Annotated in this window: 51 protein-coding genes (1 of these 51 only partly in view); 26 read left to right on the top strand and 25 right to left on the bottom strand. The window is 72.2% G+C overall.

Annotated features, from left to right (window positions below; genetic code table 11):
• Window positions 1-694: the 5' portion of an SGNH/GDSL hydrolase family protein gene (locus ACGFI7_RS33580; protein WP_393411765.1), read on the bottom strand. It extends 293 nt beyond the left edge of the window; the window shows 694 of its 987 coding nt (coding positions 1-694); the start codon lies at window positions 692-694; the stop codon falls past the left edge of the window.
• Between the two features lie 127 nt (window positions 695-821).
• Here ACGFI7_RS33580 and ACGFI7_RS33585 point away from each other — a divergent pair, with 127 nt between their 5' ends.
• Window positions 822-2,192, top strand: coding sequence for a cystathionine beta-synthase (locus ACGFI7_RS33585; RefSeq protein WP_393411767.1), 1,371 nt, complete (start codon window positions 822-824; stop codon window positions 2,190-2,192).
• On the opposite strand, the gene ACGFI7_RS33590 is transcribed toward ACGFI7_RS33585, so the two are convergent.
• Window positions 2,189-3,046 carry an NAD(P)-dependent oxidoreductase gene (locus ACGFI7_RS33590; RefSeq protein WP_393411769.1) on the bottom strand — a complete coding sequence of 286 codons (858 nt, stop codon included), beginning with the start codon at window positions 3,044-3,046 and terminating at the stop codon, window positions 2,189-2,191. The two genes, ACGFI7_RS33585 and ACGFI7_RS33590, sit on opposite strands and share 4 nt — an antisense overlap.
• A gap of 65 nt (window positions 3,047-3,111) precedes the next feature.
• On the opposite strand from ACGFI7_RS33590, the gene ACGFI7_RS33595 reads away from it, so the two are divergent.
• Window positions 3,112-6,084, top strand: coding sequence for a BTAD domain-containing putative transcriptional regulator (locus tag ACGFI7_RS33595; RefSeq protein ID WP_393411771.1), 2,973 nt, complete (start codon window positions 3,112-3,114; stop codon window positions 6,082-6,084).
• Here the strand turns inward: ACGFI7_RS33595 and ACGFI7_RS33600 are convergent.
• Window positions 6,059-7,207 carry a sensor histidine kinase gene (locus ACGFI7_RS33600; RefSeq protein ID WP_393411773.1) on the bottom strand — a complete coding sequence of 383 codons (1,149 nt, stop codon included), beginning with the start codon at window positions 7,205-7,207 and terminating at the stop codon, window positions 6,059-6,061. The genes ACGFI7_RS33595 and ACGFI7_RS33600 overlap by 26 nt on opposite strands.
• Window positions 7,208-7,345: 138 nt before the next feature.
• Between ACGFI7_RS33600 and ACGFI7_RS33605 the strand changes: the two genes are divergently transcribed.
• Together ACGFI7_RS33605 and ACGFI7_RS33610 are read left to right on the top strand one after the other, a co-directional pair.
• A complete protein-coding gene (locus ACGFI7_RS33605) occupies window positions 7,346-7,540 on the top strand; it encodes a hypothetical protein (protein ID WP_393411775.1) in 195 nt (64 codons plus the stop codon).
• A 122-nt stretch (window positions 7,541-7,662) separates the two neighbouring features.
• Window positions 7,663-8,802 (top strand): cystathionine gamma-synthase, encoded by a 1,140-nt coding sequence (locus ACGFI7_RS33610; RefSeq protein ID WP_393411777.1) that lies wholly within the window; start codon window positions 7,663-7,665, stop codon window positions 8,800-8,802.
• Between the two features lie 3 nt (window positions 8,803-8,805).
• Here ACGFI7_RS33610 and ACGFI7_RS33615 read toward each other — a convergent pair whose 3' ends face one another.
• The gene (locus ACGFI7_RS33615) at window positions 8,806-9,234 is read right to left on the bottom strand and encodes a hypothetical protein (protein WP_393411779.1); all 429 of its coding nucleotides are present in this window, start codon (window positions 9,232-9,234) and stop codon (window positions 8,806-8,808) included.
• 10 nt (window positions 9,235-9,244) lie between these two features.
• The gene (locus tag ACGFI7_RS33620; protein WP_393411781.1) at window positions 9,245-9,370 is read right to left on the bottom strand and encodes a hypothetical protein; all 126 of its coding nucleotides are present in this window, start codon (window positions 9,368-9,370) and stop codon (window positions 9,245-9,247) included.
• 140 nt (window positions 9,371-9,510) lie between these two features.
• Here ACGFI7_RS33620 and ACGFI7_RS33625 point away from each other — a divergent pair, with 140 nt between their 5' ends.
• Window positions 9,511-9,954 (top strand): DUF6292 family protein, encoded by a 444-nt coding sequence (locus tag ACGFI7_RS33625; RefSeq protein ID WP_393411783.1) that lies wholly within the window; start codon window positions 9,511-9,513, stop codon window positions 9,952-9,954.
• Here the strand turns inward: ACGFI7_RS33625 and ACGFI7_RS33630 are convergent.
• Together ACGFI7_RS33630 and ACGFI7_RS33635 are read right to left on the bottom strand one after the other, a co-directional pair.
• Complete coding sequence (locus ACGFI7_RS33630) at window positions 9,920-11,881, bottom strand: VWA domain-containing protein (protein ID WP_393411785.1); 1,962 nt, start codon at window positions 11,879-11,881, stop codon at window positions 9,920-9,922. The two genes, ACGFI7_RS33625 and ACGFI7_RS33630, sit on opposite strands and share 35 nt — an antisense overlap.
• Window positions 11,882-11,918: 37 nt before the next feature.
• Window positions 11,919-13,310, bottom strand: a complete 1,392-nt coding sequence (locus ACGFI7_RS33635; protein WP_393411787.1) for a sigma 54-interacting transcriptional regulator — start codon at window positions 13,308-13,310, stop codon at window positions 11,919-11,921.
• Window positions 13,311-13,481: 171 nt separating this feature from the next.
• On the opposite strand from ACGFI7_RS33635, the gene ACGFI7_RS33640 reads away from it, so the two are divergent.
• The 3 genes from ACGFI7_RS33640 to ACGFI7_RS33650 are packed head-to-tail and all read left to right on the top strand — an operon-like array spanning window position 13,482 to window position 16,261.
• Complete coding sequence (locus ACGFI7_RS33640) at window positions 13,482-14,651, top strand: FIST N-terminal domain-containing protein (RefSeq protein WP_393412167.1); 1,170 nt, start codon at window positions 13,482-13,484, stop codon at window positions 14,649-14,651.
• Window positions 14,648-15,670, top strand: a complete 1,023-nt coding sequence (locus tag ACGFI7_RS33645; protein WP_393411789.1) for an ROK family protein — start codon at window positions 14,648-14,650, stop codon at window positions 15,668-15,670. Before ACGFI7_RS33640 ends, ACGFI7_RS33645 begins: the two co-directional genes overlap by 4 nt.
• Window positions 15,671-15,727: 57 nt before the next feature.
• On the top strand, window positions 15,728-16,261 hold the full coding sequence (locus ACGFI7_RS33650) for an adenylyl-sulfate kinase (RefSeq protein WP_393411791.1): 534 nt from the start codon (window positions 15,728-15,730) through the stop codon (window positions 16,259-16,261).
• A 10-nt stretch (window positions 16,262-16,271) separates the two neighbouring features.
• Here the strand turns inward: ACGFI7_RS33650 and ACGFI7_RS33655 are convergent, their stop codons facing one another.
• Together ACGFI7_RS33655 and hppD are read right to left on the bottom strand one after the other, a co-directional pair.
• Complete coding sequence (locus ACGFI7_RS33655) at window positions 16,272-17,693, bottom strand: M1 family metallopeptidase (RefSeq protein ID WP_393411793.1); 1,422 nt, start codon at window positions 17,691-17,693, stop codon at window positions 16,272-16,274.
• 114 nt (window positions 17,694-17,807) lie between these two features.
• Entirely contained in the window at window positions 17,808-18,917 is a 1,110-nt protein-coding gene (gene hppD / locus ACGFI7_RS33660) for a 4-hydroxyphenylpyruvate dioxygenase (protein ID WP_393411795.1), read from the bottom strand.
• 103 nt (window positions 18,918-19,020) lie between these two features.
• On the opposite strand from hppD, the gene ACGFI7_RS33665 reads away from it, so the two are divergent.
• Window positions 19,021-19,506, top strand: coding sequence for an Lrp/AsnC family transcriptional regulator (locus ACGFI7_RS33665; protein WP_393411797.1), 486 nt, complete (start codon window positions 19,021-19,023; stop codon window positions 19,504-19,506).
• Between the two features lie 100 nt (window positions 19,507-19,606).
• The gene (locus tag ACGFI7_RS33670) at window positions 19,607-21,733 is read left to right on the top strand and encodes a transglycosylase domain-containing protein (protein ID WP_393411799.1); all 2,127 of its coding nucleotides are present in this window, start codon (window positions 19,607-19,609) and stop codon (window positions 21,731-21,733) included.
• Between the two features lie 4 nt (window positions 21,734-21,737).
• Here ACGFI7_RS33670 and ACGFI7_RS33675 read toward each other — a convergent pair whose 3' ends face one another.
• From ACGFI7_RS33675 to ACGFI7_RS33690, 4 genes are all read right to left on the bottom strand, one after another.
• Window positions 21,738-23,720, bottom strand: coding sequence for a thioredoxin domain-containing protein (locus ACGFI7_RS33675; RefSeq protein ID WP_393412169.1), 1,983 nt, complete (start codon window positions 23,718-23,720; stop codon window positions 21,738-21,740).
• 71 nt (window positions 23,721-23,791) lie between these two features.
• Entirely contained in the window at window positions 23,792-25,000 is a 1,209-nt protein-coding gene (locus ACGFI7_RS33680; protein WP_393411801.1) for a C40 family peptidase, read from the bottom strand.
• A 47-nt stretch (window positions 25,001-25,047) separates the two neighbouring features.
• Complete coding sequence (greA, locus tag ACGFI7_RS33685; RefSeq protein ID WP_393411803.1) at window positions 25,048-25,548, bottom strand: transcription elongation factor GreA; 501 nt, start codon at window positions 25,546-25,548, stop codon at window positions 25,048-25,050.
• 107 nt (window positions 25,549-25,655) lie between these two features.
• The gene (locus ACGFI7_RS33690; RefSeq protein ID WP_393411805.1) at window positions 25,656-26,075 is read right to left on the bottom strand and encodes a DUF4307 domain-containing protein; all 420 of its coding nucleotides are present in this window, start codon (window positions 26,073-26,075) and stop codon (window positions 25,656-25,658) included.
• A gap of 137 nt (window positions 26,076-26,212) precedes the next feature.
• Here ACGFI7_RS33690 and mca point away from each other — a divergent pair, with 137 nt between their 5' ends.
• Genes mca through ACGFI7_RS33705 form a run of 3 tightly spaced genes read left to right on the top strand, consistent with a single transcriptional unit; the run spans window position 26,213 to window position 27,594 of the window.
• Window positions 26,213-27,097 (top strand): mycothiol conjugate amidase Mca, encoded by an 885-nt coding sequence (gene mca / locus ACGFI7_RS33695; RefSeq protein WP_393411807.1) that lies wholly within the window; start codon window positions 26,213-26,215, stop codon window positions 27,095-27,097.
• Between the two features lie 45 nt (window positions 27,098-27,142).
• Window positions 27,143-27,304 (top strand): hypothetical protein, encoded by a 162-nt coding sequence (locus ACGFI7_RS33700; RefSeq protein WP_393411809.1) that lies wholly within the window; start codon window positions 27,143-27,145, stop codon window positions 27,302-27,304.
• A complete protein-coding gene (locus ACGFI7_RS33705; RefSeq protein ID WP_393411811.1) occupies window positions 27,304-27,594 on the top strand; it encodes a GNAT family N-acetyltransferase in 291 nt (96 codons plus the stop codon). Before ACGFI7_RS33700 ends, ACGFI7_RS33705 begins: the two co-directional genes overlap by 1 nt.
• Here the strand turns inward: ACGFI7_RS33705 and ACGFI7_RS33710 are convergent.
• On the bottom strand, window positions 27,580-28,731 hold the full coding sequence (locus ACGFI7_RS33710; protein WP_393411813.1) for a hypothetical protein: 1,152 nt from the start codon (window positions 28,729-28,731) through the stop codon (window positions 27,580-27,582). The genes ACGFI7_RS33705 and ACGFI7_RS33710 overlap by 15 nt on opposite strands.
• A 101-nt stretch (window positions 28,732-28,832) precedes the next feature.
• On the opposite strand from ACGFI7_RS33710, the gene ACGFI7_RS33715 reads away from it, so the two are divergent.
• The 10 genes from ACGFI7_RS33715 to ACGFI7_RS33760 all read left to right on the top strand — a co-directional run bounded on the left by ACGFI7_RS33715 (window position 28,833) and on the right by ACGFI7_RS33760 (window position 38,652).
• Window positions 28,833-29,354 carry a hypothetical protein gene (locus tag ACGFI7_RS33715; RefSeq protein WP_393411815.1) on the top strand — a complete coding sequence of 174 codons (522 nt, stop codon included), beginning with the start codon at window positions 28,833-28,835 and terminating at the stop codon, window positions 29,352-29,354.
• Between the two features lie 226 nt (window positions 29,355-29,580).
• On the top strand, window positions 29,581-31,374 hold the full coding sequence (locus tag ACGFI7_RS33720) for a phosphoenolpyruvate carboxykinase (GTP) (protein WP_393411817.1): 1,794 nt from the start codon (window positions 29,581-29,583) through the stop codon (window positions 31,372-31,374).
• Window positions 31,375-31,650: 276 nt separating this feature from the next.
• Complete coding sequence (locus ACGFI7_RS33725; RefSeq protein ID WP_393411819.1) at window positions 31,651-32,580, top strand: TIGR04222 domain-containing membrane protein; 930 nt, start codon at window positions 31,651-31,653, stop codon at window positions 32,578-32,580.
• Window positions 32,581-32,612: 32 nt separating this feature from the next.
• The gene (locus ACGFI7_RS33730) at window positions 32,613-33,431 is read left to right on the top strand and encodes a DUF692 domain-containing protein (protein ID WP_393411821.1); all 819 of its coding nucleotides are present in this window, start codon (window positions 32,613-32,615) and stop codon (window positions 33,429-33,431) included.
• On the top strand, window positions 33,428-33,790 hold the full coding sequence (locus ACGFI7_RS33735; protein ID WP_393411823.1) for a hypothetical protein: 363 nt from the start codon (window positions 33,428-33,430) through the stop codon (window positions 33,788-33,790). The genes ACGFI7_RS33730 and ACGFI7_RS33735 overlap by 4 nt, the downstream gene beginning before the upstream one ends.
• Window positions 33,791-33,850: 60 nt before the next feature.
• Window positions 33,851-34,843, top strand: a complete 993-nt coding sequence (locus tag ACGFI7_RS33740) for a TIGR04222 domain-containing membrane protein (RefSeq protein WP_393411825.1) — start codon at window positions 33,851-33,853, stop codon at window positions 34,841-34,843.
• A 51-nt stretch (window positions 34,844-34,894) separates the two neighbouring features.
• Window positions 34,895-35,743 carry an amidohydrolase family protein gene (locus tag ACGFI7_RS33745; RefSeq protein WP_393411827.1) on the top strand — a complete coding sequence of 283 codons (849 nt, stop codon included), beginning with the start codon at window positions 34,895-34,897 and terminating at the stop codon, window positions 35,741-35,743.
• Window positions 35,744-35,758: 15 nt separating this feature from the next.
• Entirely contained in the window at window positions 35,759-36,316 is a 558-nt protein-coding gene (locus tag ACGFI7_RS33750; RefSeq protein ID WP_393411829.1) for a hypothetical protein, read from the top strand.
• A 54-nt stretch (window positions 36,317-36,370) separates the two neighbouring features.
• Window positions 36,371-37,132: an isoprenyl transferase gene (locus tag ACGFI7_RS33755; RefSeq protein WP_393411831.1), complete on the top strand. Its 762-nt coding sequence runs from the start codon at window positions 36,371-36,373 to the stop codon at window positions 37,130-37,132.
• A 251-nt stretch (window positions 37,133-37,383) separates the two neighbouring features.
• Window positions 37,384-38,652: a PhoH family protein gene (locus ACGFI7_RS33760; protein WP_393412171.1), complete on the top strand. Its 1,269-nt coding sequence runs from the start codon at window positions 37,384-37,386 to the stop codon at window positions 38,650-38,652.
• Window positions 38,653-38,664: 12 nt separating this feature from the next.
• Here ACGFI7_RS33760 and ACGFI7_RS33765 read toward each other — a convergent pair whose 3' ends face one another.
• The 3 genes from ACGFI7_RS33765 to ACGFI7_RS33775 are packed head-to-tail and all read right to left on the bottom strand — an operon-like array spanning window position 38,665 to window position 41,254.
• Window positions 38,665-39,174, bottom strand: a complete 510-nt coding sequence (locus ACGFI7_RS33765; protein WP_393411833.1) for a hypothetical protein — start codon at window positions 39,172-39,174, stop codon at window positions 38,665-38,667.
• Entirely contained in the window at window positions 39,171-40,583 is a 1,413-nt protein-coding gene (locus ACGFI7_RS33770; RefSeq protein ID WP_393411835.1) for an ATP-binding protein, read from the bottom strand. The genes ACGFI7_RS33765 and ACGFI7_RS33770 overlap by 4 nt, the downstream gene beginning before the upstream one ends.
• Window positions 40,580-41,254, bottom strand: coding sequence for a response regulator transcription factor (locus ACGFI7_RS33775; RefSeq protein WP_148029174.1), 675 nt, complete (start codon window positions 41,252-41,254; stop codon window positions 40,580-40,582). Before ACGFI7_RS33775 ends, ACGFI7_RS33770 begins: the two co-directional genes overlap by 4 nt.
• Window positions 41,255-41,536: 282 nt before the next feature.
• On the opposite strand from ACGFI7_RS33775, the gene ACGFI7_RS33780 reads away from it, so the two are divergent.
• Both ACGFI7_RS33780 and ACGFI7_RS33785 read left to right on the top strand, forming a co-directional pair.
• Window positions 41,537-42,229, top strand: coding sequence for a transglycosylase SLT domain-containing protein (locus ACGFI7_RS33780; protein WP_393411838.1), 693 nt, complete (start codon window positions 41,537-41,539; stop codon window positions 42,227-42,229).
• Window positions 42,230-42,299: 70 nt separating this feature from the next.
• Complete coding sequence (locus tag ACGFI7_RS33785) at window positions 42,300-44,297, top strand: glycosyltransferase family 2 protein (RefSeq protein WP_393411840.1); 1,998 nt, start codon at window positions 42,300-42,302, stop codon at window positions 44,295-44,297.
• On the opposite strand, the gene ACGFI7_RS33790 is transcribed toward ACGFI7_RS33785, so the two are convergent.
• Genes ACGFI7_RS33790 through ACGFI7_RS33810 form a run of 5 tightly spaced genes read right to left on the bottom strand, consistent with a single transcriptional unit; the run spans window position 44,287 to window position 50,465 of the window.
• Window positions 44,287-45,453, bottom strand: coding sequence for a tannase/feruloyl esterase family alpha/beta hydrolase (locus ACGFI7_RS33790; protein ID WP_393411842.1), 1,167 nt, complete (start codon window positions 45,451-45,453; stop codon window positions 44,287-44,289). The two genes, ACGFI7_RS33785 and ACGFI7_RS33790, sit on opposite strands and share 11 nt — an antisense overlap.
• Window positions 45,453-46,451 carry an alpha/beta fold hydrolase gene (locus ACGFI7_RS33795; protein WP_393411844.1) on the bottom strand — a complete coding sequence of 333 codons (999 nt, stop codon included), beginning with the start codon at window positions 46,449-46,451 and terminating at the stop codon, window positions 45,453-45,455. Before ACGFI7_RS33795 ends, ACGFI7_RS33790 begins: the two co-directional genes overlap by 1 nt.
• Window positions 46,448-47,722, bottom strand: coding sequence for an MFS transporter (locus tag ACGFI7_RS33800; protein ID WP_393411846.1), 1,275 nt, complete (start codon window positions 47,720-47,722; stop codon window positions 46,448-46,450). Before ACGFI7_RS33800 ends, ACGFI7_RS33795 begins: the two co-directional genes overlap by 4 nt.
• Window positions 47,723-47,752: 30 nt before the next feature.
• On the bottom strand, window positions 47,753-49,693 hold the full coding sequence (locus ACGFI7_RS33805) for a helix-turn-helix domain-containing protein (protein WP_393411848.1): 1,941 nt from the start codon (window positions 49,691-49,693) through the stop codon (window positions 47,753-47,755).
• A 19-nt stretch (window positions 49,694-49,712) separates the two neighbouring features.
• Window positions 49,713-50,465, bottom strand: coding sequence for an SDR family NAD(P)-dependent oxidoreductase (locus tag ACGFI7_RS33810; protein WP_393411850.1), 753 nt, complete (start codon window positions 50,463-50,465; stop codon window positions 49,713-49,715).
• A 243-nt stretch (window positions 50,466-50,708) separates the two neighbouring features.
• Between ACGFI7_RS33810 and trpD the strand changes: the two genes are divergently transcribed.
• Window positions 50,709-51,755 carry an anthranilate phosphoribosyltransferase gene (gene trpD / locus ACGFI7_RS33815; protein ID WP_393411852.1) on the top strand — a complete coding sequence of 349 codons (1,047 nt, stop codon included), beginning with the start codon at window positions 50,709-50,711 and terminating at the stop codon, window positions 51,753-51,755.
• 3 nt (window positions 51,756-51,758) lie between these two features.
• On the opposite strand, the gene ACGFI7_RS33820 is transcribed toward trpD, so the two are convergent.
• From ACGFI7_RS33820 to ACGFI7_RS33830, 3 genes are read right to left on the bottom strand one after another with little or no spacing between them, the layout of a single operon-like run.
• Window positions 51,759-53,147 (bottom strand): class II fumarate hydratase, encoded by a 1,389-nt coding sequence (locus tag ACGFI7_RS33820; protein WP_393411854.1) that lies wholly within the window; start codon window positions 53,145-53,147, stop codon window positions 51,759-51,761.
• Window positions 53,148-53,176: 29 nt separating this feature from the next.
• Window positions 53,177-54,895 carry a protein kinase gene (locus ACGFI7_RS33825; protein WP_393411856.1) on the bottom strand — a complete coding sequence of 573 codons (1,719 nt, stop codon included), beginning with the start codon at window positions 54,893-54,895 and terminating at the stop codon, window positions 53,177-53,179.
• A gap of 35 nt (window positions 54,896-54,930) precedes the next feature.
• Window positions 54,931-56,040 carry a serine/threonine-protein kinase gene (locus ACGFI7_RS33830; protein WP_393411858.1) on the bottom strand — a complete coding sequence of 370 codons (1,110 nt, stop codon included), beginning with the start codon at window positions 56,038-56,040 and terminating at the stop codon, window positions 54,931-54,933.
• Window positions 56,041-56,259: the final 219 nt, after the last annotated feature.

Consider the following 56,259-nt stretch of genomic DNA (forward strand, 5'->3'; position numbering starts at 1 on the left):
TTGCGTGGAATTCGTGGCCCAGCAGGTCCGCGAACGCGACCGTACGGCCGCCCGCCTCGACCACCGCGACCGTCTGCGCGGCGGCGATCTGGCGGCTCCAGCGGCGCGCCACCCAGCGCAGCGGCTGCGCGATCGGACGGACCGTGCCCAGGTCGGGGCAGGTGCCGACGACGACCTCCGCGCCCGCCTCGCGCAACCGGCGCACCGCCTTGATCAGATGGCGCACCGCGGTGGCCGGCGGCGTCTTGGTGATGACGTCGTTGGCCCCGACGAAGATCACGGCCACGTCCGGCGGGTTCGTCAGCACCGCGTCCACCTGCTCGCCCAGATCCGCGGAGGGCGCCCCCGACTTGCCCACGACCCGCAGGTCCACCGGCCGCTCGGCGACCGCGGCGAGCCCGCAGGCGATCAGCACAGCGGGCGTCCGGCCCGGATCGGTCATGCCCAGCCCGACCGAGGTGGAGTCGCCGAGCATCGCCATCTTGAGCGGCGGGCCTTCGCCGTCGCCGTAGAGGCCGTCGGACGGCGGTCCGTCCAGGCCGTGCGGGGTGCCGATCGTGCGCCGGGCCAGCAGTCCTTCGGCGATCAGCAGCCCGTACGCGGTGGCCCCGAGCGCCGTCAGGCCGCCCCCGCCGAGCGCCGCCGCCGCCGCGATCCTGCGCGCGGCCCGCGCCGCGCCCGCTGCCCACACCATGTGCGTTGTCCTCCCATCCGACCTCGGCGGTAGCGTTTGGTTGAAACTAGCCGAGTGCCCGCCACCCTCACGGGTTCCCGGCCACGGATCGGCTGACCAAGCTTCGGTAAAGAAGGTGAACACCTCGGTGCGCGTACATGATTCCCTGGTCGAGCTCATCGGCAACACGCCGCTCGTCCGCTTGCACAAGGTTTCGTCAGGGCTGCCCGCCCAGGTCCTCGCCAAGGTCGAGTACTTCAACCCGGGCGGTTCCGTGAAGGACCGCATCGCGGTCCGCATGATCGAAGCGGCCGAGGCCGCCGGCAAGCTCAAGCCCGGAGGCGTCATCGTCGAGCCGACGTCCGGAAACACCGGCGTGGGCCTGGCGATCGTGGCCCAGCAGAAGGGCTACCGCTGCCTGTTCGTGGTGCCCGACAAGGTGGCGCAGGACAAGATCTCGGTGTTGCGCGCGTACGGGGCCGAGGTGGTGGTCTGCCCGACCGCCGTCGCGCCCGACCATCCTGAGTCCTACTACTCGGTGTCCGACCGGCTGGCCCGGGAGATCCCCAACGCCTGGAAGCCGGACCAGTACTCCAACATCGACAACCCCGAGTCCCACTACCACTCGACCGGCCCGGAGATCTGGGAGCAGACCGAGGGCCGGATCACCCACTTCGTGACCGGCATCGGCACCGGCGGCACGATCAGCGGCACCGGCCGCTACCTCAAGGAGGTCTCCGGCGGCCGGGTGAAGATCGTCGGCGCCGACCCCGAGGGATCGGTCTACTCCGGCGGCTCGGGCCGGCCCTACCTGGTGGAGGGCGTCGGCGAGGACATCTGGCCCGACACCTACGACACGAACATCTGCGACCAGATCATCGCGGTGTCCGACAAGGACTCTTTCAACATGACCCGCCGGCTGGCCCGTGAGGAGGGGCTGCTCGTCGGCGGCTCGTGCGGGATGGCCGTGGTGGCGGCGCTCCAGGTGGCTGCCGAGGCCGGGCCCGACGACGTGGTCGTGGTGCTGCTGCCCGACGGCGGCCGCGGCTACCTGTCCAAGATCTTCAACGACGACTGGATGGCCGACTACGGCTTCCTCACCACCTCGTCCGGCGAGGAGCTGGTCGGCGACGTGCTGGCCCGCAAGGGCGAGGGGCTGCCCAAGTTCGTGCACGCCCACCCGCACGAGACGGTCGGCACGGCGATCTCCATCATGCGCGAATACTCGGTGTCCCAGCTGCCGGTGATGAAGGAGGAGCCGCCGGTCATGGCCGCCGAGGTGGTCGGCTCCATCGTGGAGCGCGACCTGCTGGAGGCGCTCTACCGCGGCAAGCTCTCCTCCGACGACCCGATCGCCGACCACATGTCGTCCCCGCTGCCCATGATCGGCAGCGGCGAGCCGGTGTCACGGGCGGTCGAGGCGCTGGAGAAGGCCGACGCCGCGGTCGTGCTGGAGGAGGGCAAGCCCGCCGGGCTCCTCACCCGGCAGGACCTGCTCGCCTTCCTGGCCAACCACTAGGGCTTCTCGATCGACTCCACCACGGCGGCGATGCCCTCGTCGCCGTGGCCCTCGGCGTCGGCGCGGGCGAACAACCGGTGCAGCGCCTCCGGCACCGTGGTCTCCAGCCCGGCGTCGCGCAGCGTCTCCACCACGTGGCCCATGCCGACGGCCTGCATGCGCAGGCTGTTCTCGTCGCCCGGGTAGACGCCCGACTCCAGCTCACCGGCGAGGATGGTGAGGAAGCCCATCGGGCCCTCGCCGGCCAGCTCGCCGTGCAGGCCCTTGGCGAAGGGCGCGAACGCGGTCGGCGGCACCCCCGCCCTCCGCAGCAGCGCCGCCGCGTGCATGAAGCTCGTCAGCGCCGACCAGAAGATCAGCAGCTGGGCCTGGTAGTAGAGCATCGCCAGCCCGGGGTCCGCGCCGACGTAGGTCACCGCCGACAACGCCTCCAGCGTGCCCGCGTGCCGGTCGAACGCGTCCTTCGGGCCGCTGTAGAACGTGTACGCGCCCGGCTGGCCCACGCCGGGCGGCGGCACCATGATGCCCGCCGTGACGAGCGTGCCGCCGCGCCCTGCCACCCACGCGGCCGCCTCCCGCAGCTCGGCGGGCGTGCCGGAGCTCAGGTTGACCAGCGTCTTCCCGTCCAGCCTCGCCTCGCCGAGACTGTCGTACATCGCCTGATAGTCGAGCTGGCTGATCACCAGCAGCTCGCCCGTCGCGGGCTCCGCCGCCAGGGCGGCGCCCTTGGCCACCAGCTTGTCGGCCTTGCTTGTCGTACGGTTCCACACGGTCACGTCGTGACCCGCCGCCATGAACGCCTCGGCCATGGCGGTTCCCATCGGCCCCAGGCCGATCATTGTCACTTCACTCATGAATCCAGCCTGGGATGCGGCGCTTCGGAAATCCTTACGGCCTGCCACGGGTTGACCATGACGTGGTGCGCATCGGAGTGCTGGGGCCGCTGGAGACGCGGTCCGACGACGGCGGGCCGCTGCGGGTGCCCGACCGGAAGGTGCGCGTGCTGCTGGCGGCCCTGGCGGCGCGCGGCGGCGGGCCGGTGCCGGCGGACCGCCTGGTCCACGACCTGTGGGGCGACCGGCCGCCGCGCAACCCCGCGGGCACTCTCCAGGCCCGCGTCTCCCAGCTCCGCCGCGCCCTGGGCGACCCGTCCCTGGTGCTCCACGGCCCTTCCGGGTACCGGCTGGACGGGGTGACGGTCGACGCGGACCGCTTCCGTACGCTGCTGGCCTCTTCATCGGGAGCGGGGCTGCCGGAGCGCGCGGCGTGTCTTGGGTCGGCGCTGGCGCTGTGGCGCGGGCCCGCGTACGCCGACTTCGCCGACGAGGGGTTCGCCGCCCCGGAGATCGCCCGCCTGGACGAGGAGCGGCTGACGGCGCTGGAGGAGCTGGCGGAGATCCGGCTGGCCCTCGGCGAGCCCGTCGACCTGGGGCCGCTGGTGGCCGAGCGGCCGCTCCGCGAGCGCCTCACCGCCCTCCACATGCGGGCCCTGTACCGGGACGGCCGCCAGGGCGAGGCGCTCGCGGCCTATGAGGGGCTGCGCGCCCGGCTCGCCGACGAGCTGGGCGTCGACCCCGCCCCCGAGGTGAGAAGCCTGCACCGGGCCATCCTCCGGCAGGACCTGACACTCCCGGCCCGCCCGCCGGCGCGCGTGGCGGGGAACCTGCCCGCGCCTGTCGCCGGCCTGGTCGGGCGGGACGAGGACGTGGCGCAGGTGCGCGCCCTGCTGGGCGAGCGGCGGCTGGTGACGCTGACCGGGCCCGGCGGGGTGGGCAAGACCCGGCTGGCCGTGGCGGTGGCCGGCGGACTCGCCTCGTCGGAGGCGTACCCCGGCGGCGTGTGGCTGGTCGAGCTGGTCGGCGCGGTGGACGTGGCGCAGGCGATGGCGGGCGTGCTCGGCGTGCGGGACGACTCGGCGGAGCCGCTGCTGCCCCGGCTGGCGGGCGTGCTGGCCGCCCGGCGGACGCTGCTGGTCGTGGACAACTGCGAGCACCTGGTCGACCAGGCGGCCGAGGTGGTCAGCGCGCTGCTCAAGGCCGCGCCCGGGCTGGACGTGCTGGTCACCGGGCAGGAGCCGCTCGGCGTCACCGGCGAGCACGTCGAGGTGGTGTCGCCGCTGCCGGCCGACGCGGCGGCGCGGCTGTTCGCCGACCGGGCGGGGATCGAGGCGAGCCCGGCCGTGGCCGCCGTCTGCGAGCGGCTCGACGGCATCCCGCTGGCGCTGGAGCTGGCGGCCACCCGGGTGCGCGCGCTCGGCGTCGAGGAGCTGGCCGCCCGGCTCGACGACCGGTTCCGGCTGCTGAGCTCCGGCGCCCGCGACGCCCCCGCCCGCCAGCGGACGCTCCGCGCGACGATCGACTGGAGCTGGGAGCTGCTGTCCGGCCCCGAGCGCGTCGTGCTGCGCCGGCTGGCCGCGCACGCCGGCGGGTGCACGCTGGAGGCGGCCGAGGAGGTCTGCGCGGAGCCCGGCGTGGACGTGCTTGAGGCGCTGGCCCGGCTGGTCCAGCGGTCCCTGGTCACCCCCGGGCCCCGCCACCGGCTGCTGGAGTCGGTGGCGGCCTACTGCGTGGAGCGGCTGCGCGAGGCCGGCGAGGAGGACCTGGTCAGGGAGCGGCACGCGCGCTACTACACCCGGCTGGCCGAGCGGGCCGAGCTGCGCGGCCCCCGGCAGCGGGAGTGGCTGGAACGGCTGGACCAGGAGACCGCCAACCTCCGGCGCGCGCTCGCCGGGCGCGACCCGGTGCGGCCGGCGAACGCGCTGGCCTGGTACTGGTTCCTGCGCGGCAGGCTGGGCGAGGCCCGCCGTGCCTTGACGGCCGCCCTGGAGAGGCCGGGGGACAGGACCGAGCGGGCGCGGGCCGCCGTGTGGCTGGCCGGGATGACGATGGCCGTCGGAGAGCCCGCCACGCCGATCCCGTACGAGGATCTCGACCTGGCGGGCACCGCGCTGGCCGGGTGGTTCCTCAGCCACGTGCGGTGGGCGTACGGGGATCTCGCCCGGCACGAGGAGGGCGCCGGCACGGCGCTGCGCGGGTTCGAGGAGCTGGGCGACCGGTGGGGCGTGGCGGCGGCGCTGGCCCTGCGGTCCAAGCTGGCCGAGCGGCGCGCCGACCTGGAGGCGATGCGCCGCGACGCCGAGCGCAGCCTGGCGATCTTCGAGGAGCTGGGCGACCGGTGGGGGCGGATCGAGGCGATGGACAGCCTCGACCGGCTGGCCGAAAGGCGCGGCGACTACGCCGAGGCAGAGCGGCTGCGGCGCGCGGAGCTGCGGCTGGCCGAGGAGCTCGGGTCCGAGGTCTCGTTCCGGCTGTCCGGACTCGGGCGGATCGCGCTGCTGGCGGGCGACTACGCCCGCGCCGACGCCTACCACGAGCGGGCCCGCCGGCTGGCCGCCGAGCAGTCCTACAAGTCGGCCGAGGAGTACGCCGAACTGGGCCTGGCCATGAGCGCCAGGCGGCAGGGGCGGTACGACGCGGCCGAGGAGCTGCTGACCCGGTGGCTGGGCTGGCTGCGCGAGGTGCGCGGCACGCCGGGCATCGCGTTCTTCCTGGCGGAGCTGGGCTTCGTGGCCGAGCAGCGCGGCGACGGCCCGGCCGCGCTGGCGCTGCACCAGGAGGGGTACGAGGCCGCGCGCGGCGAACCCAGGGCCGAGGCGCTCGCCCTGGAAGGGCTGGCCGGCGCGCACTCCCTGGTGGGCGACGCCGAGCGGGCCGTCCTCCTGCTCGGGCACGCCGCCGCCCTGCGCGCGTCCGTCGGCACCCCGCTCCCCGACGGCGAACGCCACGACGTCGACCGCATCACCGCCCGGGCCCGCGCCGCCCTGGGCGAGCGCTTCCACGAGCTGTACGAGTCGGGAAGGCGGCGGGTCAGGGCGAGGGAAACTCGGCGATGACCTCCCAGGCGCCCTCCGGGGTGGGGCCGGCGCGCAGGCGGCCGCCGAGGGCCTCGACGCGTTCGGCCATGCCCACCAGGCCGAAGCCGCCGCCCAGGCGCGACACGCGGGGGTCGGCGGGGGAGCCGTGGTTGCGCACCCGCAGCACCACGGCCGGGTCGTAGCGGCGCAGGTCGGCCTCCACCCACGCGCTCTGCGGGGCGTGCTTGCGGATGTTGGTGAGTGCTTCCTGGAGCACCCGGTGCAGGGTGGTGAGGACCTCGGGCGGCAGGGTCCTGTCGTCGAGGCCGGAGCCGATCTCGAAGGCGACCTTGGGGCCTTCGACGGAGAACCGCTCGGTGAGCACCCGCAGGTCGGCCAGCGTGCTGCCGGGCGTGCGGGCCGCGTCCTCGGCGCGGAGCACGGTCACCATGCGGCGCATGGAGGTCAGCGCGTCGCCGCCCGCCGTGGCGATGGCGTCCAGCGCGGGCAGGACCGCCTCCGGCTGGGTCCTGGCGACGGTCCGCGCCGCCTGGGCCTGCACGACGATGCCGGTGATGTGGTGGGCGACCAGGTCGTGCAGCTCCCTGGCCAGCTCCAGCCGTTCGGCGCGCCGTACGGAGTGCACGGCCTCGTTGCGGCGCTCCTGCTGGAAGCGGAGGTAGCCGCCCACGCCCGCGATCGACGACCAGCCCGCGAACAGCATGAACGAGAAGATCAGCGACTGGCCGGGTGACGCCCGGCCGATGGACTCGGCCATGAGCACGATCAGCCCGGCGAGGGTGAGCACCGCCGCGTCCCTGACGGGTTCGACGTGGCGGAGCACGCCCAGCATCAGGACCAGCACCGCGCCCGTCTCGGCCGCCCCCGGCACGCCGGTGGCCCCGGTCACGCCCATGAGCACCGACACGGCGAACGACAGGCTCAGCATGATGCCGTACGTCTCGGCCCGGGGACGGCGGCGGCGCAGGATCACGGCCGCGACGCCGGCGACCCCGCAGGCGAACACGAGCCACTGCAGTCCGCCCCCGCCCCCGCCGACGGCGACGGCGAGGTCGGCGAGGAGCATCATGCCGAGCCAGCCGAGCATGGCGAGCTCGCTCAGCCGGCGGATCCAGTACACGACCCGTTTGGAATCCCCCACGCCATGAGAGTAGGCCGCAAGTCGGATATGTCGTATCAACCTTTCGGTCGAGCGCCGGTCGCGGGGACCGGCAGTTCAGCCGAAGCGCCGCCGGCCCTCGTGGCCCGATTCTGGACATGCCACGGAAGGGGGCGACACATGATGATGATCGGATTCGTGATGCTGGGCGTGGGGCTGCTCGTGGGGGTGCTGCTGGCGCTGACCGACCCCGTGCTGCTCTCCCGCGTCAACGGCGAGCACGCGCAGGGCGCGAGCGGCCGCTACCTCGACCAGGACCGCGTCGTGCCGCTGCCGCGCCGCGAGAGCGGCGTGCGGGAGCACACGGCGGCCTGAGGACCGGACCTCGCGCCTCGCAGGGGCCGCGAGCGTCCAGCGCGCCGTCGGGGAACGGCGCGGGACCCGGCCCGCGATCGGCAGGGGACCGGATCGCGGGCCGGGTCCGTTACCGTGGCGGTATGAGCAACGGTTTCGAAACGCTGGCGATCCACGCTGGTCAGGATCCGGATCCCGTGACCGGCGCGGTGGTGCCGCCTATCTACGCCACGTCCACTTACAAGCAGGACGGCGTGGGCGGCCTGCGCGGCGGCTACGAATACAGCCGGTCGGCCAACCCGACCAGGACCGCGCTGGAGGAGGCGCTGGCCGCGGTGGAGGGCGGGGTGCGCGGGCTCGCGTTCGCCTCCGGCCTGGCCGCCGAGGACGCGCTGCTCCGCGCGGTGTGCAAACCGCAGGACCACGTGATCATCCCGAACGACGCGTACGGCGGCACCTACCGGCTGTTCGCGAAGGTCTACGAGCGCTGGGACCTGCACTTCGACCCGGTGCCGCTGGGCGACCTGGACGCGGTGGCCGCGGCGATGACCCAGAAGACGAAGATCGTCTGGGTGGAGACGCCGACCAACCCGCTGCTCGGCGTCAACGACATCGCGGCGCTGGCCCAGCTCGCCCACGACAACGAGGCGCTGCTGGTCGTCGACAACACCTTCGCCTCGCCGTACCTCCAGCAGCCGATCGCGCTCGGCGCCGACGTGGTCGTGCACTCCACGACCAAGTACATCGGCGGCCACTCCGACGTGGTGGGCGGCGCGCTGGTGACCGCCGACCGGGGGCTGGGCGAGGAGCTGACCTACCACCAGAACGCGATGGGCGCGGTGGCCGGGCCGTTCGACGCGTGGCTGACGCTGCGCGGGCTCAAGACGCTCGGCGTGCGCATGGACCGCCACTGCGAAAACGCCGAACGGGTCGTCGACCTGCTGCTGGCGCACCCGCGGGTGACCGAGGTGCTCTACCCCGGGCTCCCCGACCACCCCGGCCACGAGACCGCCGCCAAGCAGATGCGGCGTTTCGGCGGCATGGTGTCGTTCAGGGTGGCCGGCGGCGTCGACGAGGCCGTCGCCGTGTGCGGCCGCACCGAGCTGTTCACGCTGGGCGAGTCGCTCGGCGGCGTCGAGTCGCTCATCGAGCACCCGGGCCGGATGACGCACGCCTCGGCGGCAGGTTCGCCGCTGGAGGTGCCGGACGACCTGGTGCGCCTGTCGGTGGGCATCGAGACGGTCGACGACCTGCTCGCCGACCTCACCAAGGCGCTCGGCTGACCGTCAGAAGACGACCATCAGCACGAGGATCACCAGCCAGATCAGCGCCAGCACACCGCTGATCGCGGCGATCCGGCCGTTCTGCACCTGCGCGTCGTCGCCGGTGTCCTCGCTCTCGAGGGCCTTGACGGCGGCGCGCAGGTCGCGCTCGATGATGAACAGCAGCACGATGCCGACGAGGAACAACGTCATCGACGCGGACATGTACCACTGACCGAGCAGGCCGCCGCCGAGGACGATGCCCAGGATCAGGCCGAACACGAACACGCCCAGCGACGCGAAGCCGTAGATCCGGGTCGTGCGCTGGATGTTGCGCAGCACGGGGACGTTCTTGCCCCTGATGGCGCGGGGCGCGGCCATCATGGCGGCGGTCAGCGGACCGAGCGCGAAGATCGCGAAGCCGATGTGCAGCAGAAGAAACAGGGTCGACATGCGGGAGAGACTAGTCCCCGACGATCTCGACGGGTGACTCGACACTCTCTTTGCCCTCGGGGGAGCAGCGCATGATCAACTCTGTCGCGGCGACTGCGACGATCATCAGCACGATCAAAATAATCATGGCGAACATAAGATCCCCCTCCTTCCCCGTAAACGGCGAGAAAATCGCCCGTAATGACTAGACGTGCGGGCCGTGGCATCCGTTCGTCGAGGGTAGGGTTGTTCACCGCTGCTTTTTCCTTACTGTCAGGGCACAAGGGGGTGCCGTCCGTGGCCATCAGGCATGTCGAGCCGTATTCGGACGAGTGGCTTCACCAGCCGGGGTGCTACGTGAGCCGGGTCGTCGACGAGCTCGGAGCCGAGGCCGAAGGATGGTGGGAAGGCCCGTGCGAGCCGCGCGAGGTCACGATCCGTCTCGCTGACGGCTCCGCGCTGGTATGGGACGAGGAGAGCGGGTGGCGGCTGGGCCGCTTCGTCTCCGGCGAGGCCGGTCACCACACCGAGCTGACCGGGGTGCGCTATCTCGGCGGCGGGCTGCTGCCCCGCCCGGAGCGGGTGCCCGCGGCGCTGCGCGACGCCCGCGCGGGCGTCGGCTCCAGCACCGCCTGGCGGCCGTGCTACCGCTCGCACCGCAACTGCCGCGACGGTTTCGACGTCGCGCTCGACTACTACAAGGCCGTCAGCGGGCCCGGCGCACTCTCAGGAAGTCGCTGACGACATACTCGCCCAGCCGGTCGGCGCTGGGCGAGAAGACGCGCCCGCCGTTGCGCCGGGCCACCTCGTCGACGAAGTCCTTGAGCCGGTCGTCGCCCGCCAGCATGAACACGTTGATCGTGGCCCGGCGGCGGGTCATCTTGTCGACCTCGGCCAGGGTCAGCTCCAGCGTCTCCGGCGACGGCGGCCACTCGAACGCGGAGTGGCCGTTGCGCAGCAGGTGAGCCGTCGGCTCGCCGTCGGTGACCACGAGCACCACCGGCTCGAAGTCGGGATGGCGGTCCAGGTGGCGGCCCGCGATGAGCAGCGCGTGGTGCAGGTTGGTGCCCTGCACCATGTCCCAGTCGAGGCCCGCCAGCTCGTCAGGCTGCAGCACCCTGGCGTAGTTGGAGAACCCGATGATCTGCACGGCGTCCTGCGGGAACTTGGACGCCACCAGCGCCTGCAGCGCGAGCGCGGTCTGCTTCGCCGCGGCCCAGGTGCCGCGGAGGGCCATCGAGTACGACAGGTCGACCAGCAGGCAGACGGCCGCGGCGGTGCGCCGCTCGGTCTCGGCCACCTCGAAGTCGTCCACCGACAGCCGGACCGACGGGCTGCCGTCGACGGTACGCAGGCCGCCCGCGCGCACGCCGTTGACCAGGGTGCGCACCACGTCGATCGGCTGCTCGTCGCCGAACCGCCAGGGCCGTGACGAACCGGTCAGCTCGCCGGCCGACCCGGCGTCGTTCTGGTCGTGGTCACCCCGCCGACCGGCGTCCAGCGAGGCGAACACCCGGCGCAGCGCCGTCTCGCCGAGCCGCCGCACCGCCTTGGGCGTCAGCTCCAGCTTGCCGCGGCGGCGCAGCAGGTAGCCCTGCTCCTCCAGCTCGCGCTCGATGCGCTTGAGCGCCTCCAGGTCGTCGACCGCCGAACGGCCCAGAGCCCGGCGGATCGCGGCCTCGTCGATGTCGTCCAGCCGCGCGCCGGGATAGTCCTGGCGCAGCGCCGACTCCAGCCGGCTCAGGTCGGCCAGCTCCTCCAGGGCGGTGACGGCGTCGCCCATGCCCAGCGGCTCGTCGCCGGTCATCCGCTCCGTCGAGTCCCACGCCAGGTCGGGGCGGCGGGCCTGGAGCGCCTCGCCGAGCCGGCGCATCTGCTCCGACAGGCCGGCCTGGTCGAGGGTCTGGTTGATCAGGTTGCCGAGCTCCTCGCGCTGGCGCGGGGTCATCGAGGCGAGCATGCGCTGGGTGGCCGCGGCGCGCCGGGCCAGGACGTCGACCAGTTCGGCGAGGTTGCGCGGCTTCTCCGGGAACATGTCGCCGTACTCGGCCATGAAGGCGTCGAAGTCCGCCTGGGTGTGCTCGCCCCTGGCGTCCTTGTCGAGCATGTCGTTCAGGTCCGTCATCATCCGGCGGACCCGCTCCATCGCCGCCGGGTCGGGGTTGGCCAGCGCGTCGCGCATCCCCCTGAACTGGCTGTCGAGCACCTCGCGCCGCAGCAGGTCGCGCAGCTGCTCGAAGGTCTGCCGGGCCGCCGCCGAGCGCCACTCGTACGAGCTCAGCTGCTGGATGGCGCTGGCCGTGTCGTCCGGCAGCGAGTCGAGCTCGGCCTCCCGCGCCCTGGCCTCGTCGCCCGGATCGGGGAACAGCTCCGCCCGCTCCTGGCCGATGGCCTTGTCGAGCAGGGCCCTGGCCCGCTCCAGCGTGCCGTCGAGCCGGCCGCCCTCGCGCAGCTCGCGACGGCGCCGCCGCACCTCGCGCAGCATGTCGTCCAGCCCGCGGCGGTCGCGGGCCCCGGGCAGGCCGCGCTTGAGCAGGTCGCGCAGCGCGTGCACCGGGGTCGAGCCGGACAGGATGGCGTCGCCCATCTCGTCCAGCGCCGCCCGCACGTCGTACGGCGGGGCGAGGGGGTCCGGGCCGTCGTGGTACTCGCCATAGCGATAGGCCATCACGAACCCACGCTAACCCGAGATGCCCCGCTTCGCGTCAAGTCCGGTAGACCGTGACGCCGTCGAGGTCGTCCTTGGACAACCGGCGCATGAGGTAGAGGCCCTCCAGCGTGAACTCCAGCGCGGCGGCGGCGTGACCGGGCGACTCGTCACCGGCGCCCATGCCCAGCCGGGACATGATCTTGGCCAGGCCCTGGACCGGGCCGATGCGGCGCAGCAGCTCTCCGGCCGGGACCAGCTCGCCCGACTCCACCTGGTTGCCCTCGGCGAACTTGTCGGTCAGCGGCGACAGGTCCATGCCCCCGAGACGGCTCCTGAACGTCTCGGCGACGGCCCGGCGCAGCAGGTGGGCCAGGATCTCGGTCTCCCTGCCCTCCTCGCTGACCTCGAACTCCACCTTGCCGCGCAGGCTGTGGACGACCGGGGCGAGGTCGCACACCCGCGCCACCGGCTGCTCCTCGCCGGCCAGCGCCGCGCGGCGCACGGCGGAGGCGGCGGCGGTCTCCGCGGCCGCGATCGAGAACCGGGCCGACACGCCCGAGCGGGCGTCTACCGCGGTGGACTCGCGGACCAGGCGGGTGAAGCGGGCGATGGCCTCGATCAGGTGCTCGGGGACGTCGGCCCCGATGTCCGGGGTGGACTCCTGGCGGATGAGCGTCAGCTCGTCCTCGACCGACATCGGGTAGTGGGTGCGGATCTCGGCGCCGAAGCGGTCCTTCAGCGGGGTGATGATCCGGCCCCGGTTGGTGTAGTCCTCAGGGTTGGCGCTGGCGATGAGCAGGACGTCCAGCGGCAGCCGCAGATTGTAGCCGCGCACCTGGATGTCGCGCTCCTCCAGCACGTTGAGCAGCGACACCTGGATGCGCTCGGCCAGGTCGGGCAGCTCGTTGACGGAGAACACGCCGCGGTTGGTGCGCGGCACCAGGCCGTAGTGGACGGTCTCCGGGTCGCCGAGCCGGCGGCCTTCGGCGATCTTGATGGGGTCGATGTCGCCGATCAGGTCGCCGACGGAGGTGTCGGGGGTGGCGAGCTTCTCGCCGTAGCGCTCGTCCCGGTGCTTGTAGGCGACCGGCAGTTCGTCGCCGAGCTCGTCGGCCAGGGCCTGGCAGCGTCCGCAGACCGGGGCGTACGGATGATCGTTGATCTCGCACCCCTCGACGACCGGGGTCCACTCGTCGAGAAGGCTGACGACCGTGCGGATCAGCCGGGTCTTGCCCTGGCCGCGCTCACCGAGCAGGACCAGGTCGTGACCGGCGAGCAACGCCCGTTCGAGGTGGGGCAGGACAGTGTCGTCGAAGCCCACGATGCCCGGGAAACGGGGCTCGCCCGCCCGGAGCTTGGCCAGCAGGTTTTCGCGGACCTCGGCTTTGACGGTGCGATGAACGTGGCCGTTCTCTCGCAGCTCGCGCAGATTACGAGGCAGATGCACGGGATCGAGACTACGTCCCCCGGACGGAAAGCGGCAGGGACTTTCGCATCTGGCGGAGATATCGGATCTCAGCCATTCCGTCACAGTTGGTATGCGTGCTTGCCCCTTTAGTGGGGAGAATCGGGCCTAGGGTACTTGGACCAGCAGAGGGAGGCGAGACGCGTGGCAGTGATGACAAGCCGCTTCGCCGACGGCCTCGCCGTGGACTCCGACCTGGTGGGAGCCGCGGAGAGGGCCGTGAACCAGGCCCTGTCACGGCTCAGCGGGCAGGCCGACCTGGTCTGCTTCTTCATCTGCGGGGACGATCCCGACGACGTGACCAGAGCCGGCGAGCGCGCGATGCGGATGGCGCCCGAGGCGCACGTGATCGGCTGCAGCGCCACCGGCGTGATCGGCGGCGACACCGGGGTGGAGCTGACCCCCTCCGTGAGCGCCTGGGCGGCCACCCTGGAGGGGGCCGAGCTGACCACGTTCGCGCTGGAGACGCTCACGGCCGAGGACCGGTTCGTGGTGGTCGGGCTGCCCGAACGCAGCCCCGACGACCACGTGGCGATCCTCCTGGCCGACCCGTACTCGTTCCCGGCCGACGCGTTCGTCGAGCGCTCCGTGGACGTGCTGGGCGACCTGCCGCTGGTCGGCGGGCTGGCCAACGGGGTGCAGGGACGGGGCTCCGTGCGGCTCTTCGCCGACGGCGAGGTCTACACCGAGGGCGCCATCGGCGTGCTGATCAGCGGATCCGTCAACGTGACCACCGTGGTCAGCCAGGGCTGCCGGCCGATCGGGCCCAACATGGTCGTCACCCGCGCCGAGGAGAACCTGCTGCTGGAACTGGCCGGGCAGCCGGCGCTGTCCCGGCTGGAGGACATCGTCACCGACCTGGACGAGGACGACAGGGAGCTGGTCGCCGCCGGCCTGCAGATCGGGCTCGCCATGGACGAGTACGCCGAGCGGCACGAACGCGGCGACTTCCTGATCCGCGGCGTGATCGGCATCGACCCGGAGCGCGAGGCCGTGGCCATCGGCGACATCGTCGAGATCGGCCGTACGGTGCGGTTCCAGGTGCGCGACGCGGCCACCGCCGACGAGGACCTGTACGACATGCTCGACGCGCACCGGCAGGAGCTGGGCCGGGTGGACGGGGCGCTGCTGTTCTCCTGCAACGGGCGCGGGTCGGCCATGTTCGGCACCGCCGACCACGACCCGCTGGCGCTGCGCGACACGCTCGGGCCCATCGGCGTGGCGGGCTTCTTCGCGGCCGGGGAGGTGGGGCCGGTGGGCGGGCACAACCACGTGCACGGGTTCACCGCCTCGGTGCTGGTGTTCTCCTCGGCCGACGCGTGATCCTGGCGATCGACGTCGGCGGCACCAAACTGGCCGCCGCCCGGGTGTCCCCTGACGGCGCGATCGTGGCGGCCGAGCGGGCCGCGACGCCTCAGGACGCGGACGCCGAGACGCTCTGGCAGGCGCTGTGCGACCTGATCGGCCCGCTCTCGGCCAGGGTCGAAGGCGTGGGTGTGGGGTGCGGCGGGCCGATGGAGTGGCCCGCTGGCGTCGTCTCACCGCTCAACATCCCCGGCTGGCGGGGCTTCCCGTTGCGCGACAGGCTCTCCGCCCGGTTCCCGGGGCTTCCGGTACGGGTCCACAACGACGCCGTCTGCCTGGCCGTGGCCGAACACTGGCGCGGCGCCGGGCGGGGTGTGCCGGACATGCTGGGCATGGTCGTCTCGACCGGCGTCGGCGGCGGGCTCATCCTCGGCGGCCGGCTGGTCAACGGCGGCACCGGCAACGCGGGCCACATCGGGCACGTGGTGGTGGAGCCGGACGGCGGGCCCGCGTGCGGCTGCGGCGGCCACGGCTGCCTGGAAGCGGTCGCCCGCGGCCCCGCCCTCACCACCTGGGCCCTCACCCACGGCTGGACGCCACCCCGGTCACCTGCGGGGGCGGATGGGGCTGAGGAAGGGCCGGGCGGGGGTTCCGGGGGCGCCGCGGGTGTCTCCCCGGCCGAGGCCGCTCTCTCCGGCGGGCGGGAGTATCGCGAGGAGCGGGCCGTCACCGGGCGGATGCTGGCGGCGGACGCGCGGGCCGGGGACGAGGTGGCCGTGGCCGCCATGCGCCGCGCGGGCCGGGCGCTGGGCGTCGCCATCGCCTCCGCCACCCACCTGTGCGACCTGGAGCTGGTCACCATCGGCGGCGGACTCTCGCAGGCGGGGGAGCCGCTGTTCGGCCCGCTGGAGGAGGCGCTGCGAGAGCACGCCAGGATGGGCTTCGCCCGCCGCCTGCGGGTGGCGCCCGCCTCGCTCGGCCAGGAGGCGGGCCTGATCGGCGCCGCCGCGCTGATCCTCGCCGCCGACGCGTACTGATCGTCTCCAATCCTTACCCGATTGCCGCTCGGGCCCGCCGTTTGCCACCCTGATCGGATGCCGACCCACGAGCCGCCCGCAGCCCTGTTGATCACCGGCACCGTCGGGTCGGGCAAGACCTCGGTCGCAGCGGCGACCGGCGACCTCCTCGCCGCCGCCGGAGTCCCTCACGCGGTGATCGACCTCGACGGGCTCCGCCGGGCCTGGCCCGCCCCGCGGGACGACCCGTTCCAGCTCGGCCTGACCCTGCGCAACCTGCGTGCCGTCGCCCGCCACTACCGGGAGGCCGGAGCCCGCAGGCTCGTGCTGGCCGGGGTGGTCGAGAGCCGGGAGGAGCGCCGCCGGCACCAGGAGGCCGTCGGCGCCGAGCTCGCGGTCTGCCGGCTGCGGGTCCCGATCCCCGTCGTCCACCGGAGGCTCGCGCACCGCCACGAGGGCGACGAGGACGGCCTGCGGTGGCATCTCGACCGCTCCGGCACGCTCGACCGCATCCTCGCCGAGGCCCGGGTCGAGGACGTGGTGGTGGACGCGGGCGAGCGCTCTGTGACCGACGTGGCGGAGGCCGTCGCACGGGCCGCCGGCTGGCGCTGACCGCCGGTGATCAGACGGCCGGGCGGCCGGTCTTGAAGAGCCAGACGTCGAAGAGCGTGTCGAGCTGCTTGCCGGACAGCCGCTCGGCGAGCGCCGTGAACTGCTCCGTGGTCACCGTGCCGTGTTCGTGCTCGGCGGCCCAGGTCTTGAGCAGCTTGAAGAACGTGCCGTCGCCGATCTCCTTGCGCAGGGCGTGCAGCGCCATGCCGCCCCGGATGTAGACGGACTCGTTGAACAGGTCGTCGGGCTGGGCATCGCCCGGAGGGTAGGACCAGATCGGGTCGCTCGCGGGCCGGGAGTAGGCCGACTGGAAGCGCTCCTCGGCGGAGGTGCCGCCGCTGTGCTCGGACCACATCCACTCGGCGTAGGTGGCGAAGCCCTCGTTGAGCCAGAGGTCTTCCCAGCGCTCGATGCTGAGGCTGTTGCCGAACCACTGGTGGGCCAGCTCGTGCGCGATGATCGACTGGTCGGGCTCGAAGCCGCCGTACATGGGCTTGGTCTGGTTCTCCAGCGCGTAGCCGGCGGTGAAGTCGTCGACCACGCCGCCGGTGGACGAGAATGGGTAGCGGCCGAAGACCGTCGTCCAGTGGTCGGTGATCTCGCCGGAGCGCTTGTAGAGGTCGCCGAGGGCGTCGGAGAAGCGCGGGTCGACCGCCGCCAGGTTGCGGATGCCGCCCGCGGTCTTGCCTTCCCGCAGGGTGAACCGGCCCATGGTGGCGGTGGCGAGGTAGGTGACCATGGGGTGCGACTCGCGCCAGGTGAACGTGGTGCCGCCGTCGGCGGCGGGCTTCCGGCTCACCAGCTCACCGTTGGCCAGCGCGGTCACCCCGGACGGCACGGTGATCTCGAAGTCGAAGGTGGCCTTGTCGGCCGGGTGGTCGTTGGCGGGGAACCAGGTCTTGGCGCCGTTGGGCTCGCACGTGACGAACGCCCCGTCGGCGGTCGGGATGAACCCGTAGGTGCCGAGGTTGGAGGAGCCGCGCACGGGCTGCGGCTTGCCGGAGTAGGCGATCCTCACCGCGAACTCGGCCCCGTCGGCCAGCGGCCTGGCCGGCGTCACGGACAGCTCGTCGCCCTCGCGGGTGAACGTGGCCGCCGCGCCGTCGACGGACACCGCGCCGATCTCGAACCCGTGCAGGTCGAGGTTGAACCGCGACAGCGGCTGGGTCGCCGTGGCCCGGATCGTCGCCTCGCCGTCGAGCTGCCGCCGGGCCGGCACGTAGCCGATCCGCAGCGCGTAGTGGGCGACGTCGTAGCCGCCGTTGCCGTCGAGCGGGAAGTCGGGGTCGCCGATGCCGGGCGCCCCCACGCCCGGCGCGGCGGTCTGCGTCGGGGCCGTGTCGGACCCGGTCGCCCCCTGTGACGGCTCGCCCGTCGCCCCGCATCCCAGCACACCCAGCGTGGCCAGCAGCGCGCCGGCCCGCCGTGTCATCGACCCCATGAGCGGGATAGCCCCCTTCGATACGTGATCAGAAGCGTACGCTCCGTCAGTATCTGATCACCACCCGCTCGGCGGAAGTCCCGGATCGGCCCGCCGCCGCGGGGTTCAGAGGTTACCCCGGCGCTCCTGCTCGCGCTCGATGGCCTCGAACAGGGCCTTGAAGTTGCCCTTGCCGAACCCCAGGGAGCCGTGGCGTTCGATCAGCTCGAAGAAGACGGTGGGCCGGTCCTGCACCGGCTTGGTGAAGATCTGCAGCAGGTAGCCGTCCTCGTCCCGGTCGACGAGGATCTTGCGCTTCTTCAGCTCCTCGATCGGCGCGCGCACGGTGCCGATGCGGGCGCGCAGCTCGGGGTCTTCGTAGTACGAGTCAGGCGTGTCGAGGAACTCGACCCCGGCCGCCCGCATGTGGTCGACCGTGGTGAGGATGTCGTTGGTGGCCAGCGCGACGTGCTGGACGCCGGGCCCGCCGTAGAACTCCAGATACTCGTCGATCTGCGACTTCTTGCGGCTCACGGCCGGCTCGTTGAGCGGGAACTTGACCTTGCGTGACCCGTCGGCCACGACCTTCGACATCAGCGCCGAGTACTCGGTGGCGATGTCGTCGCCGATGAACTCGGCCATGTTGGTGAAGCCCATGACCTCGCGGTAGAATGCGACCCACTCGTCCATCTTGCCGAGTTCCACGTTGCCGACACAGTGGTCGACGGCCTGGAACAGGCGTCCGGACTTGGTGGCGGGCGGGGCGACCAGGGGCTGCGCGGGCGCGTAGCCGGGCAGGTAGGGGCCGGCGTAGTTGGACCGGTCGATCAGTGTGTGGCGGGTCTCCCCGTACGTGGCGATGGCGGCGACCACCACCTTGCCGTGCTCGTCCTCCAGGACGTGCGGCTCGGCCAGCCCGCGGGCGCCGTGCGAGACGGCGTGCCGGTAGGCGGCCTCCACGTCCGGCACGTCCAGCGCCAGGTCGATCACCCCGTCGCCGTGCTCGGCCACGTGCCTGGCCAGGTACGTGCCGGGCCGGATGGAGGCCCGGAACTCGAAGGTGGCGCCACCGGAGGTGAGCACGTAGGCGGCCTCGTCGCGGCTGCCGTTCTCCGGGCCGCGGTAGGCCGTCAGCTTCATGCCGAACGCCGTCGCGTAGTAGTGGGCGGACTGCTTGGCGTTCCCGACCGCGAACACCACGGCGTGCATGCCGTTCACCGGAAAGACATCACTCATAACGACAACTCTCGATATGGGTGGACGAGTTGCGCAAGAGTTGCTTTCATAGGTGGACAATCTGCACAGTCTTTCGGGGCGTACGACGGGGAATCTGTACATCATGACGATCGATCACCTCGACGCCCGGCTCATCGCGCTGCTGACCGCGGAGCCGAGGCTCGGCGTGCTGGAGTGCTCGCGGCGGCTCGGCGTCGCCAGGGGCACCGTCCAGGCGCGGCTGGACCGGCTCATGTCCAGAGGGGTCATCACCGGGTTCGGCCCTGACGTCTCGACCGTGGCGCTCGGCTACGACGTGACCGCCTTCGTGCTGCTGGAGATCCGGCAGGTCTCCGGCCACGACCCGGTGGCCGACCGGCTGGCGCACATCCCCGAGGTGCTGGAGGTGCACACCGTCACCGGCGGCAGCGACCTCATGTGCCGCGTGGTGGCGCGGACGAACGCCGATCTGCAGCGCGTCATCGACGGGATCGTCGAGGTCCAGGGCGTGCTCAGGACGTCCTCGATCATCGCCCTGGACACTCCGGTTCCCTACCGAGTGTTGCCATTGGTCGCCGATGTCCCGCGCCGGGCGGTCCGTGAGTCGTAACATCGCTCATAGGGACGAGGCACCGTTATCGAGCGCTTACCCTTGACATTCGCCCAGATGACGGGGGTCGGCCAGGCGTGACGGGGTGGTGAGGGCGGCGATGCGAAAGCGGCGGGTGCTGCGTGTCCTGCTGATCTGGGGAGCGGCGGGGTTCGGGGTGCTGGCGGCGCTGTTCGGCATCGCGTGGGCGCTGACGCCCATCCCCGACAGCACCCAGAAGGACGCGACGGCCCAGGGATCGGTCATCTACTACCGCGACGGCAAGACCGTCATCGCGCGGCAGGGCATCGACCGCCGCAACGTCGAGCTGGCCAAGGTGCCCCGGCACGTGCGCGACGCCGTCATCGCCGCCGAGAACCGCTCCTTCTACGAAGACAGCGGCGTCTCGGTCAAGGGCACCGCCCGCGCCCTGTGGTCCACCGTCACCGGGCAGCAGCTCCAGGGCGGCTCCACCATCACCCAGCAGCTCGTCCGCAACTACTACAGCGGGCTCAGCCAGGAGCGGTCGGTCGTCCGCAAGGCCAAAGAGATCATGATCTCGATCAAGGTCGACCAGTCCAAGTCCAAGGACTGGGTGCTGGAGCAGTACCTCAACACGATCTACTTCGGCCGCGGCGCCAACGGCGTGCAGGCGGCCGCCCGCGCCTACTTCGGCAAGGACGTCGAGAAGCTCACCGTCGCCCAGGGCGCCTACCTGGCCGCGGTGATCCAGCAGCCGTCCCGGTTCGCCGACCCCAAGGGCGCCGACCTGGACGCGGCCGAGCACCGCTGGCAGTCGGTGGTCAAGGCCATGACCGAGACCGGCGCGCTCACCCCCGCGGAGGCGGCCGGGCAGCGCTTCCCCGAGCTCAAGGCGGCCAAGAAGCCGTTCCAGCTCAAGGGCCAGGCTCAGTACATGCTCCAGCAGGTCACCGACGAGCTCAACCGGCGCGGCTACACCGACGAGGACGTCAACGGCGGCGGCCTGAAGATCGTCACCACCTTCGACAAGAAGCTCATGGAGGCGGCCGAGCGGGCGGTCAAGGACACCCTGCCGGAGGCCACGCCGAAGAAGGTACGGACCGGTCTGGCGGCCGTGGACCCGACGACGGGCGAGGTGGTCGCCTTCTACGGCGGCAACCCGGCCAAGTCGCAGTACGACAACGCGTTCTCGGCCAAGGTCATGGCCGGGTCCACGTTCAAGCCCTACACGCTGGCGGCGGCGCTGGAGAGCGGGCTCGGGCTGTCCACCCGGGTCGACGGCAACTCGCCGATGCGCGTGGCGGCCGACCCCGACCACCCGATCCCCAACGACGGCGGCCGTTCCTACGGCCGGATCGACCTGGTGACCGCCATCCGCAACTCGGTCAACACCGCGTTCGTGGATCTCGCCCAGAAGGTCGGCCCGCGCAAGGTGGCCGCCACCGCCGAGGCCATGGGCATCCCGGCCGAGCAGCTCGAACCGCACGTCGACGCCGCCTCCTTCCCGCTCGGCGTGGCCTCGGTCAGCGCCGTGCAGAACGCCTCGGGCTTCGCGACCTTCGCCAACGCGGGCGTCCACATGGAGACCCACGTGATCAAGTCGGTGACGGACGCCGACGGGGTGAAGGACGTCGTCAAGCCCGCCGCCACGCAGGCGATCGGCGAGGACGCCGCCGCCGACGCCGTCCACGCCATGCGCCAGGTCGTCCAGTACGGCACCGGCACCGCGGCCCGCCTCTACAACCGGCCCGTGGCGGGCAAGACGGGCACCACCGACGACTCCGCGGCCGTGTGGTTCAACGGGTACACGCCGCAGCTCGCGACCGCCGTCAACATGTTCCGCGACGACAACGAGACCGTCAGCATCCCCGGCTACGGGGTGCAGTTCGGCGGGCAGCTGCCCGCCCAGGTGTGGCGCGCGTTCATGACCGAGGCCCTGGCGGACGAGCCGGTCGAGCAGTTCCCCGAGCCGTCGGGCCGGGACGGCGGGACCGGCTACGACCAGCCGCGCGACCAGGGCCGCGACTGGGGCGAAGACCCGCCGTCGCGGGAGCCGGAGCAGTGGGACCAGCAGCCCACGCCGCAGGAGACGCTGCCGCCGTCGACCGACGACGAGCCGCCCGCCGACCTGGAGCCGGACGAGAACGATCAGCCGGAGACGCCGGAGGAGGAGAGCGGCCCGCCCGCCACCGAGGCGCCCGAGCCCGAACCGACGGCCGGCCCCGACGACGACAACAGCGGGGTGCGCCCGTCGCCGTTCGGCTGACCGGTCACCGGCTCAGCTGTGCCCGCAGGTCCTCGACGGTCGTCACCGGCATCCGGCAGGTGAACCCCTGGCACACGTAGGCGGCCGGGGCGCCGCCGACGAGGCCGCGGCCCTGCAGCAACGGCACCTCGCCGGGCTGCCCGGCCGTCGGGTCGAGCGTGGCGGGCGTGCCGGGCCCGAGGGCCACCACCAGGCCGGGCGTGCCGGCCAGGTAGGCCTCCCGGTGCAGGGCACGGGTGCGCGGGTCGTCCGGCGGGCCCACGACGGCCACCTCGACGGGGCCGTCCAGCGCCGCCCTGGCCACCGCCAGCCCCCACCCGGCGAACCGGGCGTGCTTGCCCGCCAGCACCGACACGGTGCCGAGCGCGGCGTGCGCCGCCTCCCGGTGACGCGTGGAACCGGTCAGCGCCGCGTACGAGAGCAACGCCCCCGCCGCGGCGTACTGGCCGGACGGCGTGGCGTTGTCGGTCGGGTCCTGCGGGCGCTGGAACAGCCGCTCGGCGTCGTCGGCGGTGTCGTAGAACCCGCCGGTGCCGTCGCCGAACCGGTCGAGCACGGTGTCGAGCAGCGTGCCGGCCAGCCGGAACCAGCGCGGCTCGCCGGTCACCCCGTAGAGGGCGATCAGCCCTTCGGCGAGGTCGGCGTAGTCCTCCAGCACGCCGGCGTTGCGCCCGGCCCGGCCGTCACGTGAGGTGCGCAGCAGCCGGTCGCCCTCGACGTGCACCTCGTCGAGCAGGACCGCCGCGGCGGTGGCCGCCCGCACCAGGTCGGGCCGGTCGAACACCATGCCGGTCTCGGCCAGGGCCGCGATCGCCAGGCCGGTCCAGCTCGCCACCACCTTGTCGTCGCGCCCGGGGCGTACCCGCTGCTCGCGCGCGGCGAGCAGCCGCTCGCGCACGCTCGCCAGCCGCTCGGGGTCGTCGGGGTCGTGCTGGAGCCGCAGCACCGACGTGCCGTGCTCGAACGTGCCGGTCACGTCGAAGACGCGCACCGCCCAGTCGCCGTCGTCGGGCCCGAGCGCCTCGCGCAGCTGCTCGGGGGTCCAGACGTAGAACCTGCCCTCCTCGCCCTCGCTGTCGGCGTCGAGCGCCGAGGCGAAGCCGCCCTCGGGCGTGCGCAGCTCGCGCAGCAGCCAGTCGGCGGTCTCCAGGGCCACCCGGCGGGCCAGGGGCTCGCCCGTGGCGGTCCACCAGTGGGTGTAGACCCGCAGCAGCAGCGCGTTGTCGTAGAGCATCTTCTCGAAGTGCGGCACCACCCAGCCGGCGTCGACGCTGTAGCGGGCGAACCCGCCGCCGAGCTGGTCGTAGATGCCGCCGCGGGCCATCGCCGCGAGCGTCTGACCGGACATCTCCCGCTCACCGGAGCGCAGCAGGAACTCCAGCACCATCGACGGCGGGAACTTCGGCGCGCCGCCGAACCCGCCGCGCACCGGGTCGAACGACTCGCGCAGGTTGGCCACGGCCTGGTCGAGGGTCTCGGCCGTGGGCTGCGGGCCGCTGGGCAGGGCGGCGCCGGAGTTGAGCACCTCCACCACCTTCGCGCCCTGCTTCAGCACGTTGTCGCGGTCGTGGGTCCAGGCGTTGCGCAGCCCGGTCAGCAGCCGCTGGAACTGGGCGCGCGGGAAGTAGGTGCCGCAGTAGAAGGGATGGCCGTCGGGGGTGGCGAAGACGGTCATCGGCCAGCCGCCCTGCTGGGTCATGGCCTGGGTCGCGCTCATGTAGACCGCGTCCACGTCGGGCCGCTCCTCGCGGTCGACCTTGACGTTGACGAAGTGCTCGTTCATCAGGCCGGCGGTCTCGGGGTCCTCGAAGCTCTCGTGAGCCATGACGTGACACCAGTGGCAGGACGAGTAGCCGATGGAGATCAGCAGGGGCACGTCGCGCCGCGCCGCCTCGCGCATCGCCTCCTCTCCCCAGGGCCACCAGTCGACCGGATTGCCGGCGTGCTGGAGCAAATAGGGAGAGGACTCTCCGACGAGCCGGTTCACCCGCACCACCCCCTGTAGTCCCACCGGCCACCTTACCTTTCGGAGCGGCGGTTGATCGGGTACGGGGGATGTCAGCGCACCTGGGCCGCGGCCTGCGGGCTCACGCGGACCACGCCGGCGAGGTTGCGGGTGCTCACCGGGACGATCTTCACCACGTCGCCGGTGCGCGGGGCGTGCAGCATCTTGCCGTCGCCCCAGTAGATCGCCACGTGCGAGATGTAGCCGGGGTTGGTCGGGTCGTGCCGCCAGAACAGCAGGTCGCCGGGGTGCGCCTGGGAGAGCGGCACCTGGGGGCCGGTGACCCACTGCTGATGGGTCACCCGGGGCATCCTGACCCCGGCGCGGCCGAAGGCCCACTGGACGAGCCCGGAGCAGTCGAAGCTGTCAGGCCCTTCGGCGCCCCACACGTACGGCCTGCCGAGCTTGGAGGCGGCGGCCCGCAGGGCCACGGTGAGCTGCTCGCCGGTCATGAACGCGCCGGACGGCCAGTCGCGGGCCTGGACCTGCGCCTGCGGCCGCACCGGGTTGACCAGGGCCGCCTGCGTGCCCTTGGGCAGGAGCTTGAGCACCTTGTCGCGGAGCGTGGCGGAGTCGGTCTTGGGCGCGCTGATGATGAGCGCGTTGTCGCGGGGGAGCCCCAGCTCGCGGCCGGTCTCCTTGGACACGACCGCGTCCACGGCGCCGAAGCCGGTGGTGGCGTACGCGCCGATGCGCAGCGGGCCGGCCGGGCCGTTGATCTTGCGGTGCAGGGAGAGCCCGCCGTCGTTGCCGAGCACGAACGAGACCGCGACGTCGCCCGCGGCCACGTTGTTCCACAGCGGGTCGGAGGTCGCGGTCACCTTGGGGGTGTAGGCGCGGAAGGTGGACGGCTCGACCGCCAGGGTCTGCACCCGCTTGCCGTCGAGCCTGACGCTGGCCGCGTCGGCCAGTTCCAGCGCGCGCACCCCGCGCAGGCGGGCGATCTTCCGTAACTGCGCCTGGGTGAAGGGCTTGCGGGTCACGACGAACACGTGCGGCTTGTGGAGCCTGCCCACCGGCGCCACCGGCCGCACGGTCTTGGCGTCGGCCATCAGGCTCTGCCGAGGCGTGTGCCGCGCCCGCACGGGCTCGGCGGCGGCCGGCCCCGGGGCCTCCGGCGGCTCGGCGAGCAGCAGCACGTCGGCCGTGAGCACGGCGACCAGGGTCACCACGATGAACGGGATCAGGCGACGGTGGTCACGGCGCTTGCCGGACCTCAGCAGGAAGCCGAGGTCCTGGCGGATGCCGGAACCACCGCGCATGAGTTCCGCCGGACCTTGGGGGGCCCGGCGGTGCCGTTCGGGGAGCATCAGTTGCCGATGTAGGGCACGGCCTCGAGGATCTCGACGGTGTTCTGGCGGCCGTTCGGCATGCTGTAGGTCGCCTTGTCGCCGATCTTCTTGCCGTTGATGGCGGCGCCGAGCGGTGACTTGGGCGAGTAGACGTCGATCGGCGCGCCGCTCTCCTCGCGGGAGGCGAGCAGGAAGGTGACCTCGTCGTCGTCGCCGACGAACCGGATGGTCACGGTCATGCCGGGCTCGACCACGCCGTCGGCCGCGGGGGCCTTGCCCACGCGGGCGTTGTCGATGATCTGGCGCAGATGGAAGATCCGCGCCTCCATCTTGCCCTGCTCGTCCTTGGCGGCGTGGTAGCCGCCGTTCTCACGGAGGTCGCCCTCTTCACGGGCGGCCTCGATCTTCTTGGCGATATCGACACGCCCGGGCCCCGAGAGATATTCGTACTCGGCCTTCAGGCGGTCGTACGCCTCCTGCGTCAGCCATGTGACGTTCTCATCGCGAGAGTCGGCCACGGGTTCTCCTTGCTTGCTAGGGGGCCCTGAGATCACTGAAGGTTACGTACGGTTGAATTGCGAAAGGGTAACAAGCCCGCCGCACGAACGCTTCCCCAAATGTCTCACTATACGAGATTGCAGTACTGGATGTGGACGGAAGTCGCCTCGGCGCTGGTGCCCAGGCGTTCCTTGACCTGCCTTGTACCCTCACCTCGCGGAATTCTTACTTCCTTGCTGCCCACTTCCACGTGATGGACGTCCATCGCGCGCACCCGGCACACCGCCTCGCGGTCGTCGGGCTTGCTCACCGTGAAGGTGATCTCGGCCTCCGACGGGCCGCGCACGGAGAACGACACCACTTGCGGGACCGCGCCGTTGGCGCTGCCGTTCATCGACCACATGACGTAGCCCCAGCCGCCTGCGACGATGGCCACGAGCACGCCGATGACGACGTGCACGACGAGCCGGCCGCCGCGCTCTGGACGGTCCGGGAAGTCGTCGGGTGTGCCGAGAACGGGCCCGTTCCCGACATCTCTGGTGGCCATGGTGGAATCTCCCTGCACTCCCTCGGCGTTATCCGAGACAATTGTCGCCCGCGGGGGTCATGCCCTCGCGACCGCCCAGCAGAAACTAACCTCTGTGGGCGACTGATCGGTCCCTGTCCTTGAGGAGACGTCGAGCCGTGAGTGCACCACTGAGGTTGATGGCCGTCCATGCCCACCCCGACGACGAGTCGAGCAAGGGTGCCGCGACGATGGCGCGCTATGTCCGTGAAGGCGTTGATGTGCTGGTTTGTACCCTCACGGGAGGTGAGCGCGGCTCGGTCCTGAACCCCAAGATGGAACGACCCGAGATCGTGGCCAACATCGCCGAGGTGCGCAAGGCCGAGATGGACCGGGCGCGGGAGATCCTCGGGGTGAGCCAGCGTTTCCTGGGCTTCATCGACTCGGGGTTGCCGGAGAGCGAGGAGGAGCAGCTGCCCGAGGGCTGCTTCGGCCTGCAGAAGCTCGAAGTGGCGTCGGCGCCGCTGGTGGCGGCCGTACGCGAGTTCAGGCCGCATGTGATCCTCACGTACGACGACGACGGCGGCTACCCGCACCCCGACCACATCATGACGAACAGGGTGTCGGTGGAGGCGTTCGAGGCCGCCGGCGACCCCGACCGCTATCCCGGCACCGGCGACCCGTGGCAGCCGCTGAAGCTCTACTACCACATGGGTTTCCACCGGGCCAGGTTCGAGGCGCTGCACGAGGCCATGCAGGCGCGTGACATGGGCTCGCCCTACGCCGATTGGATCTCCCGCTGGGAGGACCGGCCCGCCAAGTGGGAGGTCACCACCCGGGTGCCGTGCGGCGACTACTTCCAGATCCGCGACGAGGCCCTCATGGCGCACGCCACCCAGGTCGACCCCGACGGCTGGTGGTTCGTCTGCCCGCGCGAGCTGCAGGAGGAGATCTGGCCGACGGAGGACTACCACCTGGCCCGCTCGCTGGTCGACACCGAGCTGCCGGAGGACGACCTGTTCGCCGGCATCCACGCCGAGGAGACGTCCGCCGCCTGCCACTGAGCCGGCGGGCGGAGCACGACCTTCGGGTGGCAGACTGGAGGTGTGATGGTTCTAGCAGCAGGTGAAGTCAGTCCGGGCCTGCTCGGCTTCCTCGTGGTGGCCTTTCTCGGGTTCGCCCTCTACTTCCTGGTCAAGTCCATGAACAAGCAGATGGGCAAGATCGAGGTTCCGCACGAGCGCGAGCTCGAAGACAAGAAGGCCGACTAGTGTCCGAGGACGTCGTCGACAACCCCGAGAAGAGCCGTTTCGAGATCTTCGTGGACGGCCAGGTCGCCGGGTTCGCCGACTACCTGCTGCTGCCCACCAAGGTCGTCTTCACCCACACCGAGGTGCTGCCCGAGCACAGCGGCAAGGGGCTCGCGGGCCGGCTGATCGGCCACGCGCTCGACCTCACCCGCGACACCGGCCTGAAGGTCGTGCCCCGCTGCGAGTACGTCGCCGGCTACATCGAGCGCAACCCCGAATATCAAGACCTGGTCGACTCAGTCACGAGGTGACCAGGCGCGCTCCAGCGCCCTGGGCAGCCCCCACCAGCCGAGCGGCGTGAGCACGTCGTCCTCGTCCACGACGCCCAGCTGGGCCCAGAGCGCCACCACGGGCTCGAAGAGGCTCTCGGTCGACGACAGGTCGTCGGTGTCCGCCTCGTCGACGTCGATGTCCTCCGACTCGGCGATCAGGCGGGCGATCCGCTCCGGCGAGGCGAGCACGCCGGGCCCCATCCGGGCCAGCGCCGCCACGGCGGCCAGCCAGTCGGCGTGCTGGATCGCGCAGAGGTGGGCCAGCATCTCGTCCTCCTGGCTGACCTCGCCGTTCAGGTCGGCGAACTCCTCCAGCAGGGCGCCCTCCTCGGGCAGGTCGGAGACCGGCCCGGCGACGCCGGCGACCACCGTCAGCCACAGCTCGGTGTCGTCGTCGGGCATCACCTCGCCGTCGAAGCCGGCGCAGGCCCGCAGCACGTTGCCCGGATAGCCCGCGACGGCGAGCAGCTCGCGCAGCCGGGTCGCGGCCCGGTCGAGGTCGGCGACCGGCAGCTCGGGCTGCTTGACCAGCTCGCCCATGATGCGGCGCAGCTCCGACAGCGCGAACGCCTCCTCCTCGTCCCAGGCCGCGAAGAGCTCCTCGTCCTGCTCGTCGCTGACCGCGAAGCCGGGCACCCGCCCGTCGGGCAGCGGCGTGGCCAGCCAGCCTTCCTGCAGCTCCTCGTACGCCCGGCGGGCCCTCGGGTCGCCGGTCGCGAGCGCGTCCGGGTCGATCTCGCCCGCCCGCACCCGCTCCTCCAGGAAGGCCACGAGCAGGTCGTGCATCTCCTGGGCCACCGGGCCGCGTTCGTCCTCCTCCGGCCAGACGAAGTAGCTCGGCGTCATCAGGATCGGCTCGGTCCCGGTCGACTCGATCCACCGCTGGACGTCACCCACCGTGGCCGCGCCGGACTCGATGGCGGCCAGGGTCGTCCTGGCCGACTCCCAGAACGGCAGCGTCAGCGGGTGGCCGGCGGCCATGAGCGCCCTGCGCAGGTCGGGCAGCGCCACCAGCGCCACTCCCGAGGGCACGGCCAGCAGCGCCCGCGCCAGGTCTCTACGGGTGAGCGCGGTGGCCGGGCGGCCCGCGTGGCGGCAGACGAATTCCAGGTCCACGCTCCGTAAACTACGCCTCCGCCCTGGGCTTCCGCACCTGCCGGGCCGCCGTACGGGCATCGGCGCGTGCATTCTTCGCGCAACTGTGTAATGGTGATTACATGGCAAGTGACGAAGGCGTCGCGCAGGTGCGCGGCTGGTTCACCGGACGGCTCCCCGAAGGCTGGTTCACCGGGGCGCCCGAGATCATCAGGGATCGCGAGGAGATCGCGGTCATCGGGGCGCTGCCCGATCCGCCGGGCGACGCCGAGGAGGCCGAGCGCGCCGCGCTCGTCGAAGGGCTCATCGGCCGCTTCCGCGAGGAGACCAGGGAGCGCCGGATCGAGATCGCCAAGGAGGCCGAGCGGAGGTTCCGGCAGAAGGTCTCCTGGGGGGTCTCCTGCGCCGGTCACACTGTGATGTTCACCACACTGTCCGTGCCGGTCATGACCCGGTTGCGGCAATCGGAGCGCCAGGTGCTCGACACGCTCGTCGCCGCCGGCGTGGCCCGCAGTCGCAGCGACGCCCTCGCCTGGTGCGTCCGCCTGGTCGGCCGCAACACCGACACCTGGCTGGCCGATCTGCGCGATGCGCTGCAGCATGTGGACCGGGTCCGGGCCGAAGGGCCCGACGTGAATTCATGAGTAATGGACTAAACCATTGCCGACATTGGTTTAGACCATCGGGATTGGTATATACCAGTGCCCTGAGTTCATTCTTTTAAAACCGTTCGCGGTGGGTAGGGTCCCCCAATCGTCAAGGCCGCTGCCTGCGGTGACACCCGAGGTCGAGAGGTCTACGCCAATTGGCTTCCGGGTGTCGTCGTCGTTAATGATGAGCGAGCCCTGAGAGAGTGGAGGAGCCGCTGCCGTGTCCGTAACCGTGGAAGTCCCCGCCCCGACCAGCAATGCCGAATTGGTCGCCTGGGTCAATCAGATAGCCGCGCTTACCCAACCGGACCGGATCGAATGGTGTGATGGTTCGGAGGAGGAGTGGACGCGCCTGACCAACCTTCTCGTCGACCAGGGCACGTTCACCCGCCTCGCGAAGCGGCCCAACAGCTTCTACGCCGCCTCCGACCCGAGCGACGTCGCCCGGGTGGAGGACCGTACCTTCATCTGTTCCGAGCGCGAGGAGGACGCGGGACCGACGAACAACTGGATCGCGCCGGCGGAGATGCGCGAGACGTTCGGCGAGCTCTTCAAGGGCTGCATGCGCGGCCGCACCATGTACGTGGTGCCGTTCTGCATGGGGCCGCTCGGCGGCGAGATCTCCCAGGTCGGCGTGGAGATCACCGACTCCGCCTACGTCGCCGTGTCCATGCGGATCATGACCCGGATGGGCGAGCGCGCGCTTCGGCTCATCGAGGAGCGCGGCAGCTTCGTCAAGGCCGTCCACAGCGTCGGAGCCCCGCTGGAGCCCGGTCAGCAGGACGTGCCCTGGCCGTGCAACTCCACCAAGTACATCAGCCACTTCCCGGAGACCCGGGAGATCTGGTCGTACGGGTCCGGCTACGGCGGCAACGCGCTGCTCGGCAAGAAGTGCTACGCGCTGCGGATCGCCAGCGTCATGGCCCGTGACGAGGGCTGGCTGGCCGAGCACATGCTCATCCTCAAGCTGACCCCGCCGTCAGGCGAGGTCCGCTACATCGCGGCCGCCTTCCCGAGCGCCTGCGGCAAGACCAACCTGGCCATGCTGCAGCCCACCATCCCCGGCTGGAAGGTGGAGACCATCGGCGACGACATCGCCTGGATGCGCTTCGGCGACGACGGGCGGCTGTACGCCATCAACCCCGAGGCCGGATTCTTCGGCGTCGCGCCAGGCACCGGCGAGGTCACCAACGCCAACGCCGTCAAGACGCTCTGGGGCAACAGCATCTTCACCAACGTCGCCCTCACCGACGACGGCGACGTGTGGTGGGAAGGGCTCACCGAGGAGCCGCCCGCCCACCTCACCGACTGGAAGGGCCGCTCCTGGACGCCCGACAGCGACGAGCCGGCGGCCCACCCGAACGCCCGATTCACCACTCCCGCCTCCCAGTGCCCGACCATCGCCCCGGAATGGCAGGACCCCAAGGGCGTGCCGATCTCGGCGATCCTGTTCGGCGGACGCCGCGCCACCGCGGTGCCGCTGGTCACCGAATCGCTGAGCTGGCAGCACGGCGTCTTCCTCGGAGCCAACGTCGCCTCCGAGAAGACCGCCGCCGCCGAAGGCAAGGTCGGCGAGCTGCGCCACGACCCGTTCGCCATGCTGCCGTTCTGCGGCTACAACATGGGCGACTACTTCGGCCACTGGCTGGAGATGGGCCGGCGTGAAGGCGTCGTGCTGCCGCGCATCTACTACGTGAACTGGTTCCGCAAGAACGCCGACGGCAAGTTCATCTGGCCCGGCTTCGGCGAGAACAGCCGCGTGCTCAAGTGGATCGTGGACCGGCTCAACGGCGACGCGAAGGCCGTCCCGACGCCGATCGGGCTGCTGCCCGACACGCTCGACACCGACGGGCTCGACCTGTCGGAGGAGGACCTGCACACCCTGCTCAGCGTCGACGAGGAGGTCTGGCGCGAGGAGGCGTCGCTGATCCCGGCGCACTTCGACACGTTCGGCTCCCAGCTGCCGAAGGAGCTGTGGGAGGAGCACCAGGCGCTGCTCGACCGCCTCGGCTGATCAGTTCTTCCCGGCGCCGGTCGTCCCCGTGACGGCCGGCGCCCGGCTGTCTCCGCTCGGTGGCCGGCCCCGCTCGACCGCCTCACCCGCGCACGAGAGCATGCGCGGCAACCTCTCGCCGAGCTCGCCCGCCTGCGGGCCCTGGCGATGCTCGCGGTGGGCCTGGCGGTGGCGGGCGCGCTCGCCCTGTTCGCGTGGGCCGAGCCGTTCGGGGCCCGGCGCCGGGAACTTCGCTCTGCCGGTGTCCGTCTATCGGGTACACGGGAGGAGTGGCCCATGGAGACCTCGAACTTCTTGCTCGTCCTCGCCGGATGCGCGCTGCTGTGCGGGGGCGTCTGGCTGACGCTCCGGTCCATCCGGCTCGACCGTCGTCGCGCCGGTGTCGACCGGGCATCGTTCTCCGATCTGGATCCGTACGAGGTGGCCTTCCTGGCCGGAGGGCCGTCGAGGGTGGCCGAGACCGCCATCGCCGCCCTGGTCGACGCCGGCGAGCTGCGCGTCGCCAGGGGTGGCACGCTGCACGCCGTCGCCGGGTCGGGCCGGTCGGCCGCCGGTGTCGAGGGGGCCCTGCTCGCCGCCGTCCGGGAGCGTCGCGGGGGCATGGGGGCGGACCACGCGCGTACGGTCGTCGCCCGCTCCGGTGAGCTGGCCGGGGTGCGCCGCCGGCTCGTGGACCTCGGCCTGGTCCACAGTCTTTCGACTCCCGGCGGGGTGCGCGCCAAGCTCACCCTGCTGCTGGCGTTCCCCGTGCTCGCGGCGGGCCTGACGGTGGCCGAGGCGGTCGCGTTCCTGCTCAACCCGGACGGGCTCACGGGGGCCGGTGTGATCGCGATGGCGGCGACCGGCCTCATCGGCTTCGGGTTCCACGCGAACGAGCGTCGCGCGCTGCGTGACGCGCCCACCGAGGCGGGCCGCCGGGCGCTGGAGGAGGTCCGGAGCCGGTACGGTCGCGGCCGGCTGCGCGCCTCGTCGGAGCCCGTGATGCCGGTGGCGCTGTACGGGCTGGGCGAGCGGAGGGACCCGAGCCTCGACGAGATCGCCGCGCGATACCGCCACCGGGGCGGCCACGGGTCGAGCGGCGGCGGCGGTGGTTACTCAGGTGGTCACTCAGGTGGTCACTCAGACGGTCACTCAGACGGCCACTCGGGCGGTGACTTCGGTGGCGGAGGCGGAGGCTGCGGGGGAGGCGGCTGCGGTGGTGGCTGAGCTTGCCCGGCTCGGGGGAGGCGGCTGCGGTGGTGGCTGAGCTGCCCCGGCTCGGGCTGGGGATCGGCTGGCGGGCCGAGATCGACCTCACCGTCGAGCGGCTGCCCGGGGTCGAGTTCGTGGAGGTCATCGCCGAGAACGTGCGGCCCGCGCGGCTGCCCGAGTCGCTGCGGGTGCTGCGCGGGCGCGGCGTCCCGGTGGTGCCGCACGGGGTCGGGCTCGGCGTCGGCGGCGCGGAGCCGCCCGACCCGGCCAGGCTGGCCCACCTCGCGGCGTGCGCGCGGGCGCTGGGGTCGCCGCTGGTGAGCGAGCACCTGGCGTTCGTCAGGGCGGGCGGCGTGGAGGCCGGTCACCTGCTGCCGGTGCCGCGCACGCGGGAGGCGCTCGACGTCGTGACCGAGAACGTGCGTCGCGCCCAGGACGCCCTGCCGGTGCCGCTCGCCCTGGAGAACGTGGCGGCGCTCTTCGGCTGGCCGGACGACGAGCTGACCGACGCCGAGTTCCTCGCCGAACTGGTCGAGCGTACGGGGGTGCTGCTGCTCGTCGACGTGGCCAACCTCCACACCAACCAGGTCAACCTCGGCCTGTCGGCGGTCGACGCGCTGGACCGGCTGCCACTGTCCCACCTGGCGTACGTGCACGTGGCGGGCGGGGAGGAGCACGACGGCCTCTGGCACGACACCCACACGGCCTCCGTTCCCGACGAGATCCTGGACCTCCTCACCGCGCTCTGCGCCCGCACGGCTCCGCCGGGGGTCCTGCTGGAGTGGGACGACGCCTACCCGAGCGACGCCGCCCTCGCCGCCGAGCTGGCCCGCGTCTCCGCCGCCGTGCGGGCGGCCGCCTCGTGACCGGCGACGCGGAGGAGCGGCGCGGGAGGCTGGCGGAGCGGCAGGAACGGCTGCTGGCCGCGCTGGTGGCCGGGGGCGAGGCGCCCGAGGGGTTCGACGCCGGGCGGCTGCGGGTGCAGGCGCGGAGCCTGGTCGCCAAGAGGAGGAGCGTGGTGGCCAGGCTGCGGCCCGACGCGGCCGCGGCGGCGGGGCGGGACCTGGTGGCGCTGTTCGACGCCTACGCGGCGGACCGGGCCGGGCCGCCGTCCGGGTACCGGGCCGACGCCGACGACTTCGCGGACTGGCTCCGGCGCCAGGGCAGGATGCGGCCCGCGGAGAGGAAACCCTGGTGGTCGCGCGTCCTGCGCCGCCGGTCGTGACGGCGCGACCATGGCATCACGCGCACCACGGTCGGGGGATTCCTTCCGAGGGAGGCCGTCATGGCATTCATGATCGCGTTGTTCGCCGTCGTGGCCGTCGCCGTCTGTCTGCACGTTTCCGTGGTCGGCACCGCGTCGTTGGCGGACGACGCGTACAGGGAGATGCGGGGCAGCGTGCGGCGGGGGCGGGGCGAGCTCGGCACGTACGAGCTGGGCTACCTGGCGGGCGGGCCGCTGCGGGTGGTGAACACCGGCCTGGCCGCGCTGGTGGGCCAGGGGCGGCTCCGCCTGTCCAGGGGCGGGACGCTGCACCGGGTGGCCGGCTCCGACTGGCCGGCCGACGAGGTCGAACGGGCGCTGCTCGGCGCCGTCGAGCGGCACGGCGGGCGGCGCGGCGTGCCGGAGGTGCGGCGGGAGGTGTCGCGCGGGCCGGAGGTGGAGGCGGTGCGGCGCCGGCTCGTGGACCAGGGGCTGCTGGTGGGCGACGACGAGCTCTCCCGGGCCCGTCAGCTGCTCCGTGATCTCCGCCGCCGGGTCTGGCTGACGCTGGGCGCGGCGGCCGTCGCCGGGCTCGGCGTGGTGCCGGTGGCCGTCTGGGTGTCGGCCGACGCGGCGTTCGTGCTGTTCGGCGGCATGCTGTTCTTCGTCGTGACGGGGGTCAGGGGGTTGCGCGGGTACCGCCGCAAGACCGCGCTGATGGAGAACCTGCTCACGCGCGCGGGCAGCGACCGGCTGCTGGCGGCCAGGGAGACCTACGGGGAGCGAGGCGGTCTCCCGGACCTGGTGTACGCCCCGGTGGCGGTGTACGGGCTGGGCGTGGTGGGGGACGCCCAGCTCAAGGCGGAGCTGGCCAGGACGGAGGACGGCGCGGCGGGCTGCGGAGGAGGCGTCTGCGGCGGCGGCGCCGGTGAGGGCGCGGGCGCGTTCGGCGGCGGTGACTTCGGCTCCGGCGGCGACCCGGGCTCGGCGGGCGGCGGAGGAGGGGGAGACGGCGGCGGCTCCGGCTGCGGCGGGGGCGGCTGCGGTGGCTGCGGTGGCTGCGGGGGCGCCTGACGGCCCGCCGGCTCTCTTGCCCGGCTGTCCCGTACATCCTAGGTTTTGCCTGTGATTGTCGACGCGCACCAGCACTTCTGGGACCTCGAGACCGGCGAGTACCCCTGGCTGACCCCCGACTCGGGCGTCCTCTACCGCACCTACGGACCCGAGGATCTGGTTCCGGAGCTGCGGACGGTCGGGGTGGACCGGACCGTGCTGGTGCAGGCGGCCGACTCCTACGCCGAGACGGACGCGCTGCTCGCGCACGCCGACGCCCATCCGTTCATCGCCGGAGTCGTCGGATGGATCGACCTGACCGATCCGGCCGAGGCGGCGGCGGCACTCGACCGGTACCGGACGCGCCCGAAGTTCGTAGGCGTCCGCCATCTGATCCACGACGAGCCCGATCCCGACTGGCTCGTGCGCGAAGGCGTGCTGGAGTCGCTGGGCCTGCTGGCCGCGGCCGGGCTCCCGTTCGACGTGGTGTCGCTGCTGCCCCGGCACCTGGACCACGTGGTGACCGTGGCCGAACGCCATCCCGGGCTGAAGCTGGTCGTCGACCATCTGTCGAAGCCGCGGATCAAGGACCACGCGTGGGAGCCCTGGGCCACGCAGATCGCCGCCGCGGCCGCGTGCCCGAACGTCTTCGCCAAGGTGTCGGGCCTGGTCACCGAGGCCGACCACGAGCGGTGGACGGTGGAGGACCTGCGCCCGTACGTGGAGTACGCGGTCGAGCGGTTCGGCCCCGAGCGGCTGATGTTCGGCAGCGACTGGCCGGTGGCGCTGCTCGCGGCCGACTACGCGACGGTCTGGCACGTGACGCACGCGCTGCTCGGCGGTCCCGGCGCCGAGCAGGTCTTCGGCGGCACCGCCGTCCGCTTCTACGGCCTTGACCAGGAGATTCACCCGCCTTCGTGAGGGAAGGGACACGGCGTGGTGGGACTACGCTGCGCCGACGGCTCCCTTCTCTTCGTGACTCCGGTGCCCTGCAAGGACAGCGCGGGCAGGCCGTACGAGGTCACTCTGGAGCTGTGCCGTGACGGCGTCCCGTACGGCACCGTCGGGGAGCGGTGCGCCTGGCGGCTGGCCAGGCTGGCGCGGGGGGTCGAGGCGGCGCGCGGCGACCACGCGCAGGCGCGGAGGTGGCCGGATCCCGACGACCGGTTCCCGCCCGGCGAGGGCGGCCAGGAGTTGTTCTCGTTCCGGTATCACAGCAGGTGGGGCGGCGTGACCGGAGGGGAGCTACGCTGTTCGCTGCGTACCATCCCCCTCTGGACGACCCGGCCGGAGCAGCACGGCGAGTGGCGGCTGACCCGCAGGGCCTACGTGGAGGCGTGGGGCGTGAGCGGTCTGGGCACGCGGGCGATCCTCACCTCGGGCGAGCTGGCGGCGTTCGTCCGCGCTCTGGTGGTCGAGGCCGAAGGCTGTCTGGCCACGACAGACCCGGGCAAGGTCCGCGTTACGGGCACAGGCACGGGCGAAACGCGGTGATAATGGCCTGTCAGGTCTTCCGACCGACATACGGCAGCGCTGGGGAGGGACTCCGTGAGCCTGCGCGACCTGGTCTACCGGCTGTACGAGCGCCGGCTGGAGGCCAAGCTGTCCAAGGACAGCATCCCCCGGCACGTCGGGGTGATCATCGACGGCAATCGCCGCTGGGCGCGTGCCATGGGCATGACCGATGTCGCCAAGGGGCATCGCAAGGGCGCCGACAAGATCTCCGAGCTGCTCACGTGGTGCCGCGAGACCGGGGTCGAGGTCGTCACCGTCTGGATGCTGTCCAACGACAACCTCAACCGGCCGCCCAACGAGCTGGAGCCGTTGCTCCGCATCATCGAGGACGTCGTGCAGGAGCTGGTCGACCAGGGCTGGCGGATCAGCCCGGTGGGCGCCCTGGACCTGCTGCCGGACCGCACGGCCAATGTCCTGAAGAATGCAAAAGAAGTGACATCACACCGTCCCGGCCTGATTGTGAACGTTGCAGTTGGGTATGGAGGAAGGCGTGAGATTGCCGATGCGGTGCGCTCACTCCTGCAAGAGCAGGCGAGCAAGGGCGCGAGCATCGAGGACCTCGTCGAGGGTCTCGATGTCGAACACATCGCGGAGCATCTCTACACTCGCGGCCAGCCCGACCCGGACCTCCTCATCCGGACCTCGGGCGAGCAGCGCCTGTCGGGCTTCATGTTGTGGCAGAGCGCTCACTCAGAGTTCTACTTCCACGAGGCCTACTGGCCGGACTTCCGCAGGGTGGACTTCCTGCGAGCCCTGCGGGATTACGCCGCGAGACACCGGCGTTACGGTTCCTAACGGGACATCCTGGTACTCAGGACGTAACGTTGGAAGTGTTCGGCCGAAGGCCGGACATTCCGGAAAGGGCCCGCCTTTGCGCCGATACCAGCCGAGGGGGCCGGAATCCGGCGCCGACGGCTGGTCGGGGACGCGGGTCCGGTCCGATTCCCGCCTCGTCTGCAGGGTGCCCGTCCGCACGGGCGCCCGGGGGAGAACGTGTGGCAGTGTCCTCGAGCAACCCTACGACCAGTCCCGCCAAGCGCACCTACGTGCTCGACACCTCGGTCCTGCTGGCCGACCCGGCGGCGATGACCCGCTTCGCGGAGCACGACGTCGTCCTGCCGATCGTCGTCATCACGGAGCTTGAGGGGAAGCGGCATCATCCGGAGCTGGGCTACTTCGCGAGAAAGGCCCTGCGTTACCTGGATGAGCTGCGGGTCGAGCACGGCCGGCTGGACGAGCCGATGCCCACTGGGGAAGGCACGATCAGGGTCGAGCTCAATCACAGCGATCCATCCATCCTTCCGGTCGGTTTCCGCCTGGGCGACAACGACACCCGCATCCTCACCGTGGCCCGCTCGCTGGCCGCCGAGGGTCAGGACGTGGTGCTCGTCTCCAAGGACCTGCCGATGCGGGTCAAGGCGGCCTCGATCGGCCTGGCGGCCGAGGAGTACCGCGCGGGGCTGGTCATCGAGTCCGGCTGGACCGGGATGGCCGAGATCCAGGTGACGGCCGAGGACGTCGAGTCGCTCTTCGACTCCGGCACCGCCGAGCTCGACGAGGCCAGGGACCTGCCCGCGCACACCGGCCTGCGGCTGCTGTCGGCCAACGGCTCGGCGCTCGGCCGGGTCCAGCCCGACAAGTCGGTGCGGCTGGTGCGCGGCGACCGCGAGGTGTTCGGCCTGCACGGCCGCTCCGCGGAGCAGCGCATCGCGCTGGAGCTGCTGATGGACCCGGAGATCGGCATCGTGTCGCTGGGCGGCAGGGCCGGCACCGGCAAGTCGGCGCTCGCCCTCTGCGCGGGCCTGGAGGCCGTCCTGGAGCGCCGCCAGCACCGGAAGGTCGTCGTCTTCCGCCCGCTGTACGCGGTGGGCGGTCAGGAGCTGGGCTACCTGCCGGGCACCGAGGGCGAGAAGATGGGCCCCTGGGCGCAGGCGGTCTACGACACGCTGAGCGCCGTCACCTCGCCCGAGGTGATCGAGGAGGTGCTCGACCGCGGCATGCTCGAGGTGCTGCCGCTGACCCACATCCGCGGGCGCTCGCTGCACGACGCGTTCGTGATCGTGGACGAGGCCCAGTCGCTGGAGCGCGGGGTGCTGCTGACCGTGCTCAGCCGCATCGGCGCCAACTCCCGCGTGGTGCTCACCCACGACATCGCCCAGCGCGACAACCTGCGCGTCGGCCGGCACGACGGCGTGGTGGCGGTGGTGGAGAAGCTCAAGGGCCACCCGCTGTTCGCGCACGTCACGCTGACCAGGTCCGAGCGCTCGCCGATCGCCGCGCTGGTCACGGAGATGCTGGAGGACATCACCATCTAGCCGCGGGCCGGCTCACCTGAGCTTGCCGCACGTGAGACCGCTCTCCGTCACCGGGGGGCGGTTCTCATATCTCCGTACGATCTTGACTTCCTGGATGGCCGTGTCCTGCTGGGCGGTGCACACGATCTGGGCCATGGCGATCTTGCTGAGCGTCCCGTCGCCCTTCACGTACACGGTCAGGGTGGAGGTCCTGGGCAGTTTGACCTCGTCGCGCTGGATGGGGTTGAGCGAGTCCTCGATGCCGTCGAAGGAGAAGCCGTGCAGGGCGGTGTCCAGGTCGCCGAGCTGCCGGGTGGAGGCGGCGAAGAGGGCGCGCAGGAGGCTCTCCACCGAGGCGGTCCTGACGTCGGCGGGCTCCATGGTCAGCTCGCCGTCCTTGAGCAGGTAGATGGTCTTGGACGGGGGCGGGACCTCGATGACGGGCGCCGGGGCCCGCTCGATCACGTCCGTGGGCGGGATGCCGCACGCGGTGGCGCCCAGCAGCACCGCCACGGCGCCCAGGATGACGGCTGCGGCCCTCATGCGTGCGGGAGCCAGACGGTGAAGAGGGTGCCGGGGTTCTGCGCGCGTACGGAGATCGTGCCGCCGTGCAGGTGCACGTTGGCGCGCGCGATGGACAGGCCCAGGCCGCTGCCCTGGCTTCTGGTGCGGCCCGCGCCCGCCTTGAAGAAGCGGTCGAAGACGTGCGGCATCGCCTCGGGAGGGATGCCCTTGCCGTGGTCGCGCACCTTCACCTCCAGGCCGTTCTCGGTGCCCCTGGCGCTGACCATCACCGGCGGGGCGCCGTGCTTGAGCGCGTTGCCGACCAGGTTGGCGACGATCACGTCGAACCTGCTCGGGTCGAGGTTGACGACCAGGCCGCCGGGGGCGTTGACCCGCACCTGGTCGCCCCAGCCGCGCACCTCCAGGCAGTCCTGGATCGTGTCGGCCACGTTCACCGGCTCCAGGCTGAGCGTCGCGGTGCCGGCGTCGAACCTGCTCACCTCGATGAGGTGCTCGACCAGCTCGCGCAGCCGCTCGATCTCGTGCAGCACCAGCCGCACCGCCTCCGCCGGGGCGTCGGGCAGCCGGTTGGCCTCCTCGTAGAGCATGTCGGCCACCGCGGTCATCGCGGTGAGCGGGGTGCGCAGCTCGTGCGAGACGTCGGCGACGAACCGGCGCGACATGGCCTCCAGCGAGCGCAGCTCCGACACGCTCAGCTCCAGCGCCGCCGCCGCGTCGTTGAACCTGGCGGTCAGCTCGGCCAGCTCGTCCTGGCCGTGCACGGGCAGGCGGGTGTCCAGGCGGCCCTGGCCGAGCGCCTGCGCGGCCGCGCTGAGCCGCGCGACGGGCCGCAGCACCTGGCGGGCCGACAGCAGCGCCAGCACCAGGGCGATGAGCACGATGGCCGCCCCGCCCTGGGTCATCGTGGTGCGCAGGGTGGCGAGCTGGCTCTCCTCGTCGCGCATCGGGAAGAAGACGAACGCGCGCAGGCCGGTGGCCTCGGGCTCCTGGCCGTTGTCGCGGTAGACGGCGGAGCCGACGATGAGCCAGAGCTCGTTGTGCACCGTCTTGCGCTGGGTGACCACGAACCGCTTGGCCCGGCCGTGCAGCTCGTTGGGCACGTCGTTCAGCGTCATCGGGCCGTCGGCGTGCAGCAGGTCGCCGTACTCGATGACGACGCTGCGCCCCGGGCCGTCCAGCGCGTCGGCGAGGTCCGCCAGTTCCCTGATGCCGGGCTCGGCCTCGCCCTGCCGCAGCCGGCCGATGGGGAAGGTGATCCGGTTGAGCTCCCGGGTCACCAGGTCGATGGCGGTGTCCTCGGCCCGCTTGACCAGCGCCGACTTGGCCAGCTCGAACCCGATGGTGGCCACCAGGACGGAGGCGGTGATGGCGACCAGGGTGAAGAAGAAGACGAGACGGGCGCGGAACCCGGTGGGCAGCCTGATCACGGAGGGCTGAACCGGTAGCCGAAGCCGCGCACCGTGTGGATGAACACCGGCTCGGCGGGCCTCGGCTCGATCTTCGCCCGCACCCGCTGCACGCAGGCGTCGACCAGCCGGGAGTCGGCGACGTGCGTGTGGTCCCAGACCGAGCGCAGCAGGTAGCGCCGGTTGAGCACCTGGCCGGGGTGGCGGACCAGCTCCAGCAGCAGGCGCAGCTCGGTGGGCGTGAGGTGGATCTCCTTGCCGGCCAGCGTGACCTTCAGCGCGCCCCGGTCGATCACCAGGTCGCCGAACGTGATGCGGTCGGAGGCGGCGGACTCGGCCCGGCGCAGGATGGCCCTGATCCGGGCGTCCAGGACGCGCGGCTCGACCGGCTTGACCACGTAGTCGTCGGCGCCCGCCTCCAGGCCGACCACGATGTCCAGGTCGTCGCCGCGCGCGGTGAGGAGGATCACGGGGAGCTGGTCGAGCTTGCGGATGCGCCGGCACACCTCGACGCCGTCGATCCCGGGCAGCATGACGTCCAGGATCGCGATCTCCGGGCGGCGCGCCCTGATGTGGTCGAGGGCCTCCTCGCCGGTCGTGTACGAGGTGACCGAGTGCCCTTGGCGGGACAGGGCGAGTTCGAGCGCCGTACGCACCGAGGGGTCGTCTTCGACCAGGAGAATGCCAGCCACCTGCACATTATTGTGCTATGAGGTGTATGCCCGCGTTCTGTGACGAAACTGTGACGTGCTGCTCATCCGGTACTTAACCGACTCCCTGACGCTGAAAGCGGGCTATGTCTCGCTTCGGGTGCCCGCAGGGCCGCAGAATTCGGTGTGACGAAAATCACACGCATCAGAAAGTCCGGCTTACCTGCTGGTTAGCCAAGGGAGTGCCAAGCAAATCCACCGTTTCGGTTGCGGAGCACCCCCTAGGTCAGGGCAAGCTCATGGACCGTGAGCCCAGGTCCGAGAGTGAGCGAGCGCCCCACGCGCCAAGCCGAGCGTGCGGCGCGCAAGCGTTCGCGGCTGAGCCCCAAACACGTGGCGATCATCGGCCTGTCCGCCGTGGTCGTGGTCGGCGGCGGCGGATACGTCGCCTACCGAGCGGTCGAGAACGCCAACCGCCCGCCGTCCGACGGGCCCTCGCTGGCCGAGCTGGCCCGCCTGGCCAGTGGCGACATGTCCGGCGCCGACCCCGAGACCGACCAGCTCAAGGCCGCCGCCGTGCAGGCGTACAAGGCCGACAGGCTGAAGGAAGGGCGCAAGGGCAACGACCCGCTCGACACGATCATCATCAAGAAGAAGGCGCCCGGCGGCGACGGCTACCCGCCCGCCAACTTCCCGCCCGGCAGCACCCCCTCGCCCGGCTCCAACAAGGCCGTCGCCAAGGAGATGCTCGCCTCCTTCGGCTTCGGCGTCGACCAGTGGGGCTGCCTGGAGAGCCTCTGGCAGAAGGAGAGCGGCTGGAACGAGCGGGCGATGAACCGCTACTCCGGCGCGTACGGCATCCCGCAGTCGCTGCCCGGCACCAAGATGGCCAGCGCGGGAGCCGACTGGCAGACCAACCCCGCCACCCAGATCAAGTGGGGTCTCGGCTACATCAAGGGCCGTTACGGCACCCCGTGCGCCGCCTGGGGGCACTCCCAGGCCAGGGGATGGTATTAACAGGCCATCTTTCCTCCTGTAATCGGCAAGCCGTCACGCCCCCGCGGAAGGGACCGCGCACGCTGGCCGCATGGGTGTGAAGGTCAGCGTGATCGTCAATGTCCACAACCCGGGTGATACGGCCGATCCGTGCATCCGCTCGACGCTGGAACAGACCCTCCCGGCGGACGAGTACGAAGTGATCTTCGTGGACGACGGGTCCACGGACGGGATAGCGGAACGGCTCGACACCATCGCCGCCGTCCGCAGGAACGTGCGCGTGTTGCACCTGCCGCACACGGGTTCCCCCATGCGCGGGCGCAACGTCGGCATCGCCGCCGCCAAGGGCGACTACGTCTTCCTGCTCGGCCAGCAGGACCGGCTGGCCCGCGAGGCGCTGGAACGCATGCACGAGCGGGCGGTGGAGACCGACGCCGACGTGCTCGCCGGGCGGCTGGTGCGCGACGGCGGGCCGCCGATGACCGCCTTCGACCGCAGCAAGGCCCGCGCCGACATCCTGCGCGACCGGCTGCTCACCCTGCTCACCCCGCACAAGCTCTACCGCCGCGCCTTCCTGGAGGAGCACGAGCTGGGCTTCGCGGTGCCCGGCGGAGCCATCGCCGAGCAGGCGTTCGTGGTCCGCGCCTACCTGCGGGCCAAGGTGGTCGCGGTGCTGGCCGAGCAGGTCTGCTGCCACCTGGGCGGCCGCGAGGTGATCACCGAGGAGCCGCGCACCGCCGTGCGCGAGCTGCGGGCCCTGCTCGGCGACATCGACGGGTACGTGGGCGAGGGCCGCCAGCGGGACCGGATGTACGCGTACTGGTTCCGCTCGGCGGTGCTGCGGCCGTTCCTGACGACCGCGTTCGCCGGCTCCTCCATCGACCGCGGCGCGTACTTCCGCATGGTCCAGGAGCTCGTCACCGAGCGCTTCCCCGAGCGGCTGGACCGCTACCTGCCCGTCCAGCTCAGAGCCGTGGCGTCGCTCATCAGGATCGGGCGGCTGGACCAGCTCGTCATGCTGGCCAACTCCTCGCGGCGGGCCGGGCTGCGCGCCGACCTGACCGAGGTCCGCTGGGACGCGCACGTGCTGGTGCTCGGGCTGAGCGTGGAGGTGCTGAGCGGGGAAGGCCGGCCGGAGCGGTTCGTGACGGACGGCGACCGGCTGCTCTGGAAGCCGCCGCGCGCCGTCGACGTCCGGCTGCTGCCGGAGAGCGTCCTCGACGTCACCGGCGCCGTCGAGCGCGCCCGCATCGAGGTCTACCTGCGCCACTCCGGCACCGGTGACGTGCACTTCCTGCCGGTCGCGTACCAGGTGGAGAAGGCACAGGACGGGCGCAGGCACGCCCGCGTGCGGATCCTCGGCGAGGCCAGGGTGGACGTGACCGCGGCCGCGCACGGCGAGCCGCTGCGGCCCGGCCAGTGGGAGGTCCACGTGCGCATGTTCGGCGGCGCCCACCAGGCCAGGAGCCGGGTGCGGCGGCCTGACGGGCCGCTCAACTGCCTCGGCGTGCTCGCCCAGCGGCCCAGGACGCGGCTGGTGGTGCCGTGCTGGACCGACACCGGCGAGCTGGGGCTGGCCGTCGAGCCGCGCTCGTTCACCGAGTCGATCGCGCTGGTGTCACCCGGGGTGAACGTCAAGCTGCTGGGCGAGCACCTGTGGGTGGTGCTGCCGGTGCCGTACGTGCCGCCGAGCGGCGGGCCGCCGCTGGAGCTGGTGCTGCGCACGGGCGGGCGGCGCGAGCGCGAGGTGGCGGCCCCCGCGCTGGTCGAGGCGGGGGTGCCCGGCAGGCTGGCCGGGCAGCTCGTGGCCAAGGTGCCCGTCAAGCGCCGGATGCCCGGCAGGGACAACCTGGGCCCCGGCGTCTGGCTCGCGACGCTGCGCGACGCGGACGAGGAGATCGGGCTCAGGTTCGCGGTGGAGCTGCGGCACGGCAAGGCGGTGGCGCGGCCGGCCACCGCCGTAACCCCGGAACGGCGCTTCCCGCTGGCCCGCGACACCGCCTGGCGGCGGCTGGCCCGCCGGCTGCCCGGCGCGCGCCGGCTCATCCGGCTGGCGCGCGCGGGCAAGCACCGCTACCTCAAGGACTGACCCAGTCCTCCAGCTCCGCGAAGGCGTCGCGGAACACCGGCAGCAGCGGCCTCAACCGGTCCGGGTACACGTCCACCAGGCTGTCGAGATGGTTGCCGCCCTCGACCCGGTGATAGCGGAACGGGCGGTGCGGGCCGACCATGCCGGCGTACACGTCGGAGGAGCGCGAGATCGGCAGCAGCGTGTCCAGCGTGCCGTGGATCGTGATGAGCGGCTTGGTGATCCGGCCGGTCAGCGCGATCTTCGCCATCGCCCCGTACGGCTTGCGCGCGTGGTAGTCGTAGTCCTCCGGCGCCCCGGTGTACGACGGGTCCAGCTCCCGCTGGTAGAGCTGCTGGGTCAGCTCCCAGTAGTACTGCCGGTGGAACGGCCAGAGGAACTCCGAGCCCGGCTCGAACCCGGCGGCGCGCACCCCGGCGGGGTCCGGGTACGCCTTCAACGCCGGCGGCAGGAAGGTGAGCAGGTTGTCGCCCTTGAGCCGCCAGAGCGTGCCCTCCCAGTCGAGTCCGCCGTCGTAGAGGTGGCCGCGGTTCTCCAGCTGCCACCTGACGAGATAGCCGCCGTTGGAGATGCCGGCCATGAGCGTGCGGCGCGGGGCCTTGCCGTAGTGCTGCCTGAGGACCTTCTTGGCGGCCACGGTGAGCTGGGTGACCCGGTCGTTCCACTCGGCGATCGCGTCGCCGGGGCGGCGGCCGTCCAGGTGGAAGTCCAGGCCGGTGTTGCCCTTGTCGGTGGCCGCGAACGCGTACCCCTTGGCCAGCACCCAGTCGGAGATCGTGTAGTCGTTGGCGTACTGCTCCCGGTTGCCGGGGGTGCCGGTGACGACCAGGCCGCCGTTCCAGTCGTCGGGCAGGCGGATGACGAACTGGGAGTCGTGGTTCCAGCCGTGGTTGGTGTTGGTCGTGGAGGTGTCGGGGAAGTAGCCGTCGATCTGGACGCCGGGCACGCCGGTCGGGTTGACGGTGCCGGAGGCGTGCAGGCCCGCGTAGTCGGCCGGGTCGGTGTGCCCGGACAGGGTGGTGCCGGCGGTGGTCAGGTCGGCCAGCTCGGCGACCACGGCGTGTTCGGCCCCCGGCACGATCGGGCCGCCCGCGGCGGCCGGGACCGGCTGCCCGGCCACGAGCAGGCTCGCCACCAGGGTCAACGCGCTGATCATCAGGACTCCCCGAGGTGCTCGGTGAGCAGGCGGACGAACGCCTCCGGGTGCTCCAGGTGCGGGCTGTGGCCGCAGTCGTCCAGCACCGCCTCGCGGTAGCGGCCGTAGCGGTCGAGCACCGTCCGGGTCTGCGTGACCATGGGCTGCGCGGGGGTGCCGGGCGAGCCGGGCACCACGCCCAGCGCGCCCAGGTGGGCGAGGTCGAACATCGAGGCGTCGGAGACGATCAGGTCGTCGGCGCCCCTGATCCACAGGATCGGCGGCTTCGGGTCGATCGCGTGCAGGTCGTCCAGCCGGAAGCAGGTCGGCGCCATCGTGTTGAGCACGCCCGTCTTGCCGGGCGCGACGTGCGGCCAGGCGTCCGAGGTGGCCGCGTCGCCCGGGTAGTTGCCCTCGCCGGTGCGGGTGGTGAGCATGGCGCGGACGTAGAAGTCCTCGTCGGGGACCGGGTTCTTGACGTACGTGGCGCGGAAGACCGAACGCGGGGAGGTGGGCGCCTCGTCCGACAGGTCGCCCGCCGCCAGCCGCGCGACGAAGTCCGGGTTGGCGCCGCCGGCGCCCGCCCCGGCGCCGTCGGGATGGGTGATCCGCCCGTCGGCGCCCTCGGTGCCGCCGAACCCGTACGGCGAGACCGGGTTGACCAGGGTGACGCTCCGGACGGCGGCCGGGCGGTCACGCAGCAGCTGCATCACCACGCCGCCGCCCATGCTCCAGCCGACCAGGTGCACCGGGGCCAGGTCCAGCGCCTCGACCAGCTCGGCCACGTCGTCGGAGAAGTCGCGCAGCCCCCGGGTGGCGTCGACCGGGAGCGCGTCGGTCTCGCCGAACCCGCGCAGGTCCACCGCGAGCGGCCGGAAGCCGCCGGGCAGCGCGGCCATGGTGTCGCGCCAGAAGGCGGCGGAGGAGACGTTGCCGTGCACGAAGAGCACCGGGTCGCCGGTCGTCCTGCCGTCGGCGGTCATCACGTGCTGGGTGAGCCTCGGGGTGGTGATCTTCATGTCCGGATCCTCTCGGCCAGGTCGCGACCCTGCGTCTCCTTGGCGGCGTAGACCGCGACGAGCGTGATGACCGCCGCCAGCGCAAGGTAAAGGGAGATGAAGAAGCTGCTGCCGAAGTCGCGGAGCAGCGCCACGGCGATCGCCGGGGCCAGCGCCCCGGCCACGATCGCCGACAGCTGGGCGCCGATCGAGACCCCGGTGTATCTCATCCTGGTCCCGAACAGCTCGGAGAAGAAGGCCGCCTGCGGACCGTACATCATGCCGTGGAACAGCAGACCCACGGTGACCGCGAGCGTGATCGCCAGGAAGTTGCCGGTGTCGATCAGCGGGAAGAACGCGAAGATCCACACGCCGACCCCGGCCGCGCCGGCCAGGTAGATCGGGCGGCGGCCGAACCGGTCCGACAGCGCGCCCCACATGGGGATCGTGACGAAGTGGACGGCGGAGGCGACCAGCACCGCCGTGAGCACGGTCGAGTTGTTCACGCCGGTGTTCTTGGCGTAGGTGATGACGAACACGGTGATCAGGTAGAAGGAGATGTTCTCGGCCATCCGCGCGCCGATCGCGACCAGCACGTCCCTCCGGTGGTGCCGCAGCACGCCCACGATCGGCGGCGCCTTCTCCGGCTCGGCCTGCTGGAAGACGGGCGACTCGGTGATCGTCAGCCGGATCCAGAGCCCGACCAGCACCAGCACGCCCGACAGCAGGAACGGGATGCGCCAGCCCCAGGCGAGGAACTGCTCCTCCGGCTGCCAGGCGGCCAGCGCCGCCAGCACGCCGGTGGCCAGCAGGTTGCCGCCGGGGGCGCCCGCCTGCGGCCAGGAGGCCCAGAAGCCGCGCCGGCCGGCGTCGCCGTGCTCGGAGACGATCAGCACCGCGCCGCCCCACTCGCCGCCCAGCGCGAAGCCCTGCACCAGGCGGAGCGCGGTGAGCAGCAGCGGCGCCGCCGCGCCGATGCCGGTGTAGGTGGGCAGGCAGCCCATGAGGAACGTGGCGCCGCCCATCATGAGCAGGCTGACGACGAGCAGCGACTTGCGGCCGAACCGGTCGCCGAAGTGACCGAACACCAGCCCGCCGAGCGGGCGGGCCACGAAGCCGACGGCGTAGGTGAGGAACGCCAGCAGCGTCCCGGTGAGCGGATCGGACTCGGGGAAGAACAGCGTGTTGAACACGAGTGCGGCTGCCGAGCCGTACAGGAAGAAGTCGTACCACTCGATCGTGGTGCCGATCAGACTGGCGCCGACGATCTTCTTGATGGATGTGGGGGCCATGCCGTCACGCTAGGGAGTGACCGGCGTCACTCATATGGGCCGAGGACCCACACTCTGCCTGGTGCCTGTGTGGCCGAGCAGGTGCAGGCGGAGCGCCAGCTGGATCTCCAGTGCCCGTTCCGGCTCCTGCCACCCGTCGCCGAGCAGCTTGCCGACCCGGTCCAGCCGCTGGGTGACGGTGTTCACGTGGATGTGCATGACCTCGGCCGTGCGCGAGGGCGAGCCGCCGGTGCCGAAGTACGCCGCGAGCGTGGCGGTCAGCGCGGTGCCGCGGCGGGCGTCGTACTCGATCACCGGGCCGATCGCGGACGCGACGAAGCCGCGCACGTCGCGGCCCTCGCCGATGAGCAGCCCGACGAAGCCGAGCTCGGCGGCGCTCGCGCCGTCGCCCGACCGGCCGAGCGCCACCAGCGCGTCCGCGCAGCGGCGCGCCTCGCGGTACGCGGCCGCGACGCCGCCCGTCTCTTCGGTTCTCCCGGCGGGGACGGCTCGGTCCGGGTACGCCGGTGGGGGAGCCGGCGCGTCAGGCGGCGGCTCGCCGACGCGGGCCGCGCCCGCCGTCGCGGGGGCGTGCAGCGTGGCGCTCAGCTCGGCGGCCACCCGCTGCGCGAGCGGGCCGGCGTCGGTGCCGGGCAGCAGCAGCACCACCTCGTCGCCGCGCCCCGCGGCCAGGCCGCGCCGCAGCGCCGCCTCCGACGAGGCCCAGAACGCGGCCCGCTCCCGCTGCCCGTCGTGCCGGGCCACGACCACGACGTGCGGCGCGGACAGGTCCACGCCCAGCCGGTGCGCCCGGTCGTGCAACCCCGGCGAGCCGGGCCGGGAGATCAGGTCGTCGAGCAGCTCGCCGCGTACCCGCCCCTCGGCCTCCGCCACGCTCCTGCGGAACAGCAGCAGCAGCGCGCAGACCAGCGCGGCCCGCTCCAGGATGCGCTCGTCGGCGTCGTCGCTGCGCAGCACCAGCGTGCAGAGCGGCGCGCCGCCGACGTCCACCGACGCGATGCGCAGGTCGCCCCTGCGCACGGTACGGCCGAGCGCGCGCGAGGCCTGCGCCGCCTCGAACACCCCGGCGTCGAACCCGGTCGCGTCGCCCACGAGCGGCCTGCCCAGGTCGTCGAGCACGGCCAGCTCGCCGCCGAGCACGTCCGTCACCACGGCCGCGACGTCCTCGATGCCGCCGCCGCGCAGCACCAGCGAGGTCATCCGGTCGTGCGCCGTCGCCGCCCGCTCGACCGCCTCGGCGTGCTCCCTGGCGGTGCGGTGCGCCTGCGACAGCTCCTCCAGCGCGTTCCTGGTCTCCTGCAGCAGCCGGGCGTTGTCGATCGCCACCGCGGCGTGCGCCGCCAGGCTGCCCAGCAGCGAGACCTCCTCCTGGTGGAACGGCCGGGCGCTGCGGTTGGCCGCGAACAGCACGCCGATCACCCGCTGACCCAGCCGCAGCGGCACGCCCAGGATCGCGACCAGGCCCTCCTCGGTGACGGCCTCGTCGATGTCGTGCTTGTGGCGGAACCGGGCGTCGGCGAAGTAGTCGGCGGTCGCGTACGGGATCGCGGTCTGCGCCACCAGCCCGCCCAGCCCGGAGCCCATGGCCAGCCGGAGCGAGCGGAACTTGGCCGAGATCGAGCCGTCGGTGACCCGCATGTAGGTGTCGCCGCGGTCGGGGTCGTGCAGCGTCAGGTAGGCGGTGTCGGTCGCCAGGAGCTGCCTGGCCCGGTGCACGATCGCCTCCAGCACCGCGTCCAGGTCGCGCAGCGCCGACAGGTCGCCGGCGGTGTCGTAGAGCGCCGACAGCTCGGCCTCGCGCCTGGCCCTGCGGCGCAGCAGCTCGCGCACCCTGAGCGCCTCGACCTTGGCGCGTTCGAGCTCCTCGACGGCCGCCGGGTCCGCGCCGGCGGCCCTGGCCTCGACGACGGGCCCCTCGAACTCGACCGCCGACGCCTCCCTGGCCAGGAGCTCCAGGAAACGCCTGGTCATCGCCGCCGTCCAGGGATCACTAGCGCGCCGTCCAGCCGCCGTCGACCGGCAGCGACACGCCGGTGACGAACGAGCCGCCCGGCCCGCACAGGTAGGCCACCAGCTCGGCCACCTCCTCGGGCTCGATCAGCCGCTTGATCGCGGCGGGCCGCAACATGATGTCCTCGACCACCTCGTCGGGGCTGATGCCGTGCACCCTGGCCTGGTCGGCGATCTGGTCCTCGACCAGCGGGGTGCGCACGTAGGCGGGGTTGACGCAGGTGGAGGTCACGCCGCGCGACGCCCCTTCGAGCGCCAGCGTCTTGGAGAACCCCTCCAACGCATGCTTCGCCGTCGTATAAGCCACTTTGTACGGTGAAGCGCGCAGTCCGTGCACCGAGGAGATGTTCACGAACCGCCCCCACCCCCGCTCGTACATGCCCGGCAGCACCCGGCGCGCGATCAGGAACGGCGCCTCCACCATCACCTTCAGGATCGCCGAGAACACCTCGGGCGGGAACTCCTCGATCGCCGCCACATGCTGGAACCCCGCGTTGTTGACCACGATGTCGACCGGCTCGTCGGGCAGCGCGCCGACGAACCCCGGGTCCGTCAGGTCGGCCACCACCGCCACGCCGCCCACCTCGGCCGCGACCTTCCCGGCCGGCTCGGCCGCCCGGTCCACGACCAGCACCCGCGCCCCGCCGGCCGCCAGCCGCCGGGCGCACGCCGCGCCGATCCCGCTGCCCGCCCCCGTCACCAGCGCGGTCCGCCCCGTCAGCTCCTTCGCCATGACTCCGACCTTAAGTCCCGCCGGCCGGGGCACGGCATGGGGCCTCGCGACATATATGCATGGCGCGATATGTGTGGCGGGGGACTGATAGCCTCACGGCATGACCGCGTACCCCGTGCTGTGGTGGCCCGCCTTCTAGGCGGTCCTGCCAGCGCGCGCGTACGCATCCCGGCCGCCTCGACGAGGCGGCCACCGGCAAGGGGCGTCCCCGTCGAGCATTCGACACACGAAAGGGCGCCACCCATGACCGGCACCACCACCTGGCCCGCACTGCTCGTACAGCTCCTCGACGGCGAGGCGCTCACCTCCGAGCAGGCCTCCTGGGCGATGTCGCAGATCATGTCGGGCCGGGCCACGGACGCCCAGGTCGCCGCCTTCGCCGTCGCGCTGCGCGCCAAGGGCGAGACCGTCGCGGAGCTCTCCGGCCTCGCCGACGGGCTGCTCGCCGGCGCCTCCGCCATCAGGATCCCCGGCGACACCGTCGACCTGGTCGGCACCGGCGGAGACCGGGCGAACACGGTCAACGTGTCCACCATGGCCGCCGTGGTCGCCGCCGCCGCGGGGGCCAAGGTGGTCAAGCACGGTGGACGCGCCGCCTCCTCCACCACCGGCGCCGCAGACGTCCTGGAGGAGCTGGGCGTCGCCGTCGAACTCCCGCCGGCCGCCGTGGTGGAGGTGGCCGAGGAGGTGGGCATCACGTTCTGCTTCGCCCCGGTCTTCCACCCGGCGCTCGCGCACGCCTCACGCCCGCGCCGCGAGCTCGGCGTGCCCACCGTGTTCAACTTCCTGGCGCCGCTGACCAACCCGGCCCTGCCCACCGCCTCGGCCATCGGCGTCTACCACGACACGATCTCCGAGGTCATCGCCGGTGTCCTGGCCGCGCGGGGCGCCTCCAGCCTGGTCTTCCGCGGCGACGACGGCCTGGACGAGCTCACCACGTCCGGGCCCTCCACCGTCTACGTGGTCCGCCGGGGCGGCGTCACCCGCACCCGCTTCGACCCGCTCGACCTCGGCATCCCCCGGTGCGACCCCGACGACCTGCGCGGCGGCCCGCCGGCCCGCAACGCCGAGGTGGCCCGCGCCACGCTGGCCGGACGGACCGGGCCCGTGCGCGACATCGTCCTGCTGAACGCCGCCGCGGCCCTGGTCGCCGCCCGGGGCACGCCACCGGCCGACGACCTCACCGGCGCGCTGGCCTCGGCGTACGAGGACGCGGCGGCGGCCGTCGACTCGGGCGCCGCCCTCGCCCTCCTCGACCGCTGGGCCGCCGCGACGCAGCGGCACAACTGAGCGCTACCCGGGCCGGGTCATCGACAGGACGTCGAGGGCCGCGTCCAGCTGCGCCTCCGTCAGCGTGCCGGCGGAGACGTGACCGCGTTCGATGACCACCTCGCGGATCGTCTTGCGTTCGGCCAGGGCCTGCTTGGCGATCTTGGCGGCTTCCTCGTACCCGACATAGCGGTTGAGCGGCGTCACGATCGACGGCGAGGACTCGGCGTACTCGCGGAGCCGGTCGACGTTGGCGGTGATGCCGGCGACGCAGCGGTCGGCCAGCAGCCGGGAGATCGCGGCCAGCAGGCGGATCGACTCCAGGATGTTGCGGGCGATGAGCGGGAGCTGGACGTTCAGCTCGAAGGAGCCGGAGGCGCCGGCGAAGGTGATGGCCGCGTCGTTGCCGACGACCTGGGCCGCGACCATGGCGGTGGCCTCGGGGATGACCGGGTTGACCTTGCCCGGCATGATCGACGAGCCCGGCTGCAGGTCGGGCAGGTTGATCTCGCCGAGGCCCGCCCGGGGCCCCGAGCCCATCCACCGCAGGTCGTTGGCGACCTTGTTGAGCGACACGGCCACCACCTTGAGCTGACCGGACAGCTCCACGATGGAGTCCTGCGCGCTCTGGGCCTCGAAGTGGTCGGCCGCCTCGCGGAAGGCGATGCCGGTGGCCTCGCGGAGCCCCGCGATGGCCTTCTCGGCGAAACCCGGCGGGGTGTTGATGCCGGTGCCGACCGCGGTGCCGCCCAGCGGCAGCTCCAGCACGTGGTCGAGGGCCCGCCGCACCCGGACCACGCCGTGCTCCACCTGGGTGGCGTAGCCGCCGAACTCTTGGCCCAGCGTCACCGGCGTGGCGTCCATCAGGTGGGTCCGCCCCGCCTTCACCACGTCGTCGAACTGGGCCGCCTTGGTGCGCAGCGCGATCGCCAGGTGCTCCAGCGAGGGCAGCAGGTGGAAGGTGACCTCCGTCGCCGCCGCCACGTGGATCGAGGTCGGGAACACGTCGTTGGACGACTGCGAGGCGTTGACGTGGTCGTTCGGGTGGACCGGGCGGCCCAGCCGCTCCTCGGCGAGCGTGGCGACGACCTCGTTGGCGTTCATGTTGGAGGAGGTGCCGGAACCGGTCTGGAAGACGTCGACGGGGAAGTGGGCGTCGTGCTCGTTCTCGGCCACGTCGGCCGCGGCCTGGGCGATGGCCTCGGCCAGCTCCTTGTCGATCACCCCCAGCTCGCCGTTGACCTCGGCGGCCACCGCCTTGATCAGGCCGATGGCGGCGATGTGGGACGACTCCAGGGCCCGGCCTGAGACGGGGAAGTTCTCCACCGCCCGCTGGGTCTGCGCACGCCACTTCGCGCCGGCGGGCACGCGCACCTCGCCCATCGAGTCGTGTTCAACGCGGTATTCGGTCATGCCTCCCAGTCTTACCCACGGCAGGCCGATCAGTTCGTCAGCAGCGCCACCACGAGGATCGCGATCACCACGGCGGCCACGGCGGCGACGGCCATGAGCACCAGCATGCCCGTGCGGTTGCTGGGACGCTGCTGCTCCATGCCGGCGATGGAGAACAGGTCGGTGCCCAGACCGGGCCCGTCGTTGGCCTCCGGCGGCCGGCGCGGCGGGAACGGCGGCTGCCCGCCGGGCGGCGGCTGCTGACCCGGTGCGTACGGCAGGGGCTGCGGACCCGACGGATGCGCCCCCTGCGGCGGTGCCTGCCGCGGCGCCTGCTGCGGGCCCTGCTGCTGACCCTGGCCGGGCTGCTGCTGCGCGGGCGGGTAGACCTGCAGGCCGGGGGAGTTGAGCGGGTTGCGGGGGAGCCGGGTGGTGGCGAAGGCGCCCTCGTCGCCCTGCGGCCCCGCCTGCTGCGGCGGGCCCTGCGGGCCGGGAGTCTGGGGGAGCGGGGTCTTCGGGCGCATCATGCTGACGGTGCGCTCGGGGTCCTGCGCGCGTTCGGGCTGCTGCGGTCCGGTCGCGGGAGCGCCGCCGAACGCGTCACGCCCCTCACCGTACGGACCGGGCCCACCGGTCTGCCCGCCGGTCTGCCCGCCGGTCCTGGGACGGCCGTACGGGTCGGTGCCCTTCGCCGGGCCGGTGCCGTACGGGTCGGTGCCGCTCGCCGGGCCGCCGTACGGGTTGGATCCCACGGGGCGGGGGCCGGGCTGCGCGGCCGGGGCCTGGGGGTACGGGCGGTCGGCGGGGCTGAAGTGGTTGGGACCGGCCGGAGGAGCGGTGGGGACCGGGCCGCCGGCTTGGGGTGAGGAGCCGGGGCGGGGGGCTTGGGGCACGGGGGGCTCCTGGTCGGCGAAGGTCTCGGCCGTGATCGCCGGCATCTCGCTGGTCGGCGTGTCGGCGACCATCCGCAGCATGGTCTCCGCCTGCGCGGAGTGCAGCCGGCGTTTGTGGTCCTTGTTGAGCATCCCTTCCAGGACGGGCCGGAGCGGCCCCGCCTGCGTGGGCGGGTCGGCGCTCTCGCTGAGCAGCGCCGCCAGGGTCTCGGCGATCGTGGACCGCTCGTACGCGGGACGGCCCTCGACGGCGAAGTAGAGCGTCGCCCCGAGCGACCAGATGTCGGACTCGGGGCCGGTGTACTCGCCTCTGGCACGTTCCGGGGCCGTGTAGCCGGGCGAGCCGATGACCATGCCGGTCTTGGTCAGCTTGGGGTCGCCCTCGGCCTTGGCGATGCCGAAGTCGGTGAGCACCACGCGCCCGGTCTCGGTGATGAGCACGTTGCCGGGCTTGACGTCACGGTGGGTGATGCCCTGGGCGTGCGCCGCGCGCAGCGCGCCGAGCAGGTCGACGCCGATCTCGGCGACCAGCCGGGGCGGCAGCGGACCCTCCTCGTCGATCACCTGCTCCATGGAGCGGCCCTCGACGAGCTCCATGATGATCCACGGCCGGTTGCCGTGCACGATCACGTCGTGGATCGCGGCGACCGCCGGGTGGTTGATGCGCGAGGCGATGCGGCCCTCGCGGACCATGCGTTCGCGCAGCTCGGCCCGCTGCTCTTCGGTCAGCCCCGAGTCCTGGCGAATCTCCTTGACCGCCACTTCGCGGCCGAGCGCGCGGTCACGGGCCCGCCACACGGTGCCCATGGTGCCTCGGCCGAGCGGGGCGACGAGCTCGTACCGCTCCGCGAGCAGGTGCGTCTGCTGTTCCGGCATGAGAAGAAGATATCGATTCTCGCTTGGGAAGTGCTTTACCCTCGCTTGCGAAGTTCTCTTGGCCAGAACCGCCGAGGAAGGAACAACTTTATCACCGTCGTCAGGAATCGGGCATAAGCGGTGGGCGCTGGCCGGGATTCGACCCGTCGGCGGTGCACGCCCTCGCCCGGGCGACGCTCCTGACGCTGCGGCGGGACGCTCACCGGAGGGGCGGTGACGTCGGCCCGGTGCAGCCCGCGGTGGGCGGGCCGGCGGGTGAAAGCGGGCGCGCTCGGCACCATCGCCGGACGCGTCAGCCTGCGCGGGGTCAGCGGCTCCTCCGCCGCGTTGCCCGCCGCGACCCTGGCCAGCATCAGCGAGGCCCGCACGGAGTCGAGCCGGGTGTGCGGGTCGATGCGGAGCAGCGCGTCCAGGACCGGCGCGAGCGGCCCCGCCTTGGTCATCGGGATCGGTTCGCCGCTGGTCAGCGCCGCGAGCGCGGCCGCCGCCGTACGCCGTCCGTGCAGCCCCCTGCCCTCGACGGCGGTGTAGAGGGTCGCGCCGAGCGACCACAGGTCGCCGGCGGGGCTCGCCTTGGCGCCGAGCACGCGTTCCGGAGCGATGTAGCCGGCGGAGCCGAGGACGATGCCCGCCTGGGTGATGGAGACGTCACCTTCGAGCGCGGCCAGGCCGAAGTCGGTGAGCACCGCGCGGTCCTCGGTCACCAGCACGTTGCTGGGCTTCACGTCGCGGTGGAGGATGCCCTTGGCGTGCACGGCGCGGAGCGCGCCGAGGATCTGACGGCCGATCTCGGCCGTCCGGCGCGGCTCCAGCGGGCCCTCGACCTGGATGAGCTGCTCCAGCGACCGGGCGCGCAGCAGCTCCATGACGATCCACGGCCGGTCGTCCTCGGTGACCACGTCGAAAACGGTGATCACGGACGGGTGCGCCACCATCGCGGTCGCCCGGCCCTCGCGTTCGGTGCGCGCGCACAACTCGGCACGCAACTCCTCGTCGAGGACTTTGGGCAGGCGGACCTCCTTGACTGCCACTTCACGGTTGAGCAGCTCGTCATGTGCCCGCCACACGGTGCCCATGCCGCCGCGTCCGACCGGCTCCACGAGCCGATAGCGCGCGGCAAGAAGGTAACCGGAGGGCGCACGCATGCCTGGCAGCTTACCTATTTGTGTAAACCGACCAGTAGAGGCCGGGCCGATTAATTGTTGCGAATCCAAGTCAACTCACCTGACTCGCGAAGTCAGGCGGCGTGGCGACGCCTGTGGGGGCAGGCCTTCTGAAAGTGTTGCGCACGACACCGTCAGCAGGTTGTAAGGCTGTGGTAAGAGGGCGCGCGCATGCTGGACACAGCGGGAAGGAATCCTCAT

This window comes from Nonomuraea sp. NPDC048826 (assembly GCF_043198225.1).
Classification (GTDB): Bacteria; Actinomycetota; Actinomycetes; order Streptosporangiales; family Streptosporangiaceae; genus Nonomuraea.

What these genes read in the sequence shown, in the direction of transcription:
- ACGFI7_RS33590 (WP_393411769.1), bottom strand. Translation starts at nt 3,046, where the DNA reads ATGAGTGAAGTGACAATGATCGGCCTGGGGCCGATGGGAACCGCCATG.
- ACGFI7_RS33605 (WP_393411775.1), top strand. Translation starts at nt 7,346, where the DNA reads ATGATGATGATCGGATTCGTGATGCTGGGCGTGGGGCTGCTCGTGGGG.
- ACGFI7_RS33610 (WP_393411777.1), top strand. Translation starts at nt 7,663, where the DNA reads ATGAGCAACGGTTTCGAAACGCTGGCGATCCACGCTGGTCAGGATCCG.
- ACGFI7_RS33615 (WP_393411779.1), bottom strand. Translation starts at nt 9,234, where the DNA reads ATGTCGACCCTGTTTCTTCTGCTGCACATCGGCTTCGCGATCTTCGCG.
- ACGFI7_RS33620 (WP_393411781.1), bottom strand. Translation starts at nt 9,370, where the DNA reads ATGTTCGCCATGATTATTTTGATCGTGCTGATGATCGTCGCAGTCGCC.
- ACGFI7_RS33630 (WP_393411785.1), bottom strand. Translation starts at nt 11,881, where the DNA reads ATGGCCTATCGCTATGGCGAGTACCACGACGGCCCGGACCCCCTCGCC.
- ACGFI7_RS33640 (WP_393412167.1), top strand. Translation starts at nt 13,482, where the DNA reads ATGACAAGCCGCTTCGCCGACGGCCTCGCCGTGGACTCCGACCTGGTG.
- ACGFI7_RS33650 (WP_393411791.1), top strand. Translation starts at nt 15,728, where the DNA reads ATGCCGACCCACGAGCCGCCCGCAGCCCTGTTGATCACCGGCACCGTC.
- ACGFI7_RS33655 (WP_393411793.1), bottom strand. Translation starts at nt 17,693, where the DNA reads ATGACACGGCGGGCCGGCGCGCTGCTGGCCACGCTGGGTGTGCTGGGA.
- hppD (WP_393411795.1), bottom strand. Translation starts at nt 18,917, where the DNA reads ATGAGTGATGTCTTTCCGGTGAACGGCATGCACGCCGTGGTGTTCGCG.
- ACGFI7_RS33665 (WP_393411797.1), top strand. Translation starts at nt 19,021, where the DNA reads ATGACGATCGATCACCTCGACGCCCGGCTCATCGCGCTGCTGACCGCG.
- ACGFI7_RS33670 (WP_393411799.1), top strand. Translation starts at nt 19,607, where the DNA reads ATGCGAAAGCGGCGGGTGCTGCGTGTCCTGCTGATCTGGGGAGCGGCG.
- ACGFI7_RS33680 (WP_393411801.1), bottom strand. Translation starts at nt 25,000, where the DNA reads ATGCGCGGTGGTTCCGGCATCCGCCAGGACCTCGGCTTCCTGCTGAGG.
- ACGFI7_RS33690 (WP_393411805.1), bottom strand. Translation starts at nt 26,075, where the DNA reads ATGGCCACCAGAGATGTCGGGAACGGGCCCGTTCTCGGCACACCCGAC.
- ACGFI7_RS33700 (WP_393411809.1), top strand. Translation starts at nt 27,143, where the DNA reads ATGGTTCTAGCAGCAGGTGAAGTCAGTCCGGGCCTGCTCGGCTTCCTC.
- ACGFI7_RS33715 (WP_393411815.1), top strand. Translation starts at nt 28,833, where the DNA reads ATGGCAAGTGACGAAGGCGTCGCGCAGGTGCGCGGCTGGTTCACCGGA.
- ACGFI7_RS33725 (WP_393411819.1), top strand. Translation starts at nt 31,651, where the DNA reads ATGGAGACCTCGAACTTCTTGCTCGTCCTCGCCGGATGCGCGCTGCTG.
- ACGFI7_RS33740 (WP_393411825.1), top strand. Translation starts at nt 33,851, where the DNA reads ATGGCATTCATGATCGCGTTGTTCGCCGTCGTGGCCGTCGCCGTCTGT.
- ACGFI7_RS33765 (WP_393411833.1), bottom strand. Translation starts at nt 39,174, where the DNA reads ATGAGGGCCGCAGCCGTCATCCTGGGCGCCGTGGCGGTGCTGCTGGGC.
- ACGFI7_RS33785 (WP_393411840.1), top strand. Translation starts at nt 42,300, where the DNA reads ATGGGTGTGAAGGTCAGCGTGATCGTCAATGTCCACAACCCGGGTGAT.
- ACGFI7_RS33790 (WP_393411842.1), bottom strand. Translation starts at nt 45,453, where the DNA reads ATGATCAGCGCGTTGACCCTGGTGGCGAGCCTGCTCGTGGCCGGGCAG.
- ACGFI7_RS33795 (WP_393411844.1), bottom strand. Translation starts at nt 46,451, where the DNA reads ATGAAGATCACCACCCCGAGGCTCACCCAGCACGTGATGACCGCCGAC.
- ACGFI7_RS33800 (WP_393411846.1), bottom strand. Translation starts at nt 47,722, where the DNA reads ATGGCCCCCACATCCATCAAGAAGATCGTCGGCGCCAGTCTGATCGGC.
- ACGFI7_RS33805 (WP_393411848.1), bottom strand. Translation starts at nt 49,693, where the DNA reads ATGACCAGGCGTTTCCTGGAGCTCCTGGCCAGGGAGGCGTCGGCGGTC.
- ACGFI7_RS33810 (WP_393411850.1), bottom strand. Translation starts at nt 50,465, where the DNA reads ATGGCGAAGGAGCTGACGGGGCGGACCGCGCTGGTGACGGGGGCGGGC.
- trpD (WP_393411852.1), top strand. Translation starts at nt 50,709, where the DNA reads ATGACCGGCACCACCACCTGGCCCGCACTGCTCGTACAGCTCCTCGAC.
- ACGFI7_RS33820 (WP_393411854.1), bottom strand. Translation starts at nt 53,147, where the DNA reads ATGACCGAATACCGCGTTGAACACGACTCGATGGGCGAGGTGCGCGTG.
- ACGFI7_RS33825 (WP_393411856.1), bottom strand. Translation starts at nt 54,895, where the DNA reads ATGCCGGAACAGCAGACGCACCTGCTCGCGGAGCGGTACGAGCTCGTC.
- ACGFI7_RS33830 (WP_393411858.1), bottom strand. Translation starts at nt 56,040, where the DNA reads ATGCGTGCGCCCTCCGGTTACCTTCTTGCCGCGCGCTATCGGCTCGTG.